Source organism: Streptomyces sp. NPDC048106 (assembly GCF_040706415.1).
Classification (GTDB): Bacteria; Actinomycetota; Actinomycetes; order Streptomycetales; family Streptomycetaceae; genus Streptomyces.
In genome coordinates, this window is record NZ_JBEZND010000060.1 from 1 (window position 1) to 41,975 (window position 41,975).

General features: G+C 75.1%; 44 protein-coding genes. 19 read left to right on the plus strand and 25 right to left on the minus strand.

From position 1 onward, the window contains the following. Positions 1-187: 187 nt before the first annotated feature. The 15 genes from AB0927_RS37695 to AB0927_RS37765 all read right to left on the minus strand — a co-directional run bounded on the left by AB0927_RS37695 (position 188) and on the right by AB0927_RS37765 (position 14,929). Positions 188-358 carry a hypothetical protein gene (locus tag AB0927_RS37695; protein WP_366672354.1) on the minus strand — a complete coding sequence of 57 codons (171 nt, stop codon included), beginning with the start codon at positions 356-358 and terminating at the stop codon, positions 188-190. Between the two features lie 77 nt (positions 359-435). Then, the gene (locus tag AB0927_RS37700) at positions 436-1,680 is read right to left on the minus strand and encodes an ANTAR domain-containing protein (protein WP_366672355.1); all 1,245 of its coding nucleotides are present in this window, start codon (positions 1,678-1,680) and stop codon (positions 436-438) included. Between the two features lie 97 nt (positions 1,681-1,777). Beyond that, positions 1,778-2,281, minus strand: coding sequence for an STAS domain-containing protein (locus tag AB0927_RS37705; RefSeq protein WP_366672356.1), 504 nt, complete (start codon positions 2,279-2,281; stop codon positions 1,778-1,780). Positions 2,282-2,456: 175 nt separating this feature from the next. After that, positions 2,457-3,365: a glycosyltransferase gene (locus tag AB0927_RS37710; RefSeq protein ID WP_366672357.1), complete on the minus strand. Its 909-nt coding sequence runs from the start codon at positions 3,363-3,365 to the stop codon at positions 2,457-2,459. Continuing rightward, the gene (locus AB0927_RS37715; protein WP_366672358.1) at positions 3,362-4,318 is read right to left on the minus strand and encodes a glycosyltransferase; all 957 of its coding nucleotides are present in this window, start codon (positions 4,316-4,318) and stop codon (positions 3,362-3,364) included. Before AB0927_RS37715 ends, AB0927_RS37710 begins: the two co-directional genes overlap by 4 nt. Next, complete coding sequence (locus tag AB0927_RS37720) at positions 4,308-5,306, minus strand: glycosyltransferase family 9 protein (protein WP_366672359.1); 999 nt, start codon at positions 5,304-5,306, stop codon at positions 4,308-4,310. The genes AB0927_RS37715 and AB0927_RS37720 overlap by 11 nt, the downstream gene beginning before the upstream one ends. Before the next feature lie 88 nt (positions 5,307-5,394). Next, positions 5,395-6,858 (minus strand): D-glycero-beta-D-manno-heptose 1-phosphate adenylyltransferase, encoded by a 1,464-nt coding sequence (gene rfaE2 / locus AB0927_RS37725; protein ID WP_366672360.1) that lies wholly within the window; start codon positions 6,856-6,858, stop codon positions 5,395-5,397. Further along, entirely contained in the window at positions 6,855-7,526 is a 672-nt protein-coding gene (locus tag AB0927_RS37730; RefSeq protein ID WP_366672361.1) for an SIS domain-containing protein, read from the minus strand. Before AB0927_RS37730 ends, rfaE2 begins: the two co-directional genes overlap by 4 nt. After that, positions 7,523-8,755, minus strand: coding sequence for a glycosyltransferase (locus AB0927_RS37735; RefSeq protein WP_366672362.1), 1,233 nt, complete (start codon positions 8,753-8,755; stop codon positions 7,523-7,525). The genes AB0927_RS37730 and AB0927_RS37735 overlap by 4 nt, the downstream gene beginning before the upstream one ends. Next, positions 8,752-9,714 carry a glycosyltransferase gene (locus AB0927_RS37740; RefSeq protein WP_366672363.1) on the minus strand — a complete coding sequence of 321 codons (963 nt, stop codon included), beginning with the start codon at positions 9,712-9,714 and terminating at the stop codon, positions 8,752-8,754. Before AB0927_RS37740 ends, AB0927_RS37735 begins: the two co-directional genes overlap by 4 nt. Further along, positions 9,711-10,730 (minus strand): glycosyltransferase family 9 protein, encoded by a 1,020-nt coding sequence (locus AB0927_RS37745; protein WP_366672364.1) that lies wholly within the window; start codon positions 10,728-10,730, stop codon positions 9,711-9,713. Before AB0927_RS37745 ends, AB0927_RS37740 begins: the two co-directional genes overlap by 4 nt. Further along, positions 10,727-11,269, minus strand: a complete 543-nt coding sequence (locus tag AB0927_RS37750) for an HAD-IIIA family hydrolase (protein ID WP_366672365.1) — start codon at positions 11,267-11,269, stop codon at positions 10,727-10,729. The genes AB0927_RS37745 and AB0927_RS37750 overlap by 4 nt, the downstream gene beginning before the upstream one ends. Then, on the minus strand, positions 11,266-12,261 hold the full coding sequence (locus AB0927_RS37755) for a glycosyltransferase (protein ID WP_366672366.1): 996 nt from the start codon (positions 12,259-12,261) through the stop codon (positions 11,266-11,268). The genes AB0927_RS37750 and AB0927_RS37755 overlap by 4 nt, the downstream gene beginning before the upstream one ends. Beyond that, positions 12,258-13,892: a carbamoyltransferase C-terminal domain-containing protein gene (locus tag AB0927_RS37760; protein WP_366672367.1), complete on the minus strand. Its 1,635-nt coding sequence runs from the start codon at positions 13,890-13,892 to the stop codon at positions 12,258-12,260. Before AB0927_RS37760 ends, AB0927_RS37755 begins: the two co-directional genes overlap by 4 nt. A gap of 29 nt (positions 13,893-13,921) precedes the next feature. Next, the gene (locus tag AB0927_RS37765) at positions 13,922-14,929 is read right to left on the minus strand and encodes an NAD-dependent epimerase/dehydratase family protein (RefSeq protein WP_366672368.1); all 1,008 of its coding nucleotides are present in this window, start codon (positions 14,927-14,929) and stop codon (positions 13,922-13,924) included. Positions 14,930-15,395: 466 nt separating this feature from the next. Here AB0927_RS37765 and AB0927_RS37770 point away from each other — a divergent pair, with 466 nt between their 5' ends. Beyond that, positions 15,396-15,959, plus strand: a complete 564-nt coding sequence (locus AB0927_RS37770) for a hemerythrin domain-containing protein (RefSeq protein ID WP_366672369.1) — start codon at positions 15,396-15,398, stop codon at positions 15,957-15,959. Positions 15,960-15,972: 13 nt separating this feature from the next. On the opposite strand, the gene AB0927_RS37775 is transcribed toward AB0927_RS37770, so the two are convergent. After that, positions 15,973-16,419, minus strand: coding sequence for a DUF1772 domain-containing protein (locus AB0927_RS37775; RefSeq protein WP_366672370.1), 447 nt, complete (start codon positions 16,417-16,419; stop codon positions 15,973-15,975). 90 nt (positions 16,420-16,509) lie between these two features. Between AB0927_RS37775 and AB0927_RS37780 the strand changes: the two genes are divergently transcribed. Continuing rightward, on the plus strand, positions 16,510-17,088 hold the full coding sequence (locus tag AB0927_RS37780; protein ID WP_366672371.1) for a TetR/AcrR family transcriptional regulator: 579 nt from the start codon (positions 16,510-16,512) through the stop codon (positions 17,086-17,088). A 712-nt stretch (positions 17,089-17,800) separates the two neighbouring features. Here AB0927_RS37780 and AB0927_RS37785 read toward each other — a convergent pair. After that, on the minus strand, positions 17,801-18,166 hold the full coding sequence (locus tag AB0927_RS37785) for a DUF3040 domain-containing protein (RefSeq protein ID WP_366672372.1): 366 nt from the start codon (positions 18,164-18,166) through the stop codon (positions 17,801-17,803). A gap of 252 nt (positions 18,167-18,418) precedes the next feature. On the opposite strand from AB0927_RS37785, the gene AB0927_RS37790 reads away from it, so the two are divergent. The 5 genes from AB0927_RS37790 (at position 18,419) to AB0927_RS37810 (ending at position 21,250) form a co-directional block, all read left to right on the plus strand. Further along, the gene (locus AB0927_RS37790; protein WP_366672373.1) at positions 18,419-18,562 is read left to right on the plus strand and encodes a hypothetical protein; all 144 of its coding nucleotides are present in this window, start codon (positions 18,419-18,421) and stop codon (positions 18,560-18,562) included. Then, positions 18,562-18,996, plus strand: coding sequence for a hypothetical protein (locus AB0927_RS37795; protein ID WP_366672374.1), 435 nt, complete (start codon positions 18,562-18,564; stop codon positions 18,994-18,996). The genes AB0927_RS37790 and AB0927_RS37795 overlap by 1 nt, the downstream gene beginning before the upstream one ends. Before the next feature lie 204 nt (positions 18,997-19,200). Further along, positions 19,201-20,193, plus strand: a complete 993-nt coding sequence (gene dhaK / locus AB0927_RS37800) for a dihydroxyacetone kinase subunit DhaK (RefSeq protein ID WP_366672375.1) — start codon at positions 19,201-19,203, stop codon at positions 20,191-20,193. 45 nt (positions 20,194-20,238) lie between these two features. Beyond that, a complete protein-coding gene (gene dhaL, locus AB0927_RS37805; protein WP_366672394.1) occupies positions 20,239-20,838 on the plus strand; it encodes a dihydroxyacetone kinase subunit DhaL in 600 nt (199 codons plus the stop codon). A gap of 1 nt (position 20,839) precedes the next feature. Further along, positions 20,840-21,250, plus strand: coding sequence for a PTS fructose transporter subunit IIA (locus tag AB0927_RS37810; protein ID WP_366672376.1), 411 nt, complete (start codon positions 20,840-20,842; stop codon positions 21,248-21,250). Positions 21,251-21,278: 28 nt separating this feature from the next. Here the strand turns inward: AB0927_RS37810 and AB0927_RS37815 are convergent, their stop codons facing one another. Beyond that, positions 21,279-22,142 carry a glycoside hydrolase family 75 protein gene (locus AB0927_RS37815; protein ID WP_366672395.1) on the minus strand — a complete coding sequence of 288 codons (864 nt, stop codon included), beginning with the start codon at positions 22,140-22,142 and terminating at the stop codon, positions 21,279-21,281. 449 nt (positions 22,143-22,591) lie between these two features. Here AB0927_RS37815 and AB0927_RS37820 point away from each other — a divergent pair, with 449 nt between their 5' ends. Both AB0927_RS37820 and AB0927_RS37825 read left to right on the plus strand, forming a co-directional pair. Then, the gene (locus AB0927_RS37820; RefSeq protein ID WP_366672377.1) at positions 22,592-23,566 is read left to right on the plus strand and encodes a fibronectin type III domain-containing protein; all 975 of its coding nucleotides are present in this window, start codon (positions 22,592-22,594) and stop codon (positions 23,564-23,566) included. Positions 23,567-23,775: 209 nt separating this feature from the next. Then, positions 23,776-24,345 (plus strand): hypothetical protein, encoded by a 570-nt coding sequence (locus AB0927_RS37825; protein WP_366672378.1) that lies wholly within the window; start codon positions 23,776-23,778, stop codon positions 24,343-24,345. A 2-nt stretch (positions 24,346-24,347) separates the two neighbouring features. On the opposite strand, the gene AB0927_RS37830 is transcribed toward AB0927_RS37825, so the two are convergent. The 4 genes from AB0927_RS37830 to AB0927_RS37845 form a co-directional block, all read right to left on the minus strand. Continuing rightward, positions 24,348-24,908: a PadR family transcriptional regulator gene (locus AB0927_RS37830; RefSeq protein ID WP_366672379.1), complete on the minus strand. Its 561-nt coding sequence runs from the start codon at positions 24,906-24,908 to the stop codon at positions 24,348-24,350. Between the two features lie 31 nt (positions 24,909-24,939). Next, positions 24,940-26,955 (minus strand): NADPH-dependent 2,4-dienoyl-CoA reductase, encoded by a 2,016-nt coding sequence (locus tag AB0927_RS37835; protein ID WP_366672380.1) that lies wholly within the window; start codon positions 26,953-26,955, stop codon positions 24,940-24,942. A 153-nt stretch (positions 26,956-27,108) separates the two neighbouring features. Continuing rightward, positions 27,109-27,483, minus strand: coding sequence for a hypothetical protein (locus AB0927_RS37840; RefSeq protein WP_366672381.1), 375 nt, complete (start codon positions 27,481-27,483; stop codon positions 27,109-27,111). Between the two features lie 111 nt (positions 27,484-27,594). Beyond that, positions 27,595-28,470, minus strand: a complete 876-nt coding sequence (locus AB0927_RS37845) for a hypothetical protein (RefSeq protein ID WP_366672382.1) — start codon at positions 28,468-28,470, stop codon at positions 27,595-27,597. 310 nt (positions 28,471-28,780) lie between these two features. Between AB0927_RS37845 and AB0927_RS37850 the strand changes: the two genes are divergently transcribed. After that, a complete protein-coding gene (locus tag AB0927_RS37850) occupies positions 28,781-30,856 on the plus strand; it encodes a SpoIIE family protein phosphatase (protein WP_366672383.1) in 2,076 nt (691 codons plus the stop codon). A gap of 118 nt (positions 30,857-30,974) precedes the next feature. Here the strand turns inward: AB0927_RS37850 and AB0927_RS37855 are convergent, their stop codons facing one another. After that, complete coding sequence (locus AB0927_RS37855; RefSeq protein ID WP_366672384.1) at positions 30,975-31,760, minus strand: putative protein N(5)-glutamine methyltransferase; 786 nt, start codon at positions 31,758-31,760, stop codon at positions 30,975-30,977. A gap of 215 nt (positions 31,761-31,975) precedes the next feature. Between AB0927_RS37855 and AB0927_RS37860 the strand changes: the two genes are divergently transcribed. Further along, positions 31,976-32,374, plus strand: coding sequence for a MarR family winged helix-turn-helix transcriptional regulator (locus AB0927_RS37860; protein WP_366672396.1), 399 nt, complete (start codon positions 31,976-31,978; stop codon positions 32,372-32,374). 6 nt (positions 32,375-32,380) lie between these two features. Here the strand turns inward: AB0927_RS37860 and AB0927_RS37865 are convergent, their stop codons facing one another. Further along, positions 32,381-33,127 carry a GNAT family N-acetyltransferase gene (locus tag AB0927_RS37865; RefSeq protein ID WP_366672386.1) on the minus strand — a complete coding sequence of 249 codons (747 nt, stop codon included), beginning with the start codon at positions 33,125-33,127 and terminating at the stop codon, positions 32,381-32,383. Between the two features lie 244 nt (positions 33,128-33,371). Here AB0927_RS37865 and AB0927_RS37870 point away from each other — a divergent pair, with 244 nt between their 5' ends. From AB0927_RS37870 to AB0927_RS37890, 5 genes are all read left to right on the plus strand, one after another. Then, positions 33,372-33,977 (plus strand): sulfite oxidase-like oxidoreductase, encoded by a 606-nt coding sequence (locus tag AB0927_RS37870; protein ID WP_366672387.1) that lies wholly within the window; start codon positions 33,372-33,374, stop codon positions 33,975-33,977. Beyond that, positions 33,970-34,734: a ferredoxin reductase gene (locus AB0927_RS37875; RefSeq protein ID WP_366672388.1), complete on the plus strand. Its 765-nt coding sequence runs from the start codon at positions 33,970-33,972 to the stop codon at positions 34,732-34,734. Before AB0927_RS37870 ends, AB0927_RS37875 begins: the two co-directional genes overlap by 8 nt. Positions 34,735-34,917: 183 nt before the next feature. Beyond that, positions 34,918-35,490: a hypothetical protein gene (locus AB0927_RS37880; protein ID WP_366672389.1), complete on the plus strand. Its 573-nt coding sequence runs from the start codon at positions 34,918-34,920 to the stop codon at positions 35,488-35,490. Between the two features lie 88 nt (positions 35,491-35,578). Continuing rightward, positions 35,579-36,547, plus strand: coding sequence for an acetylxylan esterase (locus tag AB0927_RS37885; RefSeq protein ID WP_366672390.1), 969 nt, complete (start codon positions 35,579-35,581; stop codon positions 36,545-36,547). 96 nt (positions 36,548-36,643) lie between these two features. Further along, positions 36,644-37,843: a serine hydrolase domain-containing protein gene (locus AB0927_RS37890; protein WP_366672391.1), complete on the plus strand. Its 1,200-nt coding sequence runs from the start codon at positions 36,644-36,646 to the stop codon at positions 37,841-37,843. Positions 37,844-37,857: 14 nt separating this feature from the next. On the opposite strand, the gene AB0927_RS37895 is transcribed toward AB0927_RS37890, so the two are convergent. Further along, positions 37,858-38,601: a class I SAM-dependent methyltransferase gene (locus tag AB0927_RS37895; protein WP_366672397.1), complete on the minus strand. Its 744-nt coding sequence runs from the start codon at positions 38,599-38,601 to the stop codon at positions 37,858-37,860. Positions 38,602-38,676: 75 nt separating this feature from the next. On the opposite strand from AB0927_RS37895, the gene AB0927_RS37900 reads away from it, so the two are divergent. The 3 genes from AB0927_RS37900 to AB0927_RS37910 all read left to right on the plus strand — a co-directional run bounded on the left by AB0927_RS37900 (position 38,677) and on the right by AB0927_RS37910 (position 41,888). Further along, on the plus strand, positions 38,677-39,072 hold the full coding sequence (locus tag AB0927_RS37900) for a nuclear transport factor 2 family protein (protein ID WP_366672398.1): 396 nt from the start codon (positions 38,677-38,679) through the stop codon (positions 39,070-39,072). A 375-nt stretch (positions 39,073-39,447) separates the two neighbouring features. Beyond that, positions 39,448-40,596 (plus strand): transcription termination factor Rho, encoded by a 1,149-nt coding sequence (gene rho, locus AB0927_RS37905; RefSeq protein WP_366672392.1) that lies wholly within the window; start codon positions 39,448-39,450, stop codon positions 40,594-40,596. A gap of 83 nt (positions 40,597-40,679) precedes the next feature. After that, positions 40,680-41,888, plus strand: a complete 1,209-nt coding sequence (locus AB0927_RS37910) for a serine hydrolase (RefSeq protein ID WP_366672393.1) — start codon at positions 40,680-40,682, stop codon at positions 41,886-41,888. Positions 41,889-41,975 lie beyond the last annotated feature (87 nt).

Here is a 41,975-nt window from a genome sequence, read left to right on the forward strand (position 1 = left end):
GGGGGGGGGGGGGGGCGGGCCCCCCCGTCCCGGGGGCGCAGCCGGGCCCCGGGGCCCGCCGCCGAGCCCGGGGGGCCCCCCCCGGGCCCGCGTCTGCCCGCGTGCGCGAGAGCGCGGGCGAAAACGGCGCGGAAAGGCCCCGGCGGACGCGTCGCCGCCGGGGCCGAGGGGACGTTTTCCGGGTCGGTCAGGGGTGGTCGGGCCGCTGCGCCGGAGGCACACCGCCGCCCTCTCCTCCGCCCTTCGGACAGGCGCCGCCGTCGCCGGGCCCCTGGCGGGCCTTGAGCTGCCCGCTGTCCTGCGGGGTGGCGCCTCCCTTGTCACTGCGCCGCTGTTCGGGCTGCTGCGGATCGGACATGCGCCGGACTTCCTCCGGGTGGTGCGTGCTCCGTGCGCGGTCCGGGTTCCCAGGGCGGCGCGCGTGACGCCTCCCGCTCACGGCCGGGTCAGCCGGTGGTGGAGGTGTTCGAGGGCGTCGAGGAGGACCGTGCGGTGGTACCAGCCCAGCCACGCCGCGGTGTCGCCGGCGAGCAGGCCGAGGGCCTCCGCCTGGGCGGAGGTCGGCCGGTGCCCGGCGTCGGGCCAGTGCACCGTGATCAGACCGGCGCAGCAGCCGGCCGAGGACAGCACCGGGACGCATTGCAGGGCCTGGGCGCCGGCCGCGAGCAGGGCGCGCCGGCTGTCCTCGGACAGCAACGCGTCGGTGGCCACGTCGGGCATGCTCACGCGTCGTCCACGGGTGCGGGCGACCGCCTCGGCCGTCCCCTCGTTGCGGCCGCGCACGAGGTGGTCGAGGTAGGCGTCCGCGCCGCCGTACCGGGTCTCCAGGGCGAGCGCGTTGACGGCGGCGTCGACGAAGAGCACGTGGCCGGCCGGGGCGCGGCCGATGGCCAGCGCCTCGCGGAGTACGGCGTCGATCATCTGCCCCCGGTAGCGGGGGTCGCGGTCGTGGCGGGCGAGGACGCGCAGCGGGGGCACGGGCAGCGGGCGGCGGCCGGGGAACCAGGTCGCGCCGTCGGGCGGGCGGGCCACGACGAGGGCGGAGGCGAGGACGCGCAACGGCACGTTGAACCGCTGGGAGGTCTCCCGCAGCACGCGGAAGGCGCCGCCGCTCTCGGGCAGGGCGTAGCGGGCCATGAGCATGCCCTGGGCCATGCCGATCACCGGGGCGGTGCGGACCCGGGCGCGCAGGGCGCGGACCTCCTGGTGCAGGTCCTGGTACGACGGCCGGAGCGGATCGGCCATCTGTGAGCGCCAGGCGGGCAGTTCCTCCACCTGGGAGGCGGCGCGGGCCAGTTCGCGCATGGCCTCGTCCAGGGTGGCGTACAGCTGGACGCCCTCCAGGCGGGCCAGGTGCACGGCCTCGCGGACGCCCGGCCGGGCCCGGACGATGATCAGGTCGGGGCGGCCGGTGCGGATCCGGGTGGTCTCGCTGAGGGTGCGCAGCACGGCGGCGCCGCCGAGCTGCACGTGGGCCATGTCGAGGACGGGCCGCAGCCCGGCGCGGTCCGCCTGTTCCAGATGGCCGCGCAGTTCCTCGGACCATGCCTGGGCGCCGTGCGCGTCCAGGGTGCCGGACATGCGCAGCAGCAGCGCGCCCTCGGCGGGCAGCCCCTCCACGACGGAGGACTCGATCACCAGGGGGGCCGGGGTGCCCGGCCGCGGCGAGGAGGCTTTCATGGCATCACCGGGGCAGTTCGGACGGGGGCCGGTGCGGCCGCTTCCTGGCCATGAACCTGACCTTGGACCACCACCTTGCACGGCGGTCGCCGCTCTCTCAACCGGACGCGGCGCGGGAGGAGTGGGGTGCGGGGTCCGCGGGTGCGGCGGAGTCGGCCCGCCCGGCCGTACCGGGGTGCTGGGGGCCGGTGGGCTCCACGGGGTGCAGGGCGGCGGCCAGGCTCGCGTGCACGCACAGCCCGCGCGGCACGGTCGTGTGCAGCGTCTCCCGGACGTGCGGCCGCGGCTGTACGACGGCCAGCGCGCGGCCGGTACGGGCCAGTGGCCCGGCCACCCGGTCCAGGGCGTGGAGCGCGGCGGCGCCGTCGAGGTACACCTCGGTGAGATCCAGGACGGGGTGTTCTCCGGCGCGCTCGGCATGCGTGACGTGGGCGGCGAGGGCGTCGGAGAAGGACGCCGCGTTGGACGCGTCGACCGTGCCGCGGGCCGACAGGACGCTGAGGAAGCAGCCGTCGGCACGGGGCTCACGCGCTGTCCGCAGGAGCAGGGGGGCGGTGCCGCCGGGGCGGACGCGGGCAGGGGAGGGCCGGCCGTGTTCCATGGAGTTCGGGCTTCCTGGGAGAAAGGATCAGCCGGCCGCGTCCTGACCGGGGCCCTCACTCTGCCCGCGCGCCGGTCCTCCGCGCAACGACTGTGCCTCGGGCGTGTCGGGGCGGGGGCATGGGCCGGACGGCGGGCGAACCGCCGGTGCGCGGCGGCCGACGTGCCAGGGTCCGTCAGCCGATGTAGCGGCGGGCCGGGGAATCGCGGCGGGCCCGTTCCAGCGTGGACAGGCGGTGTTCCAGGTCGGGGGGCACGGGGTCGCGTTGGCGCAGGACCCAGGGCAGGCCGGCGGTGGCACGGGCGAAGGCGCGCGCGGAGGCGGTGTCCCGGGGGACCGTGCGCATCAGGTGGCCGGTGCGGCGCAGCGCGGGCAGGAGCGGGCGGCGCAGCCAGGTGAACCACAGGGTGTTGCGCAGGCCGAGGACGCGCCGGGCCGTGCTGTCGCGCAGCGGGGAGGCCTGGTGGTGGATGGTGAGTTCCTCGGCGTAGGCGAACCACCAGCCCTGTCGCAGCAGGTCGCAGGCGAGCAGTTCCTCCTCCCCGCCGAGCCACAGGCCGGGGTGGAAGCCGCCGCCCGCGCGGAAGGCGGCGGTGCGCATCACCGTGGCGGCGGCGAGGAAGGAGCCGAGGGCCGGTCCGGGGAGCCAGCCGGGGCCGGGCAGGGGCGAGTCGCGCAGTTCGCGTACGACCGGGTCCTCCGTGCCGTCCGGCTCCACGACGATCCGCGCGGTGACGGCCGCGAGCCGGGGCCGGTCGTCCAGCAGGTCGGCGGCGCGGGCGAGGCTGCCGGGCTCCCACCAGGAGTCGTCGTCGCAGAAGGCCACGTAGGGGGTGCGGACGTGCCGGACGGCCAGGTTGCGGCCGACGGCCCCGAGGTTGCGGCCCGGGCGCAGCAGGGTCGCCCCCGGGAAGTCCCGGGCTACGGCCTCGGCGGTGCCGTCGGTCGAGCCGTTGTCGGTGACGATCACCTGGGGCCGCTCGGGGAGGCGTGCCAACTCGGCGAGGGTGCACAGCAGTTCGCCGCGGCGGTTGTGGGTGATCACGACGACGGTGGTCCGGTCGTCGGCCGGGGCGCGGCTCATGAGGCGCCGTCCCCGGGTCCGGCCGGCACCGCCGGTGCCCCGGCCGCCTGGCGGTCCAGCAGGCGGGCCGCGTGCTCGACCCGGGGCGGCAGCCGGTGGCGGCGGGCCAGCGTGGCGGGCAGCCGGGCCGCGGTCTCCCGCAGGGCCCGGCGGGCGCCGGGGTGGCCCGCGGCGGCGGCGAGCGCGAGGGCCCCGGCGGCGCGCAGGGCGACGGGCCAGGGCCGGCGCAGGCAGGCGGTGAGGACGTGGTTGCGCCGGACGAGGAAGGGGCGCCCGGTGCGGCCGTGGTCCTCGGGGTGGTGGCGGGCGCGCAGGGCGGGTTCGTAGGCCACGCCCCAGCCCTTCGCGGCGAGGTCGTAGGCGAGCAGGGTCTCCTCGCCGCCGAAGAAGAGCAGCGGGTGGAAGCCGCCCGCGGCGAGGAACGCCTCCCGGCGCACCACGCAGGCGCAGCCGAGGAAGCCGAGCACCGGGCGGCCGGGGAGGTCGGGCTCGGGTGGCAGGGGGGAGGCGGCGAGGACCGCGTTGAGGGGATCCTCGGCGGCCTCGTCGCCGACCAGGGTGCGGGCGGCGAGCAGGCCGAGCCGGGGGTGGCGGTCGAGGAGGTCGGCGGCGCGGGCGAGGCTGCCGGGGTCCCACCAGGAGTCGTCGTCGCAGAAGGCCACGTAGGGGGTACGGGCCTGCCGGACGGCCAGATTGCGGCCCACGGCACCGGTGTTGGCGGCGGGGCGCAGCAACCGGGTGAGCGCCGGGTGGCCGCGCACGGCCCGACGGGTGTGATCCTCGCGGGAGTTGTCCACGACGATGACCGGCGGCCGTTCGGGCAGCGCGGCCAGGGCGTCGAGGGTGCGCAGCAGGCTGGCGGTGCGGTCGCGGGTGATGATGGCGACGGTGATCCGGTGGTCGCCGCCCGGGGTGGGCTGCCGGACCCGGCTGGGGGCGGGCTCAGTTGGCATGGGCCACCTCCGGCCGCAGGGGTCCGCCGGCCGGGCGGTCGCGGTGCTGCCGCAGCAGCGTCAGACAGGCGGCGGCGACCTCGCCGGAGCCGATGCGCAGCAGGTGGGCGTCCGGGGTGCGGGCGTGCGGGTCGCCGGGTGGGCCGGGCTTCCACAGGGCCAGGTGGCGGGGGCTCGGCGGCGGGCCCCACAGGCGGGGGGAGACGGGGCCGAACAGGGTGACGGAGCGGGTGCCGTGGGCGTACGCCAGATGGGCGAGGCCGGTGTCGCCGCAGAGCACCAGGGACGCCCCGGCCACCAGCGCGGACAGTTCGGCCAGGGGCAGGCCGCCGGCCAGTACGTCCCGCGCGTGCGCGCCGCTTCGCTCGGCGACCGATCGGACGAGGGCCCCCTCCTCCGGGCCGCCGGTGAGGACCACGCGGTGTCCGGCGGCCCGCAGGCACCGCACGACGGCGGCGAACCGCTCGGCCGGCCAGCGGCGGGCGCCCGAGGCGGCACCGGGGTGCACGAGGACCGCGCCGGGTGCCGGTGAAGGTGTGGCGGGCGGGGGCAGGCGATGGTCGAGGGGGTCGGCTGGGATGCCGTAGTCGTGCAGGAACCCGCACCAGCGGTCCCGTTCGTGCTGCTGGGCCCGCCAGAGGGGGCCGTCCGGGCAGGCGTGGGCGAGCAGACGGCGCGGGCGCAGGGCGGCGAGGGCGTCGCGGCTCTCGGGGCCGTTGCCGTGCAGGTCGATCGCCACGTCGGGTGGCGGTCCGCTCCAGTGGGTGAGCGCGGGCACCGCGCGGCCCGGCGCCTCGGCCGGGAAGACGGCGTCCAACGCGCCCGTCTCCAGGGCGAGTCCGGTGAGCCCGGCGGGCTGCGCGAGCGCGATCCGGTGCCCGGGAAACCCCCGGCGGATGCCGCGCAACGCGGGCACGCCGGCCAGCAGATCGCCGAGGCCCAGCGCGCGCAGCACCAGGACGGTCGGGGGGTGGGGGGTGCGGATCACGGGGGTCCTCCAGCGGTACGGGATCCGGTGCCGGCCGGTGGGCGGGGGCGGGCCGGGTCCGGGGCGTCGGCGTGCGCGGCCCTGGGCCTCAGCCGCCCGTGTCACCGCCCCGTCTTCCCGGGCCCGTCGGGGACAGGGCCGCCCTGCGCGCCAGCCCCGTCGTGGACCGGCCGTCCAGGTACGGCAGCAGCAGGACCTGGCCGCCCCAGCTCTCCACCAGGGACTGTTCGGGCAGCGGGGTGCGGGCGTAGTCGCCGCCCTTGGTCCAGATGTGGGGGCGGAGATCGGCGAGGAGGCGTTCGGGGGTGTCCTCGTCGAAGACGGCGACCGCGTCCACGCATTCCAGGGCGCGCAGCACCCGGACCCGGTCGGCGACGGGGACCAGGGGACGGCCGTCGCCCTTGCGGCGGCGGACCGAGTCGTCGGAGTTGACGCAGACGATCAGGCAGTCGCCGGCCCGCCGGGCGGCCTGGAGGAGGGCGACGTGGCCGGCGTGCAGCAGGTCGAAGCAGCCGCCCGCGGCGACCACGGTACGACCCGCGGCCCGGACCCGGGCGGCGGTGCGCACGGCGTCCGCGGTGGTGTCGCCGTCGAGCGGGGCCGGCGCGGGCTCCTCGGGGCGTTCCCCGTCCCGCGGTGTCGCCACCGCGCGGGCGCCGCCCTCGGCGACGTACCGGGTGGCGGCGTGCACGGCGGCCTGGACGGCGGCTTCGGTGAAGGCGCCGTCGGCGAGCAGTCCGGCGGCGGCCGCGGCGAAGCGGTCGCCCGCACCGCAGGGGTCGCCGGCCGCGGCGGCCGGGGTCGGGACGAGCAGCGGGGTCTCGCCGTGGGAGAGCAGCGCGCCGCGTTCGCCGAGGGTGACGGCGACCGCCTGGACCTGCCAGCCGTGTACCAGGGCGCGCGCGTCCCGGGCGGCCGTGCGCAGCCCGGTGCCGCCGTCCGGCTCGCCCTCGTCGTCGGCAAGTTGCCGTGCGAGGACGCGGGCCTCGTGCGCGGAGGGCGTGACCAGGCGGGCACCCCGCACGGGGGGCCGGCCGCGCACATGGGGGTCCCAGACCACGGGCGCGGTCGTGCGGCACAGCGCGTCCCGCAGGACGTCGGCGGTGCCCCGGCCGTAGTCGGCGACCAGGACGCCCCGGGCCGCGGTGATCGCGGAGGCCGCCTGTCGGGTGGCCGCGCGGGCGCGTCCCTCGCCGTCGTCCAGGCGCAGCAGGGGGCGGTCCCCGGCCATGACACGGGTCTTGCTGCTCAGGCTGCCCGCCAGCGGCACCTCCACCAACTCCACGCGGCTTGCCAGGAGTTCGCGTAGGGCTTCGCTGGAGGGGTCGGTGCCGAGGGCGGTGACGAGGGTGACCGGGCGGCCGTCGGACGCGGCCAGGCAGGCGGCGAGCGCCGCGCCGCCGGGGCGGGAGCTGCGCCGGGTGTCGTGGACGACGGGCACGGGCGCGTCGGGGGCCAGCCGCTCGGCGTGGCCGCACAGGTCGTGGTCGAGGAGGGCGTCGCCCACGACGACCAGCGGCGTGCGCGGGGCGGTCGCATCGGTGTGTGTCATGTCCGTTCCCTCCGCAGGGCCACCGGCGCGCCGTCCAACAGGCGTCCCACGGTGCCTTGTTCGCCGTCGGCAGGGACATCCGTCCGGCCGTCCGCCTCCCCGCGCTCCACCGCCCGGTCGAACGCCTCGCACAGCATGTGCACGGCGACCAGGTGGAGTTCCTGCACCGTGGCGGCCCCCGGCGCGTCCACGCACAGGGCCTCGTCGGCGCCGCGCTGGAGCGGGTTGGGCGCCCGGCCGGTCAGCGCCCACACGGTCAGGCCGAGGCGGTGGGCGCGGTCGGCGGCGGACAGCAGGTTGGCGCTGGCGCCGCTGGTGGACAGCAGCATGAGCACGTCGCCGGGGCGGCCGTGGGCCGCGGTCTGGCGGGCGAACACCTCCTGGACGCCGTAGTCGTTGGCGATGGCGGTGGTGGAGGAGGTGTCGGCGTGCAGCGCGACCGCGGAGAACGGCGGCCGGTCGTCGCGGTAGCGGCCGACCAGTTCGGCGGTCAGGTGCTGGGCCTGGGCCGCGCTGCCGCCGTTGCCCGCGACCAGCAGCCGGGAGCCGCTGCCCAAGCGGCGGGCCAGTTCGGCGCCCCAGCGTCCGATGAGCGGGCCGCATCCGCGGAAGGTCTCCAGGGCCTTCAGCAGGTCGTCGCAGTGCGCGGTGCCGGTGACGGGCTTCATCGGACCACTCCGGAGAGCGAGGGGAGCGGGGCCACGGCGCCGTAGACCCCGGCCACGCCGTCGGCGACGCGGTCCCAGGTGTAGTGGGTCAGCACCCGGCGGCGGCCGGCCGCGCCGTAGCGGGCGAGGCGTCCGGGATCGTCGAGGAGGGTGCGCACGACGGCGCCGAGGTCGTGGTCGTCGTCGGCCGGGACCAGGACGCCGGTGGCGCCGTCCACGACGGTGTCGAGCTGGCCGCCGACCGCGGTGGCCAGCACCGGGGTGGCGCAGGCCATGGCCTCCAGCGGGACGATGCCGAAGGGCTCGTAGCGGGGCAGGGACAGCACGAGGTCGGCGCCGGCCATCAGCCGGGGCATCCGGGTCCGGCTCACCCCGCCGAGCAGGGTGACGCGGTCGGCCACGCCGTACTCCCCGGCCAGCGCGCGCAGGCGCTGCGCCTCGGGGTCGCCGCCGAGCAGGTCGGCCTCGGGGCCGCCCGCGATGAGGAGTTCGGCGTGGGGGACGCCGGCCAGGGCGCGGATGGCGCGGTCGAAGCCCTTGCGGGGCACGAGCCGGCCGACGGCGAGCAGCCGCCTGCGGGCCGTGGCCGCACGGGCACCCGCCAGGGGGGTGAACTGGTCGGGGTCGACCCCGCAGGGCACCACGCCGAACCGGTCCTCGGGCAGCCCCATGGCCTTGAGCTCGGCCACCTCGTCGCTGCACGTGGCGATGATCCGGGCGCACTCGTGGCCGATGGCCTCCTCGACGTCGAGGCGCTGCGGCGGGCTGGTGTCGGCGGCACCCTGGTAGCGCCGCTTGACGGTGCCGAGGGCGTGGTAGGTCTGCACGACCGGGACGCCGAGGCCGCGGGCGCCGTACAGGGCGGCCAGGCCCGACATCCAGAAGTGGGAGTGCACCACGTCGGGCGGGCTCGACGCCCACTGCCGGGCCAGGAACTCGCCGAACTCGACCATGTGCGGCAGGAGTTCGTCCTTGGGCACGGGCGCGGGCGGCCCGGCGGGCACGTGCACCACCTGCACGCCGTCGATGAGGGTCATCCGGTCCGGCAGGCCGGCCGAGTCCCGCCGGGTGTACACCGTGACCCGGTAGCCCCTTCTGGCGAGTTGCCGGGCGAGCTGGGCCACGTAGACGTTCTGGCCGCCCGCGTCCGGTCCGCCGAGCGCGGCCAGCGGGCTGGCGTGCTCGGAGACCATGGCGACGCGCCCGGCCGTGTGCGGTGTACGGCTCATCGGGTGACCTCCTTGATCAGGCGCTCCCAGTCGTCCAGGAAACGCCGTTCTCCGTATCGGGCGCGGGCCGCGGCCCGGGCCGCGTCGCCGGTCAGGCGCGCGTGTCCGGGGTCGGCGAGGAAGGCCCGTACGGCGTCCTCCAGGACGTCGAGGCGGTTGGAGACCACCCCGGCGCCCTCGGGTACGGCTTCGCGGACCTCGGTGGTGTCCAGCGCCACCACCGGCATGCCGAGGAACATGGCCTCCAGCAGGGACAGCCCGAGCGAGGTCCAGCGCACGGGATGCAGGTAGAGACGGCACCGGGCCATCTCGCGGTGGAGTTCGCGCTGGGGCAGGTCGCGGGTGCGGATGCGGTCGGGCGGCAGTGCGAGGTGGCCGGCGAGTGCCCCGGTGCGCATCCCGAAGACGTCCAGCGGCGCGCAGCGGGCGAAGCGGGGCAGCAGGTCGGTGCCGGTCGTACGGCCCCTGCGCACGGGGTCGTTGACGACGACGGCGGCGCGCCGCTCGGTGCCGGTCCACTGCCGTCCGGGGTCCACGATGCCGTGCTCGACGACCTCGGTGGGGGCCCGGCCGTTGTCCCACATCAGGCGGTTGAAGTGGGTGACATGGACAACGGGGATCGCCGACTGTTCGGCCAGGGGGTGGAGTTGGCGCTCCGGGGAGGCGTCGGGGCTGTTGTGCTCGACGTACACGGCGGGCACGTCGAGGCCGGGCCGGCGGCCGGTCCAGCGCCGGGCGAGGTCGAGTTCGTGCGGGCGTTGCAGGACCATCAAGTCGATGTCGTCCTCGTGGAGTTGGTCAGGGGTCCGGTCCCGCACGGAGGCCGGCCAGTCCCAGGTGACGGCGCGGCCGAGGCCGTCCGGTCCGCGGTCCTCGGTCACCGGGACCAGGTAGGTGTGGGGGCCCTGCACGAAGGTGGTGAGCCACGATCCGTGCACGTGCCAGACAAGGATGTTCATGCGTGCCCCTCCTGGATGAGCTTGTGCACCGCGCGCACCACGTCCTGCCCGGTGACCTCTTCCAGGCAGGGGTGGCCGGGCACCGGGCAGGCCAGGGCCCTGGTGCCCGCGCAGGGGGCGGACTGGTCGCCGAGCAGGATCATGGGGACGCCGTGGGGGGCCCAGCGTTCGGCGGGGACCACGGGTGCGAACAGGGAGACGACGGGGGTGCCGACGGCCGCGGCGAGGTGGGCGGGGCCGGTGTTCGCGCTGACGACCACGTCGGCCGTCCGCAGCACCCCGGCGAGGGTGCGGGGGCTGGTGCGGCCGCCGAGGTCCACGGCCGCCGTGCCGCTCACGTGCCCGGTGAGCGCCTTCTCGTGCGGGCCGCCGGTGACGACGACGCGGTGACCGGCGTCGGCGAGCAGCGTCACCGCCTCGGCGCAGCGGCGCGGGCTCCAGGCCCGGGCGGGCGCGCTGGCGCCGGGGTGCAGGACGACGTACGGGCCGTTGCCGGTCAGGCCGCTGGTGTCCGGGGGCGGCAGGACGCGCAGCCGTCCGTCGTCGCCGGGCGGGAGCGGGAAGCCCATCGCGGCGGCCGTGTCGAGGGCGGCCTCGGCCTCGTGACGGCCGGGCAGCCGGCGGTGGCGGACGTCGAGCAGCCGGCCGGGGTGGTCGACGCTGTCGGCGCCGATGGTGCCGATCCCGGCGAGGCGCAGCAGCAGCGCGGCGGGCAGCGGGCTCTGGTGGAAGGAGGTGAGGATCAGGGCGGTGTCGTACGCACGGCTCCGCAGCCGGTCGACCAGGTCGCCGATGTCCGCCGGGTCCACGGGGGGCGGCGCGAAGCCCTCCCAGGGCGCCTCCCAGACGAGGACGTCCTCGACGCCGGGCAGCATGCGGGCGGCGTCGGCGCCGCGCGGGCCGCACAGCATGGTCACGGAGGCGTGGTGGGCCGCGACGGCGCGCACGGCGGGTCCCGCGAGCAGGACGTCCCCGAAGCTGTCGAGCCGGACCACGAGCGCCACGTTGCCGGTCACCGCGGCCACCTCCCCGGGCAGGGGTCGAGGGCGGTGCGTACGGCGATCAGCACGTCGGGGGCGCTGTGCCGGGCGAAGCGCCGTACCTCGGCCGGCGCGGTCGCGTCGTTGGGGACGAGGACGCCGTGCGCGCCCGCCGCCCGGGCGGCCAGCACGTCGGCGGCGATGTCGCCGACGACCAGGCACGCGTCGGGCCGGACGCCGAGGCGTGCGGCGGCGGTGAGGATCAGTCCGGGCCGGGGCTTGCGGCAGGGGCAGCCGGCGTCCGGGGCGTGCGGGCAGTACAGCCAGGCGTCGAGCCCGCCGAGCAGTTCGTCGGCGCGCTTGTCGACCCGGTCGACGTCCTCGACGGTGAGCAGCCCGCGGCCGATGCCGGACTGGTTGCTGACCACGGCCGTCGGCAGCCCGGCGCGCCGTACGAGGGCGACGGCCTCGGCCGCGCCGGGCAGCGGGCGGACCCGGTCGGGGTCGCCGTTGTAGGGCACGTCGGCCACGAGGGTGCCGTCGCGGTCGAACAGCACGGCGGAGACGGTGGTCATCCGGCACCTCCCAGGGGCCGGACGTGCCGGTGGCGGACGACGCCGTGCAGCCAGTGCCGGACCGCGAGCGGCGGGATGAGCACGCTGGTGCCGAGCATCACGGCGATCTCGCGGGCGGTGCGGGGTCCGGGCAGGATGCGGGCGAGCGCGAACTCGGCGGTGCCGAGCGTCCACAGGCCGGCGCAGACGGCGGCTGCACGGTGACGGCCGGCCAGCGCGCAGCCGGCCCCCGCGAACGCGGCGCCGGTGACCAGGAGATGGCGGGGCAGCCGGCCGCGGGGTGCCTGGGCGCGGGCCCACCAGTCGCGGCCGTGCAGCCGGTTCATCAGCGCGTCGTCGGCGTTGCCGCGCTGCGCGGGCAGCGAGGCCCACCAGTGGGCCGGGCGGACCGGGTGCCGGGTGACGCGGCGGCCGCGCACGAGGAACCAGCCGGCCCGGCGGATGCGCAGGGCGAGGTCGGCGTCCTCGCGGAAGGCGCGCGGGAAGCGTTCGTCGAAGCCGCCGACCCGGGCGAGCGCGGCGGTGCGGTAGGCCATGTCGGCGGTGGCCCAGGCGGCGTTCTCCAGGCCCTTGGTGGTGCGTTCCCAGTCGGTGGGCCGGCGGTCCGGGGGCAGCGGGACCCGTAGCTGTCCCTGGATGCCGCCGGTGCCCTCGCCCGCCTGGCGCAGGTCGTCGGCGAGCAGCCGGGACCAGTCGGTCAGCACCTGGACGTCGTCGTCGAGGAAGACGGTCCAGGGGGTCTCGACGGTGCGCCAGCCGGCGTTGCGGGCGGCGGCCGGTCCCTTGCCGCCGGTGCGCAGGATCCGTATCCGGTCGAGCAGCGGCCCCGCGGCGGTGAGCGGCAGTTCGCCCTCGGTGCCGGGGCGGTCGTCCACGACGATCACCTCGTGCGGGGCGGGTCCCCCGGCCTCGGCGAGGGCCCGCAGGCACTCGGCGAGGCAGCGGCGGCCGATCGTCGGGACGACGACGGTGTAGGCGGGCGCGGCGGTCATGCGAAGGCCCTTCCCCGGCGGATCGCGAACGGGCCGAGCACCAGCAGGTCCACGGGCGCGGAGCCGAAGCACTCCAGGGCGTCGCGTGGGTCGTCGACCATGGGCCGGCCCGCCGTGTTCAGGCTGGTGTTGACCACGACCGGCAGTCCGGTGCGCCGTTCGAAGCCGTCGATCACGCGGGCCACCAGGGGCTCCTGGCCGCGGTCGACGGTCTGGATGCGGGCGGTGCCGTCGATGTGCACGACGGCCGGGATCCGGGGCTTCCAGTCGGCGGCCACGTCGTGCACGAACAGCATGTGCGGGCTGGGCAGCGGTCCGTCGAAGATCTCGGCGGCGCGTTCGGCGAGCACCATGGGGGCGACGGGCCGGAACTCCTCGCGGCCCTTGACCGCGTTGAGCCGCTCCAGGTTCTGCGCCCTTCCGGGGTGGGCGAGCAGCGAGCGGTGGCCGAGCGCGCGGGGCCCGTACTCGCTGCGGCCCTGGAACCAGGCCACGATCTGGTCGGCGGCGAGCGCCTCGGCGGCCGTCTCGGCGATGTCGACGGGCTCCTCGTACGGTACGGCGGCCCGCTCCAGCCACGCGCGCAGTTCGGCGTCGCTCCAGTCGCGACCGAGGGCGGCGCCCGGCATCGGCTCCACGGTGTCCTTCTGGCCGGCGACGTGCGCGGCGGCGCCGAGCGCCGTGCCGGCGTCCCCGGCGGCGGGCTGCACCCACACGTGCCGGAATCCGCTCTCGCGCCAGAGCCTCGTGTTGGCCACGCAGTTGAGGGCGACACCGCCGGCCATGGTGAGCGCGTCCTCACCGGTGCGTTCGCGCAGCCACCGCGCGAGGCCCAGCATGGCTTCTTCCAGGCAGAGTTGGGCGCTGGCCGCGAGGTCGGCGTGGTCCTGGCTCCAGGCGCCGCCGGCCGGGCGCGGCGGGACCAGTTCGGGCCAGGGCACCGGGCGGGCCCGGAAACCGCCCCGGTCGTCGGCGTGGACGTACTCCCGCAGCCGGCCGGCGAAGCGCGGGCTGCCGTAGGAGGCGAGGGCCATCACCTTGAACTCGTCGCTGCTGCGCAGGAATCCGAGGTGCTGGGTGAGGTCCTCGTAGAACAGGCCCAGGGAGTCGGGGAGTTGCTGGGTGGTGAGGACGGTCAGCTCGCGGTTGGTGTAGCGGCCGGCCAGGTGGGAGCCGCATTCGCCGCGGCCGTCCAGGACGAGGACGGCGCAGTCCGGGTACGGCGAGACGGGCCCGGCGGAGGCGGCGTGCGCGATGTGGTGCGGGACGAACCTGACCTTGGCCGGGTCCAGGCCCGGCAGGGCTTCGGCGAGGAACTCCGGTGCCCTGCGGGCGTATTCCTGGCGCAGGTGGTCGAAGGGGTCGTGCAGGCCCAGTTGTTCGGCGGGGCGGGCCAGCGACGGATCGTAGGAGTAGGCGACGGCGTCCAGGTCGGCCGGGGTGAGTCCGGCCCGGTCGAGGCACCAGCGGGCCGACCGTTCGGGCAGTTCCCAGGCGGAGAAGGGGACGGGCCGCTTGCCGTGCTTGCGGCGCGAGAACCGCTCCTCCTCGGCGGCCGCCACGACCCTGCCGTCGGTGAGGAGGGCGGCCGCGGGGTCGTGAAAGAGGGCGTTGATTCCGAGGACGTGCATGCGCTGTCTCCAGGGCGGCTGGGGGACGCTCAGGTCTGGGGGGCCGGCTGCTGGGCGCTCGGCACCGGCTGCGGGGTCCGGGCCGCGAAGTAGGCGATGGTCTGCTTCAGGCCCTCCTCCCAGGGGATCTGCGGTGCCCAGCCGAGCAGTTCGCGGGCGAGCGTGGTGTCGGGCCGGCGGCGGCCGGGGTCGTCCACGGGCCGGTCGACGAAGGCGATGGGCGAGCGGGAGCCGGTGAGGGCGACGATGCGGCGGGCCAGGTCGGCGACGGTGATCTCGTCGCTGCCGCCGATGTTCACCGGCCGCACGGACCTGCTCGTGGCCACCCGCAGCACGCCGTCGACGGTGTCGTCCACGTAGCACAGCGAGCGGGTCTGGCTGCCGTCGCCGGTCACGGTGACCGGCTCCCCGGACAGCGCCTGGCAGATGAAGGTGGGCACGGCGCGGCCGTCGTGGGCGCGCATCCGGGGCCCGTAGGTGTTGAACAGCCGCACGATCCCGGCGTTGGCCTCCCGGGCGCCGGCGTGCGCGGTGACCAGGGCCTCGGCGAACCGCTTGGACTCGTCGTAGACGCTGCGCGGCCCGACCGGGTTGACGTTGCCCCAGTACCCCTCGTGCTGCGGGTGCACCTGCGGATCGCCGTACACCTCGGAGGTGGAGGCCAGCAGGAAGCGTGCCCCGTCGCGTTCGGCGAGGCCCAGGGCGTTGCGGGTGCCGAGGCTGCCCACGTCCAGGGTCTCCAGGGGCATGCGCAGATAGTCGGCGGGCGAGGCCGGGCAGGCGAAGTGCAGCACCAGGTCGTACGGGCCCGGCAGCCGCTCGGCGCACTCGGGCTCGGAGATGTCGCAGTACACGTACCGGAAGCCGGGCCGCTCCTCCAGGTGGGCCACGTTCTCCCGGCGTCCGCAGGCCAGGTTGTCGGCGCAGTCGACTTCGACGCCCGAATCCAGCAGCCGCTCGCACAGATGGGAACCGAGGAAGCCGGCGCCGCCGGTCACGAGCGCGCGCCGCCAGATAAAGGGTGTGTCACCGGTCATGGGGCTTTCCTTTGTCCGTCCTGCGTCCACGGGCGCCGATGTCGATACGTCGATGTCGATGCGCCGGCATCGATACGCCGATGTCGTCGGCGTCCCGGGAACGCTCCCGCGTGGCATGCGAGGCACGCCTTGCCGCCGGGTCCGGCGTCACCGGCCCGTCGCGCGGGGGGAGGTCAGGGTCTCGGGCCCCCGCTGATCGGGAGGACCGCCCTGATGCGGCCGCCGCTGTCTGGACGGCACTGGCAGCGGAGTTCCCCTGCCAGTTGGCTTCACACGTTGGAGTCAATTGTCGGGCGGGGTCGGGCCCCGCGCGACTCCGATCACCGAAAGCGCAGGCGGGAGGCCCTGCGCGGCGGGCCTGCGGGGGGCGGGAGCGGGCGGGAGTCGTGTAGCGGCCGTCACCCAGGGCACTCGGTGCGGCGGCGAACGGCCGGACGGCCGTCGCGTTGATCAGGAGGTGACGGACATGGGTCATGGCGGGAACGTCGTGCAGGAACTGACCACCGACCACCGCGAGGTGGAGCAGCTCTTCGGTCGCATCGAGGCACTGCCGCCCGGTTCGCCGGAGCGCAGGGAACTGGCCGACGAGGTCACGATCGAGCTGGTGCGTCACTCGGTCGCGGAGGAGGCCTACCTCTACCCGGCGGTGCGCAAGCACGTCGACGGCGGGGAGGCCCTCGCGGACAAGGAACTGGAGGATCACGCCCAGGCCGAGCAGATCATGAAGGACCTGGAGGGGCTCCCGGCGGACGATCCCCGGTTCGACACCCTCATGGCGCGGCTGGTGAGCGAGATCCGGTCCCATCTGACGGACGAGGAGGGGAATCTCTTCCCGAAGCTGGAGGCCGCCTGTTCGGCCGAGGCCCTGATGGACCTCGGGGACAAGGTGCGGCGGGCGAAGAAGACTGCTCCGACCCGCCCGCACCCCTCGGCACCGGACACTCCCCCGGCCAACAAGCTGCTGGCCCCCGGCGCCGGGCTGGTCGACCGGCTGCGGGACGCCCTGTCCGGGCGCGGAAAGGGCAGCTGAACGCGCCGCGGGCTCAGGCGAGGGCGGCGACCAGCAGGGCGAAGGCGGCGATGAGCACGGCGACGCGGACGTGGTGGAGGCGGTCCCAGCGGTTCGTCTGCTCCTTCCAGTCCTCGGGGCGGTTCTCGGGGGTCCACGTCTTGCCCCGGTTGTTGATCGGGACGAGCAGCAGGACCGACATGATCACGCTGACGAGCAGCAGCACGCCGGCGGCGACGGCGAGACCGGTGCCGTGCCGGTGCCGGCCGGCGACGGCCCAGACCACGACGAGGACGAGCGAGGCGATGTACCAGACCGGCATCACGGCGCCGAGCATCCGGCCCCCGTGGGCGCGGCCGAGTTGGCCGCTGTCACCGGGGAGCGCGTCGAGGATCCGGTTGATGACGAAGGCGACGGAGAACTCCACGCCCACCATCACGCCGAAGACCACGGTGGTGAAGACCTCAAGTGCGTTGAGCATGTGACTCCCCTTGGGATCTAGCGCCGCTAGATAATGAGACAACGCTAGCACTGCTGCCGCTCGATTGTCTAGCAGTGCTAGAATCGACCTATGTCGGTACAGGAACGCAAGGAGCGCGAACGGGCGGGCCGCGAGCGCCTCATCGTGGCGACGGCCCGCGAACTCGCCGAGGAGCAGGGCTGGGACGCGGTTACCACCCGCCGGCTCGCCGAGCGCATCGAGTACAGCCAGCCCGTCCTCTACAGCCACTTCCGCGGCAAGCGCGAGATCATCGGCGCCGTCGCCCTCCAGGGCGCCACCGAGATGGCCGCGACGGTGCGGGCCGCGACCACCGCCGCGAACGGCCCGCGTGCCCGGGTGTACGCCCTCGCCCGCGCCTACCTCGACTTCGCCGAGCGCAACCCGGCGGTCTACGACGCCATCTTCCAGCTCGACGGCGGTCTCGCGTACGCCCAGGAGGACACCCCGGAACCTCTCAAGGACGCCTTTGCCGCCCTGTTGGAGAGCCTCGGTGAAGTTGCCGGGGACGGCGTCCACCCGGGACTGTTCACCGAGACGTTCTGGGCGTCCCTGCACGGCCTAGCCACCCTGACCCGGGCGGGACGGCTACCACCGGAGGACGCGGAGCGGAGGGTGGAACTGCTGGTGAACCGACTCGCCAGGCTCTGACACACCGTCCGGGCGGGCACGCAGCGGGGCCTGGGCCGCCCGTGGCGGGCGCGGGAGAGGGGGCGGACCCAGCGCCGGGGCGTGGACGGGCTCGGGACGGGATGGGCCGAGGGCCGGGGCGGAACGGCGAAGCCCGAAGGGGGATGGATCGCCCGGCGCCGGAACCGACGGGGGCGAAACGGGGCCGGGGCCAAGGACGGCGCCGCCGGCTCAGGCCGGAGCCAAAGGCCGAGGACCAGGCCCGAGGGCCGCGGCCGAGGCCAGAGCCGGGACCGAGGGCCGGAGCCCGGTGGCCGGAGCCGGGAGCCGAGGGCCCGGGGGTTGGGGCCTCGGTCGCTTCCCTCCGCTACGGGCCGGGGGACGAAGGCGGCGCCGCCGACTCAGGCCGGGGCCGAGGGCGGGCCCAGAGGCCGAGGCCAGTGTCGGGCCCGAGGGCCGGGGATCGGGGCCGGAGACCGGGGCCGGTCGAAGGCTGCAACCGAGGGCCCGGGGCCGGAGCTGGGGCGAGGCCGGGGGCGAGGGCCGCCCGGGTCGGGGGCCGGAGCTGGGCCCGGGGCCGGAGCCGGGGTGGGCCCGGGGCCGAGGCCGGGAGCCGAGGCCGGGAGCCGAGGCCGGGAGCCGAGGCCGGGAGCCGAGGCCGGGAGCCGAGGCCGGGAGCCGAGGCCGGGGGCCGAGGCAAGGCCGGAAGCCAGGGCCCGGCGTCGGCGTCGGGTCAGAGCCAGGAGGTGAGCCGTTCGCCGGGGTGACCCCGGCGGCGGGCCGCTCGGCACAGCAGGCGGAAGGACTGGAAGAGGGTGAACGGCCACAGCACCGCGAAGCACCACAGCAGCCCGGGGTCCGAGGTGCGGATGCCCATGACCGCGCAGAACGCGGACGCGACGGCCAGCAGCAGCACCCCCACCGGCAACCAGACCCCCCGGTGGGCCCGGTCCCCCTGTTCCCGGTGTGCCCCGCCCTCCATCCGGCGGGCGAACCCCCGGTCCTGGCGCAGGTGCGCCTCGATCTCCAGCAGGGCCAGCCGCTCGCGCGGTGACAGCCGTGTCTCCTCGCGCTTGTCCCACATCTCCCAGTCGTCCACGGCGACGGCACCTCCTCCGCGTTCGGCGGCATCCGCGGTCCCGAGTTCCCTGGGCGGACCGGGCGAAGCAGGGCCGCACTGTTCGCGAGGTTGTGTCACGGACAGCGATACACACAGGCCCGCACCGCACGTCGACGCACCGCAACCAGATTCACTTTCCGGACACGCGGTGGGGAAGAAGCACAAAAGCGAGATTTCCGAGTTGGCGCGCGACGGCCACAGGTACGGTCGCTGCCCAGGGAGTTGCCGAGCATGTCATCTGCTCAGCAGGGGATCACTGCTCCCCACATCACCAAGGATCAAGGGGAACACCGCCCGATTCGCGACGACTTCGCGCGCACCCAGGAGGACGACGCCGGTCAGGTGTCCTCGCCGCCGAGGACCACGAGGCGCTGATGAACCTGCTCGGCACCGACGCGCGGGAGCGGCCCGACCGAGGCACCCGCTCTGGCACCCCGCTCCACCGCCGCGTCCCCACCGCCGTCGCGGACCCTTCCCCATCCCGTTTCCCGCCGCCCCGCGTCATGGTGGTCTGCCACGCCAGCGGGATGCGCGGCGGACTCCCCCACTTCGGTGAGGCGCTGCGGCGGGGGCAGGAGCGCGCGGACGGGGTGGCGGAGGCGTTCCGCTCGGCGCTCGCGGTCCACCTGGAGCGGCTCCAGGCCGGCGGGGAGACCGTCACGCTCCTGGCGGACATCGAGGTCACCGCCCGCTCCGAGGGCAACGCGCCGCCCCACGGCACCGCCTCGGACCCGGACCCGGCGGCCGCGCGCCGGCAGCCGTTCGTCGTGGTCGAGCTGCCCCGGCCGGAAAGGGGTGACGGACGGTGAGCGCGACCGTCCGGGCCACGACGCCCGCCGCCGGGGCGGGTTCGGCCGGTGCGCGGCCGGGCAGAATGCCGCAGCGCACATGACCTTCGCGGCCACAAGACCGATACTGAGGTGCAAGGCTCCGACCACTTACCTGGTCCCACCCGGCCCGAGCGGGCAGAACGCCGGTCAGGGACCACCTGCCGAGCTTTCTGGGAGACGGGCATGAAGATGTTGATCAACGTGCCGGAGACCGTCGTGGCGGACGCGCTGCGCGGGATGGCCGCCGCGCATCCGGACCTGACGGTGGACGTGGAGAACCGGGTGATCGTGCGCCGGGACGCCCCGGTGCACGGGCAGGTCGCCCTGGTCTCCGGCGGCGGGTCGGGGCACGAGCCGCTGCACGGCGGGTTCGTCGGTCCCGGCATGCTGTCCGCCGCCTGTCCGGGTGAGGTGTTCACCTCCCCGGTGCCGGACCAGATGGTGCGCGCGGCGGCCGCCGTGGACAGCGGCGCCGGGGTGCTGTTCGTCGTGAAGAACTACACCGGCGACGTGCTCAACTTCGACATGGCGGCGGAGCTGGCCGAGGACGAGGGCATCCAGGTCGCCAAGGTGCTGGTGAACGACGACGTGGCGGTCACCGACAGCCTCTACACCGCCGGCCGGCGCGGCACCGGGGCGACGCTGTTCGTGGAGAAGATCGCGGGCGCCGCGGCGGCCGAGGGGCGGCCGCTGGAGCAGGTGGAGGCGATGGCCCGCCGGGTGAACGAGAACTCCCGCAGCTTCGGCGTGGCGCTCAGCGCCGTGACGACCCCGGCGAAGGGCAGCCCCACCTTCGATCTGCCGGTCGGCGAGCTGGAGTTGGGCATCGGCATCCACGGCGAGCCGGGCCGGGAGCGGCGGCCGATGATGACCTCCGGCGAGATAGCGGACTTCGCGGTGAACGCGGTCCTGGAGGACATGCCCCCGCACAACCCGGTGCTCGTGCTGGTCAACGGCATGGGCGCCACCCCGCTGCTCGAACTGTACGGCTTCAACGCCGAGGTGCAGCGGGTGCTGGCCGAACGCGGCGTCGCCGTGGTCCGCACCCTGGTCGGCAACTACGTCACCTCCCTGGACATGGCCGGCGCCTCGGTGACGCTGTGCCAGGTCGACGAGGAAATGCTGCGACTGTGGGACGCGCCGGTGCGCACCCCGGCGCTGCGCTGGGGGATGTGATACGGCGGTACAGGTCTCAACGCTCTTACTATGCTTGGAGGTCCAGTGCTCGACGCCGACTTCTTCCGCCGTTGGATGACGGCGACCGCCGCGTCCGTCGACCGCGAGGCGGTCCGACTCACCGCCCTCGACTCGGCCATCGGGGACGCCGATCACGGCAGCAATCTGCAGCGCGGGTTCACGGCCGTGCGGACGACGCTGGAGAAGGAGGCGCCGGACACGCCGGGCGCCGTCCTGGCTCTCGCCGGGCGTCAGCTCATCTCGACGGTCGGCGGCGCCTCGGGGCCGCTGTACGGCACGTTGCTGCGCCGGACCGGCAAGGCGCTCGGAGAGAGCCCGGAGGTCAGCGCGGAGCAGCTGGCCGAGGCGCTGCGGGCGGGGGTGCAGGGGGTGATGAAGCTCGGCGGGGCGGCCGCCGGCGACAAGACCATGGTCGACGCCCTGCTGCCGGCCGTGGAAGCGCTCGGAGAGGGATTCACCGCCGCCCGTGCCGCCGCCGAACAGGGTGCGGAGGCGACCGTCCCGATGCTGGCCCGCAAGGGCCGGGCGAGTTATCTGGGCGAGCGCAGCATCGGCCACCAGGATCCGGGCGCGACGTCGTCGGCACTGCTGATCGCCGCGCTCGCCGAGACGGCGGAGGGCTGACGTGAGCGAGGAGAAGCTGGTCGGGATCGTGCTGGTGTCGCACAGCGCGGAGGTCGCCGCGTCGGTCGCCGCGCTGGCCAAGGGGCTCGCGGGCGGGGCCACCTCGGTGCGGGTGGCCCCGGCGGGCGGTACGGAGGGCGGCGGGCTCGGCACCAGCGCCGAGCTGATCTCCGCCGCGGCGGCCTCGGTCGACCGGGGCGCGGGGGTCGCGGTCCTCACCGACCTCGGCAGCGCCGTGCTGACGGTGAAGGCGCTGCTCGCCGAGGGCGACGAACTGCCGGAGGACACCCGGCTGGTGGACGCCCCGTTCGTCGAAGGTGCGGTGGCCGCGGTGGTGACGGCCGCCGCGGGCGGTGACCTGGCCGCGGTGGAGGCCGCGGCGACGGAGGCGTACGACTACCGCAAGGTGTGACGGTACGTCAGGGTAGCGACGCGGCTGGTCAGTTGTCGGTCACGAACTGGCGGGCCAGCCGCTCCCCCATCGTCACCGCCGCCTCGTGGTCCTCGATGGGGTCCACCTCGGAGTCCCTGAAGACGATGTAGGTGACACCTGAGGGGACCCCGCCGTCGCCGGGGCCGGAGCGGATGCCGAGGCCCTGCGCGGTGGCGTAGGAGGCCTCGCCGATGAGGTCGCTCGGGCCGGTGTCGCCGACGACCGCGTACTGCACCCGGTCCTGGTAGACGACGGCGGCGACGGAACCGCCCCGCACGCCGTGCGCCCCGGGGTCCCAGCGGGAACTCGCGGCCGGTACGACGATGTAGGGCAGGGTCTCCGCGTTCAGCGGCTGCCCGTCGGACTGCTCGTAGGCGGTGCTGGGCGAGTACAGCGGGTCGGTGCCGCTGTTGCAGTGGACGGAGGGCCGGCCGTCGCAGTCGATGTCGAGGTCGGCCTTCCAGAAGACGGCGCCCCGGGCGCCGCAGACGGGCACCGTCGCGGGGCTGGCCTCGTCGGTGCGGTACCGGCCGGCGGAGATCTCGGCGCAGGCGCCGACCTTGGCCAGCAGCTCGGCGGCGCTCACGGCGCCCTCGGCGCGGGCCGGGGCGGTCCTGGGGTGCGCGCGGCTCGGGACGGCGACGGGCTTGCCCCGGCTCGGGGCGACGACGCCTCTCTCGGCACTCATGGCGGCAGGAACGTCTCTGCGGCCGAACAGTGCCGGAGCGACAGGGCTCGGGGTGACGGCGACGCCCTCGCCGGGGGCCGCGGCCCCCGCCTCGGGCGGAAGGGCCACGGCGGCGCCGGGCAGCGTGGCGGGGGCGATCAGGGCGACGCCGGCCGCGGCCAGCGTCAGCGTCGGGACGCGCACACGCACGATGAGGAACCCTCTCCTCGGGGACACATGTCCAGGCCACTGTGGGCCGCGGCCCGGACCCCCGCCCGCCGGGGCCACCCCGAAGCGACTGGATGGAGCACGTTTCTGACAACCCGTGAGTTAACAATCAAATCATTTGGCGTACATGACGCATAAAACGACATTAGACCGAGGGGCAACAGGGGCCGGAGACCCGGACCGGTCGCGGTCCGGGCCCCCCGGCCGCCCGCACCGGCGCGGGTTCGGCGACGACAGCGTTTCCGCGCCACAGGCATGAACTTCCCTGATTTCCATGGGAGTTCAGCCGTAGGGACGTTCAGCATACGTAACTTCCCGGCGTGCTCCGCAACGGCCCCTTGCCGTGGACACGCCGACCGAGCCATATTGGTCCGGACCATTGCCGAACCGACCGTGGACGCCGAACCGACCGTGGAGGCAGCACCGTGCGACGCGTTCCCCTTCCGCTCGTGCTGGCCGCCGGAGTCCTGCTGCTCCTGACCTCCTGCGGTTCGAGCCGGGCCGACGACGGCGACGAGGGCCGGATGCCGGGCGCCCCGACCGGGGTCACCGCCCAGGCCGGCAGCGCCACCACCGTGCACGTGATGTGGAACGCGGTGCCTGACGGCACCGGCATCCGCTCCTACGAGGTGTACCGGGGCGGCACGAAGGCGGTCGAAGTGCCCGGCGCCGAGCGCATGGTGGACGTCATCGGGCTCAGGCCGTCCACCGCGTACGCGTTCACCGTACGGGCCCGGGACAGCGCGGGCCGCCTCGGGCCGCCGAGCCGGGCGGTGCGGGCCCGCACCCCCGCCCGGGTGGCGGCCGACCGCTCGGCACCGGCCCGCCCCGGCACCCTCACCGGACACCCCGTCGGCAGCCGTGCCGTCCAACTGGCCTGGGGCGCCTCCCGGGACGACCGGGGCGTGGTGTCGTACGACATCGCGCAGGGCGGGACGCGGATCCACAGCGTCGGCGGAGCGCAGACCGCGACCGTGGTCACCGGGCTGCGTCCCGGCACCCGGTACGTCTTCACGGTGCGGGCTCGCGACGCGGCCGGCAACCTCTCCCCCGCCAGTGCGGCGCTGCGCCTCACCACCCCGGGCACCGACGACGGCCGGGCCACCTCGCCGACCGGCTTCACCGCCGCCACCCACCGTGCCGACGGCGCCTACTACCTGGACCTGGCGTGGGATCCGCCGGAGGCCGGCGGAGTGATCACCGAGTACGCGATCCGGCTCGACGGCAGCACGGCGACCTCGCTGGAGTGGGGCGGCGACCCGCCGCGCGGCCGGGCGCGCTACAGCTTCTACCTGGGCCGCACCGCCGGGGAGGAGCACCGGGTACGGCTGCGGGCCCGGCTGCCGGACGGCACCTGGGGCGGCTGGTCGGCGGAGCGCACGGTGGTCACGGGACGCTGACGCGCGCGCCCCCGACCACAGGTCACCGCCCGGCGCATCCCGGCGGCACCCGCCCTGCGCCGGGCGTGCGTTTCCGTCACCCGGCCGGGTGCCGTCCGGGTGCGGACGCCCTCGGGGCCGCGTTGGCTGCTGAGCAGGCAGCACGGATGTTCCCCGACCCAGGGCGGCGCATGGGACGTACCGCCGGCCGTGCCGCCGGAGGCCCCCCGATGCGCAACTTCATATGTCCGCTCCGCTTCGTTCCGATCCTGGCGGCCGCCGCCATCCTCCCGGCCGTGCTCGCGGCGCCCTCGGCCGCGGTCTCCGGCATCTCCGTCAGCACCACGGGATCCAGTGTCTCGGTGGTCACCAGCGCGTGCACCCAGATCAACGGCAGCTGGGGCACCGCGGCCCTGCTCACCAGCAGCCAGGCGAACTTCGCACAGGGCCGGCAGGTGGCGCTGGCGGGCACCACCATCAGCCAGTCCGCGGCCTGGTCGAAGGTGAGTCCGGGGACGTACACCGTGGTGGTGGTCTGCTCCAGCGGCAGCACCGCGGGCAGCCAGTCGGTGATCGTGTCCGCCGGTTCCGCGCCGACGCTCGCGGCGACCTCCAGGCCCGGGACGACGACCACGACGACCACCGGACCGGCGCCCAACCGGGGGGTGAACGGCGGCCTCGGCGGTACCGTCCGTGACTACGGCCCGCTGACGCTGGGCGCCGGCGCGGCGCTGGTGGGCGCGGGGCTCGTCACCACGGGCTGGTGTCTGCGCCGCCGCAGGAGGCCGTACCGGCTCTGAGGTCAGCCCCCTTCAACCGGCCGCGCCACGGGCAGTTCCGCGAACTCCGCGAGGGCGTGGGCGAGCCACCGGGTCCAGAAGGTCTCCAGGTCGATGCCCGCCCGCAGCACCAGATGGCGCAGCCGGTCCTCGGGAGAGTCCCGGTCCGGCGGGAAGTCGCGCCGCTCGATCTCCTCGTACTCGGCCAACTGCCGCCGGTGGAGCTCCAGATGGCGCCGCAGGTCCCCTTCGAGGCCGGCCGTGCCGACCACCGCCGACGCGCGCAGCCGCAGCAGGAGCGTGTCCCGCAGCGGCTTGGGATCCTGCGCGGCGCCGGTCCAGCGGGCCAGCTCGGCGCGGCCCGCGGGCAGCACCTCGTAGCTCTTCTTCTGCCCGCGCGACGGCTGCTCGGACGGCAGCGCCCGGATGAGCCCCTCGCCCTCCAGCCTGCCCAGCTCGCGATAGATCTGCTGATGCGTCGCGGACCAGAAGTAGCCGATCGACTTGTCGAACCGGCGGGTCAGCTCCAGCCCCGACGACGGCTTTTCCAGCAGGGCGGTGAGGATCGCGTGCGGGAGTGACATGGGCTCATCCTAGGGAGGCCCCGTACGGGGCCTACAACGCCGCCGCCACCTCGGTGCCCTGCTTGATGGCGCGCTTGGCGTCCAGCTCGGCCGCCACGTCCGCGCCGCCGATCAGGTGGGCGCTGCGGCCGGCGGCGACCAGCGCCTCGTACAGGTCGCGGCGCGGCTCCTGGCCGGTGCACAGCACCACGGTGTCGACCTCCAGGACCGTGCTCTCCTCGCCGACGGTGATGTGCAGTCCCGCGTCGTCGATGCGGTCGTAGCGCACGCCCGGAACCATGGTGACGCCGCGGTGCTTCAGTTCGGTGCGGTGGATCCAGCCGGTGGTCTTGCCGAGCCCGGCGCCGACCTTGGTGGTCTTGCGCTGGAGCAGGTGGACCTGGCGGGGCGGGGCCGGGCGGCGCGGCTCGGTGAGGCCGCCGGGCGCGGTGTACTCCATGTCGACGCCCCAGTGGCGGAAGTACGTCCGCGGGTCCTCGCTCGCCTTGTCGCCGGCGTCGGTGAGGTACTCCGCGACGTCGAAGCCGATGCCGCCGGCGCCCAGGACGGCGACGCGGTCGCCGACGGGGGCGCCGTCGCGCAGCACGTCGAGGTAGCCGAGCACGCGGGGGTGGTCGACGCCCGGGATGTCGGGGGTGCGCGGGGTGACGCCGGTGGCGACGACCACCTCGTCGTAGTCGGCCACGTCCTCGGCGCTCACCCAGGTGTCGAGCCGTACGGTCACGCCGTGGGCGTCGAGCTGGTGGCGGAAGTAGCGCAGCGTCTCGTCGAACTCCTGCTTGCCGGGGACCTTGCGGGCGACGTTGAGCTGCCCGCCGATCTCGCTCGCGGCGTCGAACAGGGTGACGGTGTGGCCGCGTTCGGCGGCGCTGACCGCGCAGGCGAGTCCGGCCGGTCCCGCGCCGACGACGGCGACGCGCTTCTTCATCCGGGTCGGGGCGAGCACCAGCTCGGTCTCGTGGCAGGCGCGCGGGTTGACCAGGCAGGAGGTGAGCCGGCCGCTGAAGGTGTGGTCGAGGCAGGCCTGGTTGCAGCCGATGCAGGTGTTGATGGCCTCGGGGGTGCCCGCGGCGGCCTTGGCGACGAAGTCGGGGTCGGCGAGCATGGGCCGGGCCACGGAGACCATGTCGGCATAGCCGCCGGCCAGCAACTCCTCCGCCAGGTCGGGGGTGTTGATGCGGTTGGTGGTCACCAGGGGGATACTCACCTCGCCCATCAGCTTCTTGGTGACCCAGGCGTAGGCGCCGCGCGGCACGGAGGTGGCGATGGTGGGGATGCGGGCCTCGTGCCAGCCGATGCCGGTGTTGATGATCGTGGCGCCGGCGGCCTCGACGGCCTTGGCGAGGGTGACGACCTCCGCGTGGGAGGAGCCGCCGGGGACCAGGTCCAGCATGGACAGGCGGTAGACGATGACGAAGTCCTCGCCGACGGCCTCGCGCACCCGGCGGACGATCTCGACGGGAAAGCGCGTCCGGTTCTCGTAGGAGCCGCCCCAGCGGTCGGTGCGGTGGTTGGTGCGGGCGGCGGTGAACTCGTTGATCAGGTAGCCCTCGGAGCCCATGATCTCGACGCCGTCGTAGCCGGCGTGCCGGGCGAGGCGGGCGGCGCGCGCGTAGTCCTCGATGGTCCGCTCGACGTCGGCGTCGGACAGCTCGCGGGGCACGAAGGGGCTGATCGGCGCCTGCAAGGGGCTCGGGGCGACGAGGTCGCGGTGGTAGGCGTACCGCCCGAAGTGCAGGATCTGCATCGCGATGCGTCCGCCCTCGCGGTGCACGGCCTCGGTGACGACCCGGTGCCGCTCGGCCTCCGCCTCGGTGGTGAGCATGGCCCCGCCCTCGTACGGCCGCCCCTCCTCGTTGGGCGCGATCCCGCCGGTCACGATGAGTCCGACGCCGCCGCGCGCCCGGGCGGCGTAGAACGCCGCCATCCGCTCGAATCCCCGCTCGGCCTCTTCGAGCCCCACGTGCATGGAACCCATGAGCACCCGGTTCGGCAGCGTGGTGAACCCCAGGTCCAGCGGGGTCAGCAAGTGGGGGTAACGGCTCATGTCAGGCCCTCCGTGCACAGATGCGGTCGCATCTTGTTGTAGAGCACCCGCGCCTGTTTGTGCAACTAGTTGCACAAGATGGCCCCGCGACACGGCGGCGCCCCGGGCGGCGAGAGCCGGCCGGGGCGCCGTCAGCGGTGTCGTGCCGTTCGGTCAGCGGCTTTCCAGGCGCAGATGGAGGTCTCGCTCCTGGTCGCCGGAGGCCGTACAGGTCTCCTGGACGGTGAATATGGAGTCCAGGGTGTGGCGGAAGCGGTCCACGGCCCAGTAGCCGCCCTGGACGTCCGCCTGGACGGACGAGCGGAGGTGGACCGGCGGGCAGCCCTGCTGATGGGCGTCCGCGACGTCGTAACTGCCGAGCCACACCATCGGGCGGGTCTCGTGGAGCTGCTGGGGCACCTCGTCCGTGCCCCGGTCGGACGCGAAGCACGCGCTGAGCGCCTCGAAGACGAGACGCGCGTCCTCCTTGGAGCATCCGCTGATCTCCACCATGACGGTTTCCGGATGCGACCGGTCCCTGTTCGCCATTGATCGCTCCTTTCGTGGCCGCGCTGCGCTGCCCGGGGTACCCCGTCGCACGGCGTCCATCCCCCGCCCAGCAAAACACCGCCCCGTGTCACCCGCACGCGCTGCGCGGGGTCAGCCGAGGGAGAACTTGTACGTCTTGCTGTCGGTGAGCACACAGACGCTGGGCGACATCACGATCACGCGCAGGACACCGCTGCGCCGGTCGTAGTCGATGCCCTCCGCCTCGAAGCCGCCCGAGCACGCGCTGCGCAGCGGCAACTGGCGCAGGGCCGTGACGTGCCCGGTCACGTCCGCGGAGCCGCTCGGCGGGACCGACAGGTCGATCCGGAGCAACGGCTTGGTGATGCCGAACAGACTCCCGTCGGAGTCGTCGGAGGAGCACAGCAGGGTGGTGGGGCCGGAGAAGTCGCAGCCCTGCACGTCGCTGACGGCGTGGTCCAGGCGCACCGTGGCGGCCTGCGGGAGGTTCGCCGAGGGCGAGGTGCCGGGGTTCTCGCCCGGTGTCGGGAAGACCAGCAGCCGGTTCATCGTGCCCCACTCGCCGGACAGCATCCACTGCCCGTCCGGCGTGATCGCGTCCCAGGAGTTGTTCAGGGCCTCGCCGGGGCCCAGCGTGTGCACGTACTCCGACCAGGAGCCGTCGGGCGCCTGCACGCGGTACATCTTCGCGTTCCCGGAGTCCGCCTGGTAGGGCTCGACGTAGTAGCCCTCGTACGACGCGTCGGGGTCGCCGACGTGGTTCCAGCCGCGGACGGAGTCGCCCAGCGGGATGGTGCCGATGCCGGTGTAGCGGTTGGGGCTGCCCGCCGGGACCTCGATCGAGGCCAGCCCCTGGCTCTCGGTCAGCGGGTCGGCGCGGTCCGAGCCGGTCTCCGTCCAGGTGCCGGCCGCGGTGGCGGACGCGGGCACGGCGAGGGACAGGGCGGCGGCGAGGGTGACGAGTGCGGCGAGGACTGCGTTGCGGCGTAACCGGGCGGACGCGGGCATGACCAACTCCTCGAACAGGGGGCGGGGACACTCGAACGGCGCACAGTCTGGCGCGGCGTGATCGTCATGTACAGACCAATAAGGCAACCTGGACATGAACTCTCACCGGCCCCCGGCCGCCCTCTGCGGGCCGCACGGGCGGCCGCGCGCCCCGGCGGGCGCCCGCTCCGGCGGACGCGCGCCGCCGGGTTGAGAGATGGTGGAGGTTGACGGCTACGGCGTCGGAGAGTCGGATGTGAGCACGGCGGAACGCGGGGAACCGGCACGGGGTGACGACGTGGCGCCCGGACGGGCGAAGGCGGTGCATGACATGAGCGCAGCCGGGGCTCCGGCGACGGAGGGCGGCGAGCAGGCCCGCGGCCCCGTGCCGCCGGGCGGCCTCCTCGACGTGCTCGCCGTGGCCTCGGTGGTGCTGGACGCCGAGGGCCGGATCGTGCTGTGGAGTCCCCAGGCCGAGGAGCTGTTCGGCTACCCGGCGGCGGAGGCGCTCGGCCGGTACGCGGCCCGGCTGATGGTGCACGAGCGGCACCGGCAGCTTGTCGCCAAGCTCTTCGCCGACGTCATGACCACCGGGCAGAGCTGGGCCGGCGGCTTCCCGATCCGGCACAAGGACGGCAGCACCCGGCTCGTGGAGTTCCGCAACATGCGGCTGCTGGACGACCGCGGCAAGGTGTACGCCCTCGGGCTCGCCGCCGACCGGTCGACCGTGCGGCGCCTCGAACAGGACGTGGCGCTGTCCGAGCGGATGGTCATGCAGTCCCCGGCGGGACTCGCCGTGTACGACACGGAGCTGCGGTACGTGGCGGTCAACCCCGCCCTGGAGCGGATCAACGGGCGCCCGGCCGCCGAGCACCTGGGCCGCCGCATGGCCGAGGTGGTGCCGCGGCTGGACACCGCCCGCATGGAGGCCGGCGCCCGCCGGGTGCTGGAGACGGGCACGCCGCTGATCGACCACATCGTCGTCGGCCGTACGCCCGCGGACCCGGACCACGACCGCACCTGGGCGGTGTCGCTGTACCGGCTGGACGACGCCACGGGCCATGTGCTGGGCGTGGCGTGCTCGGTGGCCGACATCACCGAGCAGCACCAAGCAGCCAAGGAGGCGGAGGCGGCCCGACGCCGGCTCGCGGTGATCGCCGACGCCTCGGCGCGGATCGGTACGACACTCGAACTGGAGCGTACGGCCCGGGAGTTGGCCGAGGTCGCGGTGCCGGAGCTGGCCGATGTGGCCGCTGTGGACCTGCTGGACGCGGTGCTGGAGGGCCGGCCCAGCACTCTCGGCCCCGCGGAGCCGGCGGTGATGCGGGCCCTCGCGCTGCGCCCGGAGGACGATTCGGACGCCGTACGGGCCGCGGACACGCCCGGCCGGATCGCCGGGTACGCCCCCGACCGTCTGGTCACCGAGTGCGTGCGCACGGGCGAGGCGGTGCTGGTGCCGCGGGTGAAGGTCACGGATCTGCCGCGCATCGCCCGCTCCCCGGAGGCGGCCGTGCTGCTGGAGCGGGCGGGGCTGCGCTCGTATCTCGCGGTGCCGCTCATCGCGCGCGGCGAGGTGCTGGGCGCGCTCGACCTCAAGCGGACCCGTGACACGCGGCCGTTCGACGCCGACGACGTGCTGCTCGCCCGGGAGCTGGCGGCGCGCGCGGCGGTGCAGATCGACAACGCCCGCTGGTACCAGAACGCCCGCGACACCGCGCTCACCCTCCAGCGCAGCCTGCTGCCGAGCGATCCGCCCGTCGCGACCGGCCTGGAGGTGGCCTCGCGCTACCAGCCCGCGGGGGCCACCAGCGAGGTCGGCGGGGACTGGTTCGACGTCATCCCGCTGGAGGGCGGGCGGACCGCGCTGGTGGTCGGCGACGTCATGGGCAGCGGGATCGGGGCGGCCGCGACGATGGGCGGGCTGCGCACCGCCACGGCCACCCTGGCCGCGCTCGGCCTGGACCCCGCGGTGCTCCTGGCCCACGTCGACAAGACCACCTCGGCCCTTGACCACTCCATCGCGACCTGCGTGTACGCCGTCCACGACCCCCGGCTGCGGCAGTGCCGCATCGCCAACGCGGGCCACCTGCCCCCGGTCCGCGTCCGCCCGGGCCACCCCCCGGAACTCCTCGACGTGCCCACCGGTGTCCCGCTCGGCGTCGGCGGCGTCTCCTTCTCCACCGTCACCGTCGACTTCGCCCCCGGCGACGAACTGGTCCTCTACACCGACGGCCTGGTGGAGACCCGCCACCACGGCCTGGACGAACGCCTCGACCTCCTGCTGTCCCTGCTGACCGACCCCACCCGCCCGCTGGAGGAGACCTGCGACCACCTCCTGCGCACGCTCCACCATCCGGACAACCACGACGACGTGGCCCTGCTCATCGCGCGGGCCCGCGATTCCTGACGAAGCGTCAGGATGCTTCCCTCACTTGGCTGTCGAAGCGGTGAGCCACTCCCACTCCTCGCCGAGCAGCCCGAACAGCACGCTGTCGTACCACTGCCCGCCCGGACGAGCACGGCGATCAGTCCCGCGCCCCGATCACCACGTGCGCCGACCACTCCTCGGAGACCGCCACGCGCGCGGTCAGGCCCGCCTCGGTGAAGGCGGCGAGCGCGGCCGGGACCTGCCGGGCGCTGGTCTCGGACAGGAGGCGGCCGCCGGGGGCGAGCCAGCGGGGGGCCTCGGCTGCGACGCGGCGCAGGACGGCGAGGCCGTCGGGGCCGCCGTCGAGGGCGGCGGGGGGCTCGTGGTCGCGGGCCTCGGCGGGGAGCAGTGGGAGGTCGGGCGTGGGGACGTAGGGCACGTTGGCCGTCAGGAGGTCCACCCGGCCGCGCAGGCCGGCGGGCAGGGCCGCGTAGAGGTCGCCCTGGTGGGCGTGGCCGCCGTACGGGGCGAGGTTGCCGCGGGCGCAGCGGACGGCGGCCGGCTCGATGTCGGCGGCGTGCACCAGCGCCCCGTCCAGCGCGGCGGCGAGGGCCGCGCCGAGCGCGCCGGAGCCACAGCACAGGTCCACCACGACGGACGCGTCGGGCACCTCGGCCAGCGCCTGGTCCACCAGGAACTCGGTACGGCGGCGGGGGACGAACACGCCGGGCTCCACGGCGATGCGCAGTCCGTGGAACTCGGCCCAGCCGAGGACGTGTTCGAGCGGCAGACCGGCCGCGCGCCGGTCCACCATCGAGGCCAGTTCGGCGGCGTCACGGGCGGTGGCGAGTATCAGCTCGGCCTCGTCCTCGGCGAACACGCACCCGGCGGCACGCAGCGCGGAGACGACGGCCTCGGGAGACAGGGAGGGGCTGGTGGGCATGGCGGACGGATGCCTTTCGGGAGCGCGGGATCGCGGGGTGCTCCCGCGGGCGCCGCGACGAGGGACGGTCACCCTACCCCAGCGGCCATCGCCGGGTTCGGCCCCCTGACGTCGTGAGTTGTACTCTGCAACCGGAATGCGGACCACCGGAACGCCGCAGGAGGGAGGCCCCCGTGAGCACAGCCGAGTCGGCCGTCGAGACGATCCAGCGTGAGATGACGGTCTTCGCCCGCCGGGCCCGCGCCTCGGCGGGCCGTATGCACCCCGAGCTGTCCCTGGTGTCGTACACCCTGCTCGGCCACCTGGAGGAGAGCGGGGGCTGCCGGGCCACCGACCTCGCGGCGCACTACGCGCTGGACAAGTCCACGGTGAGCCGCCAGGTCTCCGCGTTGCAGCGGGCGGGCCTGATCGAGCGCCGCCCCGACCCGGCGGACCACCGGGTCCAGGTGCTCCGGCTGACCGAGGCGGGGCAGGAGATCCTCGCCCAGGTCACCCGGCGCCGCCGGGCCGCCTTCCGGGAGCGGCTCGCCGAGTGGCCGCCGGAGGACCTGATCCGGTTCGCGGACTACCTGGAGCGCTACAACGCGGGGACCGGCGGCATCGGGCCCGGCTGACGGGCCTCACCCCACCGGCACCGCCGGCCGCCCGTCCGTCCGCCGCTCCGGGGCCCGTGCCCCCAGGAACGCGGTTCGCCTGCGCAGCCGGAAGCCCAGGGACTCGTAGAGCCGGATGGCGTTGGTGTTCTTGGCGCTGGTGTGCAGGAACGGGGTGTCGCCGCGCTCCCGGACGCCGTGCGCGACGGCGCGGATCAGCCGGCCGGCCAGACCCTGGCCGCGGGCGGCGGGGTCGGTGCAGACCGCGCTGATCTCGGTCCAGCCCGGCGGTCGCAGCCGCTCCCCGGCCATCGCGACCAGCGCGCCCTCGCGGCGGATGCCGAGGTAGGTGCCGAGTTCGATGGTGCGCGGCAGGAACGGCCCCGGCTGGGTGCGCGCCACCAGGTCCAGCATCTCGGGCACGTCGGCCGGCCCGAGGCGGACCGCCTCCGCGTCCGGCGCGGCGGCCAGACCGTCGTCCACGAGCTGGACGCCGTCCGCGTGGAAGGTGATCTCCCAGCCCTCCGGCACCTCCCCGCAGTAGCCGTTCAGCGGGACCTCCACGCCGGGACCGGCCAGCGCGGCGAGGTCCGCCCAGTCCCGCGCGTCCGGCTCGTCGGGCAGCGCCAGCCACGGGGAGACGTCGACCGGGTAGCGCAGCACCCGGCCGTGCCGCTCGGCGAAGCGGGCGTGCGGGCCGGTGAGGGAGGCGAGGGCGGGGTTGTCGAGGACGTGCGGGACGTCCGTGTGGGGCCGGGGACCGACGAGGCTCACGCGGCCACCTCGGTCACCGTGCCGGAGCCGTACGCCTTGCGCATTCTCATTCCTCGCTTCTCCCGCTTCTCGCACACTGTCACCGGCGCGCCGCCGCGGCCGGTACTGAACCCCAAGGAACGGCCGGCGGCCGGTATTCCCGCTGCCCGGCCGCGTTCACACGGCCGCAACGATCGGCCCGCGGCCCGGCGCCGGGCCGGTGACCAGGCACGGAGCACCCGCCGCGACAGCGTACGGTTGAAGTATGAACGTCACGCGAGGCTTCTCGGGCCGCGCGCGCGAGCACAACCCGGGTCTGCCGCCCGGACAGTACGACGCGCGCGACGACTGGCCCGTCCTGTCCGCCGAGGTCACCCCCGACCTCGCACCCGCCGACTGGACCTTCGGCATCGACGGCCTGGTCGAACGGCCGCACACCTGGGACTGGGACGCGGCGCACGCGCTTCCCGCGTCGGCGTACGAGGGTGACATCCACTGTGTCACCGGGTGGTCGAAGTTCGGGGTGCGCTTCGGCGGGGTCTCGCTCGACGCCTTCCTCGACGTGGTGCGGCCCGGCCCGGCCGCCACCCACGCCGTCGCCCGCTCGCACACCGGCTACACCGCGAACCTGCCGCTCGCCGACCTCACCGGCGGCCGGGCCTGGATCGTCTGGGAGTACGACGGCAGGCCGCTGCCGGCCGAGCACGGCGGCCCGGCGCGCCTGGTGGTGCCCCATCTGTACTTCTGGAAGAGCGCCAAGTGGATCGCGGGCATCACCCTCCTCGACCACGACGAGCCGGGCTTCTGGGAGGGCAACGGCTACCACGCGCGCGGCAACCCCTGGCAGGAGCAGCGGTACTCCGGTGACTGACACGACGACCACGCCCGGTGGTGCGCCCCGGTTCGCGGTGCCCGGCCGGATCGCCGTGAGCGAGCAGGCCGAGTCGGTGTGGCAGACGGCCACGCTGACGGAGATCCGCCGCGAGACCCCGCACGCGGCCACGTTCCGCCTCGCGGTGCCCCGGTGGGCCGGGCATCTGCCGGGCCAGCACCTGATGCTGCGGCTGACCGCCGAGGACGGCTACACGGCGCAGCGCCACTACTCGATCGCCTCCGCGCCCGACGACAGCGGGCACATCGAGCTGACCCTGGACCGGGTGCCGGACGGCGAGGTCTCCGGCTGGTTCCACACCGTGGCCCGGCCCGGCGACACGATCGAGGTGCGCGGTCCGCTCAGCGGCTTCTTCGCCTGGCCCGGCGACCGGCCCGCGCTGCTGCTCGGCGCCGGCTCCGGGGTGGTGCCGCTGATGTCGATGGTCCGGCACCACCGGGCGCGCGGCCTCGGCGTGCCGCTGCGCATGCTGGTGTCCGCGCGCAGCCCCGAGGAGCTGATCTACGCGGCCGAGCTGGGCGCGGAGACGACCCCGGTGTTCACCCGCGACGCCCCCGCCGGGATGCCGGTGGGGCGGGTGACGGCCGCGCATCTGGCACCGCTGCTGGCCGAGCGGCCGCCCGGCGGATGGGAGGCGTACGTGTGCGGCTCCAACGGCTTCGCCGAACACGTCTCCCGGCTGCTCGTGCGCGCCGGCCAGCCCGCGGACCGCATCCGCATCGAACGCTTCGGTTAGCCCACCGGATCCGCCGTCCTCGGGGGCAGATGGCTCGAACGCGCCCCAAGTGGGCCTGAACTCGCGGTTCGTCGGGTGGGCCGGATGCGCCGTACGGGGTACGAGACGGGTGTGGGCGCTCGCGCGCGCGACGGGGCGGCGTGACGGCGCGGGCGGCCGGTCGGCTTCGGCGAGGAGGCGGACATGCGGACCCGGATGCGTGGCTGGCGCTGGCGGCGCAATCCGCTGCGGCGCCGCAGTGACGTCGTCGAGGCGTGGACGGTGCTGGTCGTCGCCGTGCTGCTGTCCGTGGTGGCGCCCCTGGTCGGGGTGGCCGCGGGCCTGCACGCACAGGACCGGGCCGCGGCGGTCGCGGCGGCGCAGCGGGCCGCACGCCATCAGGTGCGGGCCACGGTGTCCGGCGATCCGCCCGTCGTACGGGTCGAGCGCGGGCGTCTCCCCCGCGCCGAGGTCCGCTGGACCGAGCCCGGCAAGGGGACCAGGACCACCTGGGCCCGGGTGCCCGCCGGAACCCGGGCGGGCGAGACAGTCTCCGTGTGGGTCGACTCCCGGGGCCACGCCGTCGCCGCGCCGGCGGCCGGCCGGGCGGTCGTGCGGCACGCGGTGGCCGTCGGGGCCTGCGCGGCGGCCTGCGCCGCGGGGGTGGTGTTCCTCGGTCACACCGTCGCGCGCCGGATCGCGCTGCGCCACCGGCTCGCGGAGTGGGAGCGGGCGTGGGCGCGCACGGGGCCGAGGTGGACCCAGCCCAGGGCGTGAGACCCGCGTCGCGGACCATGGTCCGCCGGGGCATCGCCCTCGTACGCTGGGCTTTCTCGTCCGAGTCCCCTCGCGAAGGCGGTGGCCGATGGCCCTGTTCGACCTGCCCCTGTCCGAACTCCGTTCCTACCGCGGCGAGTCCGCCGAACCGGAGGACTTCGACGCCTTCTGGGACACCACCCTGCGCGAGGCACGCGCGCATGAACTGGATGTCCGTTTCGAGCCGGTGGAGACCGGTCTGACCACGGTCGAGGTGTACGACGTGACGTTCGCCGGGTTCGGCGGGCACCCCGTCAGGGGCTGGCTGCGACTGCCGGCCGGCGCCACCGGACCCCTGCCGCTGGTCGTGCAGTTCGTCGGGTACGGCGGCGGACGCGGGCTGCCGCACGAGGACCTGCTGTGGGCGTCGACGGGCCGGGCGCACTTCGTGATGGACACCCGGGGGCAGGGCAGCGTCTGGGGCGGCGGGGGCGGCACCGCCGACCCGGTGGGCTCCGGGCCCGCCTACCCCGGCTTCCTCACCCGGGGCATCGACGCGCCCGAGAACCACTACTACCGGCGGGTGTTCACGGACGCCGTGCGGGCGGTCGAGGCGGCCCGCGCCCACCCGCTGACCGACGCGGCCCGCACGGTGGCGCTCGGCCACAGCCAGGGCGGCGGCATCACCCTCGCCGTCGGCGCCCTGGTCCCGGACCTGGTCGCGGTGGCGCCGGACGTGCCCTTCCTGTGCGACTTCCCGCGCGCGGTCACCCTGACGGACCGTCACCCCTACCGTGAGGTCGGCCTGTTCCTGAAGACGCACCGGGGCCGTACGGCGCAGGCGCTGCGCACCCTCTCCTACTTCGACGGCGTGCACTTCGCGGCCCGCGGCCGGATGCCGGCCCTGTTCTCGACGGCCCTGGAGGACGAGACCTGCCCGCCGTCGACCGTGTTCGCCGCGTTCAACTCCTGGGCGCACGAGGACAAGGCGATAGAGGTGTACGAGTTCAACGACCACGAGGGCGGCGGCCCTTACCACGACGCGGCGAAGCTGCGCTGGCTGCGGTCGTACGCCTGAGATCCCCTCTTCCTCCGGCCCCGACCGGTCGGTATGTTCGGGGTGCCCGGTCCGGGGCCGACACGGGCCGGGCTTTCCCGCGACCACGGAGGGCCCATGTCAGCCACGCACGACGCCCCGCGGACCCCGCCGGCCCCGGCGCCGGTCCGGGTCCACGGGTACTGCGAGCCCCGGTTCGCCGCCGTGCGCGAGGCGTTCGAGGAGAACTTCCGCGCGCGGCGGGAACTCGGCGCGGCGGTGGCGGTCACCCTCGACGGGAGGACCGTGGTGGACCTGTGGGGCGGCTGGGCGGACGCGGCCCGCACCCGGGCCTGGGAACGGGACACGCTGGTGAACGTGTGGTCGACCGGCAAGGGCCCGGTGGCGCTGTGCGCGCATCTGCTCGCCGACCGGGGACTGCTCGACCTGGACGCGCCGGTGGCCCGGTACTGGCCGCGGTTCGCGGCGGCCGGCAAGGAGAAGGTGCTGGTCCGGCATCTGCTGTCGCACCGCGCCGGGCTGTGCGGGCTGCGCGAACGGCACTCCCTGGAGGACCTGTACGACTGGGAGTTGACCACCGCGCGGCTCGCGGCCACGGAGCCCTGGTGGGAGCCGGGCACGCGGTCCGGGTATCACGTGGTGACGTACGGCTTCCTGGTCGGCGAGGTCGTACGGCGGATCACCGGGCTGAAGCCGGGGGCGTTCCTGGAACGGGAGGTGACCGGGCCGCTGGGCATCGACTTCAGCGTGGGCCTGCCGGCCGGGGAGCACGGGCGGGCGGCCGAGCTGACGCGCACGCCGGCCGCCTCGGACGAGGAAGGCTCGCCCACCTTCCGCAACCTGACCCGGCTCAGCCTCGCGGCGCTGGCCAACCCCGTGATCGGCCCGGCGCACGCGAACACGCCCGAGTGGCGGGCGGCGGAGGTCCCGGCGGGGAACGGGCACGGCACCGCGCGGGCGGTCGCGGCGCTGTACGGCGTCTTCGCCGGCCGTGGCTCCTTCGGCGGGCGGCGCATCCTGTCGCCCACGGCGGCGGAGCGGGTGCGCGAGGGGCAGGGGAGCTGTGTCGACCTGGTGCTGGGAGCCGGTCTCGGGGGCGAGAGCGAGATCGGGCTCGGCCTGTGGCTCAGTGGGCCGCGGGGCGCGTACGGGCCCAATCCGCGGGCGTTCGGCCATGACGGGTTCGGCGGTTCGTGCGGGCTCGCCGATCCGGAGGCCGGGGTGTCGCTGGGGTACGTCGTGAACCGGATGGGTCCGCGCATCATGGACGACCCCCGGAAGATGGCGCTGGTCGACGCCCTGTACAGCGCCCTGTGATCACCGGCACCGCCTCAACTCCGAGCCGGCGGACCGGACTTGCGGGCCACGACCAGCCGGGCCCGTGGGCTGCCGTCGTCGCGGAGCCCGAACTCGGGCAGGGCGGACAGCCCGGTCGTGAACCCGGCGCGGTTCAGCTCGGCCAGCACCCTGCCGAGCCCGAACGCCCGGTAGTACATGACGAATCGCGGGCGCCACAGGGCGTTGCGCACCCGCATCACCGCGTCGAAGCCGAGCAGCGCCCAGAACGCGGGGCTGCTCGCGCGGGGCGGGGCGAGCACCGGGAAGGCGAAACTGCCGCCGGGCCGCAGCGCCGAGTGGACCTGGGCGAACAGGCCCGGCAGCTCGCGGGGCAGGAAATGGCCGAACGCCCCGAAACTGACGACGAGATCGAAGGCCGCGGTGAAGGGCAGCGCCCGCGCGTCGCCGCGCACCCAGCCGACCGCGGGCCCGTCCTCGGGCCGGACCCGGCGCCGGGCGATCTCCAGCATCCCGGCGCTGAAGTCGACGCCGACGGCGCTGCGACGGCACAGCCCGGCCAGCACCTGGGTACCGGCGCCGGTCCCGCAGCACAGGTCGAGACCGTCGGCGAACGGCCCCAGCGGGACCAGCGCCCGCGCCACGGCGTCGAGCACGCCGTCGCAGGTGCGGAAGGGCGTGTGGTCGAATTTCGGCGCGAGCAGGTCGTAGCCGTGCTCGACGGACGACAGCGCCTGGACGGCGAGTTCGCGCAGCGTGGGGCCTTCGGGTCCGAACATGTCCGTCGGCCCGTCAGCTCTCGTACCCATGGATCAGTCTCATCCGCACCGACCCAACCTACAGGGGTGATCCCGATGCACGCGTTCCGTACGGCCGTCGAGGCCGGGGACCTGGACGCCGTGGAGGCGCTGCTGGCCGAGGACGTCGTCTTCACCAGTCCCGTCGTCTTCAGACCGTATGCCGGCAAGGCGATCACCGCCGCGATCCTGCGCGCGGTCTCCCAGGTCTTCGAGGACTTCCGCTACGTCCGGGAGCTCGGCGCCCCGGACTCCCCCGACCACGCGCTGGTCTTCACCGCCCGGGTGGGCGAACGCGAACTGACGGGCTGCGACTTCCTGCACGTCGACGAGGAGGGCCTGATCGACGACCTCATGGTCATGGTGCGCCCGCTGTCCGGCGCGCAGGCCCTCGCCGAGGCGATGGGCGCGCGCTTCGAGCAGATCGCCGAGGAGGCGCGGGCGCGTTCGTGATCCGAGGGGGGGCGGCCCGCGCCGGGCCGCCCCCCCTGCCCGGGCGCCTGTCCGCCCGTCGGGAATAGCTCCGCACGTCGCTCTGTTGACGTGACCGAGCGCACCGGTATAGTGCGAGCAGCGCGTGTGCGTGCCCTTCGTACCGGCACCGACGTCGCCGTCTTCTCTCCCAGCCCCCCGGCCGAGCCATCGCCACGGCCCCGGGCTTCTTCTTCGCACCGCCTCGTGACCAGGGCTTTCACCGCCGTGTCCGGGGTGTCGTTCCCGCCGCCCGGAGGCAGGTCGTATCCGCCTCCCCTCGCGGCCGTTCCCCTCCCTCGCTCGCTTTCTCCCCCACTCCTGGTCCACTCCTGGTCCGCGAAAGGACACCACTCCATGACCACCACGATCGAACATCCCCCGGTGGAGCTCCAGGCCCCGGCCGCCCGGCTCGTCTCCGGTGTTCTCGACATCGACGCGCACGGGAAGGGGCACCTGAGGCCCGCCGCCCTCCTCCCCACCCCCGCCGACCCGCAGGTGCCGGCCGCGCTGATCCGCAGGTACGGGCTGCGCAAGGGCGACCTGGTCGAGGGCGTGCGGGGCGCGCAGCGCGCGCTGACCGAGGTCGCCCGGGTCGAGGGCCGCGCGCCCGGGGACCTCACCGCGCGCCGGCACTTCCGCGACCTCACGCCGCTCCACCCGCGCCGGCGCCTGCGCCTGGAGCACCCGGACGCCCAACTGGCCGGCCGGGTCGCCGACCTGTTCGCACCGGTCGGCAAGGGGCAGCGCGGCCTGCTCGTGGCCCCGCCGAAGACCGGCAAGACGGTGCTGCTGAGGCAGCTCGCCGCGGCCGTCGCCGGGAACCATCCCGAGTGCCGGCTGATGGTCGTGCTGCTGGACGAGCGCCCCGAGGAGGTCACCGAGATGCGCCGCACGGTGCACGGCGAGGTGTACGCCTCCACCTTCGACCGCACGGCCAAGGAGCACATCGCGCTCGCCGAACTCGTCGTCGAACGGGCCAAGCGGCTGGTCGAGGCGGGCGAGGACGTCGTCGTCCTGCTGGACTCGCTGACCCGGCTGTGCCGGGCGCACAACAACGCCGCCGGCGCCGGCGGCCGTACCCTCAGCGGCGGTGTCGACGCGGGCGCGCTGCTCGGCCCCAAGCGGTTCTTCGGGGCCGCCCGCGAGACCGAGGAGGGCGGCTCGCTCACCATCCTGGCCACCGCCCTGGTGGACACGGGGTCCCGTGCCGACGGCTACTTCTTCGAGGAGCTGAAGGGCACGGGCAACATGGAGCTGCGGCTGGACCGGGAACTGGCCGGGCGGCGCGTCTTCCCCGCCGTGGACCTCGAAGGATCCGGCACCCGGCGCGAGGAACTGCTGCTCACCCCGGCCGAGTTGAGCGCCGTACACGGGCTGCGCCGCGCCCTGCGCTCCCGCGAGGGCGCGCCGGCGGGCCTGGAGACGCTGCTGGAGCGGATGCGGCGCACCCCCGGCAACGCGGCGTTCCTGCGGCAGGTCGTGCCGACGCTGCCCGTGAGCTGACCGGGTGCGGCATCCGGGTTGCTCCGCTGGGCCGGACGGCGCGGCCGGCGCGCGGGCGCCCCTCCCATTCGTACGTTGATCATATGATCACCAGATTCAGATATCGGGCGGTCGTACCCGCCTGTTCCCTCTGCGTGGCGGGCCTGCTGGCGTTCACCCCGGCCGCGGCCGGCGCCGCACCGGCCGCGGCACACCCCCGCGGCACCGCCTGGCCGCGCGGCGGGGAACCCGCACCCCCCGCGCCCCGGGCGGCCGTCCCGGCCCCGTCCCTCCTGTACCGCTCCGGCGTGCAGGTGCGCCCGCGCCGGGGCGCCCCGGATCTGCCGGAGGTCTCCGCGCTGTCCTGGCTGGTCGCCGACGCGGGCAGCGGGCAGGTGCTGGCCGCGAGCGAGGCACACCGCCCGCTGCCGCCGGCCAGCACCCTGAAGACCCTGTTCGCCCTCACCGTGCTGCCGAAGCTGCCCGCCACGATGCAGCACACCGTGCGCTACCAGGAGCTGGCCGACGTCGCCGAGGGCAGCAGCCTGGTCGGGGTCGAGGAGGGCCACAGCTACCGGGTGGCGGACCTGTGGCGGGGGGTCTTCCTCAGCTCCGGCAACGACGCGGTGCACGTGCTCGCCTCCCTGAACGGCGGCTGGGAGACCACCGCGAGGCGGATGCAGACCAACGCCCGCGCGCTGGGCGCCCTGGACACCCATGTGCTGTCCCCGGACGGCTACGACACCCCCGGGCAGGTGTCCTCCGCCTACGACCTCGCCGTCTTCGGCCGCGAGGGCCTGCGCAACCCCGACTTCGCCGCGTACTGCTCCACCGCCCAGGCCGAGTTCCCGGGCGACGGGTCGCCGTACGCCATCGAGAACACCAACCGGCTGCTGACCGGCGAGGACGGCGTGGCGCCGTACCCGGGCCTGATCGGCGTCAAGAACGGCTACACCAGCAACGCGGGCAACACGCTCGTGGCCGCCGCCCGGCGGGGCGGGCGCACCCTTGAGGTGACCGTGATGAACCCTCAGACCGGCGGCGGTCTCGCGGTGTACGAGGAGGCGCGCGCGCTGCTCGACTGGGGCTTCGCGGCGGACGGCCTGGTGGATCCGGTCGGCTCGCTGGACGGGCTGCGCCCCCGGCCCCGGCCGGCCGCGTCGGCCGCCCCGGTGGCGGCGGCCACGTCCGGGACGCCGGACGACGACTGGTCGGGTACCGCCGTCGGGGTGGGGCTCGCCGGACTGGGCGCGGCCGCGCTGGCGCTGGCCCTGCGGGTCAGGGCCAGGAGCAGGGGGGCGGCGCGCGGCTAGGGGGTGTCCGGCGGATCTTGGCGCAGACGCGGGGTCCGGCACGCCGATCTGCGGCGTTGTCGTCGGTCGCCGACTCCCCCACGCTCG

What these genes read in the sequence shown, in the direction of transcription:
- AB0927_RS37860 (WP_366672396.1), top strand. Translation starts at nt 31,976, where the DNA reads ATGACGGTCTTCGCCCGCCGGGCCCGCGCCTCGGCGGGCCGTATGCAC.
- dhaK (WP_366672375.1), top strand. Translation starts at nt 19,201, where the DNA reads ATGAAGATGTTGATCAACGTGCCGGAGACCGTCGTGGCGGACGCGCTG.
- AB0927_RS37850 (WP_366672383.1), top strand. Translation starts at nt 28,781, where the DNA reads ATGAGCGCAGCCGGGGCTCCGGCGACGGAGGGCGGCGAGCAGGCCCGC.
- AB0927_RS37770 (WP_366672369.1), top strand. Translation starts at nt 15,396, where the DNA reads ATGGGTCATGGCGGGAACGTCGTGCAGGAACTGACCACCGACCACCGC.
- AB0927_RS37870 (WP_366672387.1), top strand. Translation starts at nt 33,372, where the DNA reads ATGAACGTCACGCGAGGCTTCTCGGGCCGCGCGCGCGAGCACAACCCG.
- AB0927_RS37825 (WP_366672378.1), top strand. Translation starts at nt 23,776, where the DNA reads ATGCGCAACTTCATATGTCCGCTCCGCTTCGTTCCGATCCTGGCGGCC.
- AB0927_RS37715 (WP_366672358.1), bottom strand. Translation starts at nt 4,318, where the DNA reads ATGCCAACTGAGCCCGCCCCCAGCCGGGTCCGGCAGCCCACCCCGGGC.
- AB0927_RS37880 (WP_366672389.1), top strand. Translation starts at nt 34,918, where the DNA reads ATGCGGACCCGGATGCGTGGCTGGCGCTGGCGGCGCAATCCGCTGCGG.
- rfaE2 (WP_366672360.1), bottom strand. Translation starts at nt 6,858, where the DNA reads ATGACACACACCGATGCGACCGCCCCGCGCACGCCGCTGGTCGTCGTG.
- AB0927_RS37910 (WP_366672393.1), top strand. Translation starts at nt 40,680, where the DNA reads ATGATCACCAGATTCAGATATCGGGCGGTCGTACCCGCCTGTTCCCTC.
- AB0927_RS37790 (WP_366672373.1), top strand. Translation starts at nt 18,419, where the DNA reads ATGTCATCTGCTCAGCAGGGGATCACTGCTCCCCACATCACCAAGGAT.
- AB0927_RS37845 (WP_366672382.1), bottom strand. Translation starts at nt 28,470, where the DNA reads ATGCCCGCGTCCGCCCGGTTACGCCGCAACGCAGTCCTCGCCGCACTC.
- AB0927_RS37705 (WP_366672356.1), bottom strand. Translation starts at nt 2,281, where the DNA reads ATGGAACACGGCCGGCCCTCCCCTGCCCGCGTCCGCCCCGGCGGCACC.
- AB0927_RS37840 (WP_366672381.1), bottom strand. Translation starts at nt 27,483, where the DNA reads ATGGCGAACAGGGACCGGTCGCATCCGGAAACCGTCATGGTGGAGATC.
- AB0927_RS37755 (WP_366672366.1), bottom strand. Translation starts at nt 12,261, where the DNA reads ATGACCGCCGCGCCCGCCTACACCGTCGTCGTCCCGACGATCGGCCGC.
- AB0927_RS37855 (WP_366672384.1), bottom strand. Translation starts at nt 31,760, where the DNA reads ATGCCCACCAGCCCCTCCCTGTCTCCCGAGGCCGTCGTCTCCGCGCTG.
- AB0927_RS37885 (WP_366672390.1), top strand. Translation starts at nt 35,579, where the DNA reads ATGGCCCTGTTCGACCTGCCCCTGTCCGAACTCCGTTCCTACCGCGGC.
- AB0927_RS37765 (WP_366672368.1), bottom strand. Translation starts at nt 14,929, where the DNA reads ATGACCGGTGACACACCCTTTATCTGGCGGCGCGCGCTCGTGACCGGC.
- AB0927_RS37700 (WP_366672355.1), bottom strand. Translation starts at nt 1,680, where the DNA reads ATGAAAGCCTCCTCGCCGCGGCCGGGCACCCCGGCCCCCCTGGTGATC.
- AB0927_RS37710 (WP_366672357.1), bottom strand. Translation starts at nt 3,365, where the DNA reads ATGAGCCGCGCCCCGGCCGACGACCGGACCACCGTCGTCGTGATCACC.
- AB0927_RS37730 (WP_366672361.1), bottom strand. Translation starts at nt 7,526, where the DNA reads ATGAAGCCCGTCACCGGCACCGCGCACTGCGACGACCTGCTGAAGGCC.
- AB0927_RS37835 (WP_366672380.1), bottom strand. Translation starts at nt 26,955, where the DNA reads ATGAGCCGTTACCCCCACTTGCTGACCCCGCTGGACCTGGGGTTCACC.
- AB0927_RS37795 (WP_366672374.1), top strand. Translation starts at nt 18,562, where the DNA reads ATGAACCTGCTCGGCACCGACGCGCGGGAGCGGCCCGACCGAGGCACC.
- AB0927_RS37780 (WP_366672371.1), top strand. Translation starts at nt 16,510, where the DNA reads ATGTCGGTACAGGAACGCAAGGAGCGCGAACGGGCGGGCCGCGAGCGC.
- AB0927_RS37900 (WP_366672398.1), top strand. Translation starts at nt 38,677, where the DNA reads ATGCACGCGTTCCGTACGGCCGTCGAGGCCGGGGACCTGGACGCCGTG.
- AB0927_RS37750 (WP_366672365.1), bottom strand. Translation starts at nt 11,269, where the DNA reads ATGACCACCGTCTCCGCCGTGCTGTTCGACCGCGACGGCACCCTCGTG.
- AB0927_RS37760 (WP_366672367.1), bottom strand. Translation starts at nt 13,892, where the DNA reads ATGCACGTCCTCGGAATCAACGCCCTCTTTCACGACCCCGCGGCCGCC.
- AB0927_RS37695 (WP_366672354.1), bottom strand. Translation starts at nt 358, where the DNA reads ATGTCCGATCCGCAGCAGCCCGAACAGCGGCGCAGTGACAAGGGAGGC.
- AB0927_RS37740 (WP_366672363.1), bottom strand. Translation starts at nt 9,714, where the DNA reads ATGAACATCCTTGTCTGGCACGTGCACGGATCGTGGCTCACCACCTTC.
- AB0927_RS37895 (WP_366672397.1), bottom strand. Translation starts at nt 38,601, where the DNA reads ATGTTCGGACCCGAAGGCCCCACGCTGCGCGAACTCGCCGTCCAGGCG.
- rho (WP_366672392.1), top strand. Translation starts at nt 39,448, where the DNA reads ATGACCACCACGATCGAACATCCCCCGGTGGAGCTCCAGGCCCCGGCC.
- AB0927_RS37735 (WP_366672362.1), bottom strand. Translation starts at nt 8,755, where the DNA reads ATGAGCCGTACACCGCACACGGCCGGGCGCGTCGCCATGGTCTCCGAG.
- AB0927_RS37775 (WP_366672370.1), bottom strand. Translation starts at nt 16,419, where the DNA reads ATGCTCAACGCACTTGAGGTCTTCACCACCGTGGTCTTCGGCGTGATG.
- AB0927_RS37890 (WP_366672391.1), top strand. Translation starts at nt 36,644, where the DNA reads ATGTCAGCCACGCACGACGCCCCGCGGACCCCGCCGGCCCCGGCGCCG.
- AB0927_RS37830 (WP_366672379.1), bottom strand. Translation starts at nt 24,908, where the DNA reads ATGTCACTCCCGCACGCGATCCTCACCGCCCTGCTGGAAAAGCCGTCG.